The 56,436-nt window shown below is 60.2% G+C and carries 57 protein-coding genes and 2 pseudogenes; 40 read left to right on the plus strand and 19 right to left on the minus strand.

Features of this window, described 5'->3' with window-relative positions; genetic code table 11:
* The 4 genes from NKJ84_RS22830 to NKJ84_RS22845 all read left to right on the plus strand — a co-directional run.
* The coding region (locus NKJ84_RS22830; protein ID WP_352508347.1) for a hypothetical protein at positions 1–294 on the plus strand (294 nt) is incomplete at its 5' end.
* A 56-nt stretch (positions 295–350) separates the two neighbouring features.
* On the plus strand, positions 351–614 hold the full coding sequence (locus NKJ84_RS22835; protein WP_352508349.1) for a helix-turn-helix domain-containing protein: 264 nt from the start codon (positions 351–353) through the stop codon (positions 612–614).
* A 231-nt stretch (positions 615–845) separates the two neighbouring features.
* A complete protein-coding gene (locus NKJ84_RS22840; protein ID WP_352508350.1) occupies positions 846–1,076 on the plus strand; it encodes an IclR family transcriptional regulator in 231 nt (76 codons plus the stop codon).
* Positions 1,077–1,263: 187 nt separating this feature from the next.
* Entirely contained in the window at positions 1,264–2,472 is a 1,209-nt protein-coding gene (locus NKJ84_RS22845; RefSeq protein WP_352508351.1) for a tetratricopeptide repeat protein, read from the plus strand.
* A 101-nt stretch (positions 2,473–2,573) separates the two neighbouring features.
* Here NKJ84_RS22845 and NKJ84_RS22850 read toward each other — a convergent pair whose 3' ends face one another.
* Together NKJ84_RS22850 and NKJ84_RS22855 are read right to left on the minus strand one after the other, a co-directional pair.
* The gene (locus tag NKJ84_RS22850; RefSeq protein ID WP_352491411.1) at positions 2,574–2,780 is read right to left on the minus strand and encodes a hypothetical protein; all 207 of its coding nucleotides are present in this window, start codon (positions 2,778–2,780) and stop codon (positions 2,574–2,576) included.
* Positions 2,781–3,129: 349 nt separating this feature from the next.
* Positions 3,130–4,476, minus strand: a complete 1,347-nt coding sequence (locus NKJ84_RS22855; protein WP_352508352.1) for a hemolysin family protein — start codon at positions 4,474–4,476, stop codon at positions 3,130–3,132.
* A gap of 411 nt (positions 4,477–4,887) precedes the next feature.
* Between NKJ84_RS22855 and NKJ84_RS22860 the strand changes: the two genes are divergently transcribed.
* From NKJ84_RS22860 to copD, 10 genes are all read left to right on the plus strand, one after another.
* Positions 4,888–5,562, plus strand: coding sequence for a response regulator transcription factor (locus tag NKJ84_RS22860; protein ID WP_352508353.1), 675 nt, complete (start codon positions 4,888–4,890; stop codon positions 5,560–5,562).
* A complete protein-coding gene (locus tag NKJ84_RS22865; RefSeq protein ID WP_352508354.1) occupies positions 5,549–6,955 on the plus strand; it encodes a sensor histidine kinase in 1,407 nt (468 codons plus the stop codon). Before NKJ84_RS22860 ends, NKJ84_RS22865 begins: the two co-directional genes overlap by 14 nt.
* Positions 6,952–8,055 (plus strand): ABC transporter substrate-binding protein, encoded by a 1,104-nt coding sequence (locus tag NKJ84_RS22870; RefSeq protein WP_352452015.1) that lies wholly within the window; start codon positions 6,952–6,954, stop codon positions 8,053–8,055. Before NKJ84_RS22865 ends, NKJ84_RS22870 begins: the two co-directional genes overlap by 4 nt.
* A 210-nt stretch (positions 8,056–8,265) precedes the next feature.
* Positions 8,266–9,369, plus strand: coding sequence for an ABC transporter substrate-binding protein (locus NKJ84_RS22875; RefSeq protein ID WP_352508355.1), 1,104 nt, complete (start codon positions 8,266–8,268; stop codon positions 9,367–9,369).
* A gap of 120 nt (positions 9,370–9,489) precedes the next feature.
* On the plus strand, positions 9,490–11,160 hold the full coding sequence (locus NKJ84_RS22880; protein WP_352508356.1) for an ABC transporter permease: 1,671 nt from the start codon (positions 9,490–9,492) through the stop codon (positions 11,158–11,160).
* Positions 11,153–12,217, plus strand: coding sequence for an ABC transporter ATP-binding protein (locus NKJ84_RS22885; protein WP_352508357.1), 1,065 nt, complete (start codon positions 11,153–11,155; stop codon positions 12,215–12,217). Before NKJ84_RS22880 ends, NKJ84_RS22885 begins: the two co-directional genes overlap by 8 nt.
* A 334-nt stretch (positions 12,218–12,551) precedes the next feature.
* The gene (locus tag NKJ84_RS22895; protein ID WP_352508358.1) at positions 12,552–13,559 is read left to right on the plus strand and encodes an AI-2E family transporter; all 1,008 of its coding nucleotides are present in this window, start codon (positions 12,552–12,554) and stop codon (positions 13,557–13,559) included.
* Between the two features lie 255 nt (positions 13,560–13,814).
* Positions 13,815–14,390, plus strand: coding sequence for a hypothetical protein (locus tag NKJ84_RS22900; protein WP_352508359.1), 576 nt, complete (start codon positions 13,815–13,817; stop codon positions 14,388–14,390).
* A 258-nt stretch (positions 14,391–14,648) separates the two neighbouring features.
* A complete protein-coding gene (gene copC, locus NKJ84_RS22905) occupies positions 14,649–15,008 on the plus strand; it encodes a copper homeostasis periplasmic binding protein CopC (protein ID WP_352508360.1) in 360 nt (119 codons plus the stop codon).
* A gap of 2 nt (positions 15,009–15,010) precedes the next feature.
* Positions 15,011–15,868, plus strand: coding sequence for a copper homeostasis membrane protein CopD (gene copD / locus NKJ84_RS22910; RefSeq protein ID WP_352508361.1), 858 nt, complete (start codon positions 15,011–15,013; stop codon positions 15,866–15,868).
* 778 nt (positions 15,869–16,646) lie between these two features.
* Here copD and NKJ84_RS22915 read toward each other — a convergent pair.
* The gene (locus NKJ84_RS22915; RefSeq protein WP_352508362.1) at positions 16,647–16,826 is read right to left on the minus strand and encodes a hypothetical protein; all 180 of its coding nucleotides are present in this window, start codon (positions 16,824–16,826) and stop codon (positions 16,647–16,649) included.
* A 359-nt stretch (positions 16,827–17,185) separates the two neighbouring features.
* Between NKJ84_RS22915 and NKJ84_RS22920 the strand changes: the two genes are divergently transcribed.
* Positions 17,186–17,830 (plus strand): DUF1007 family protein, encoded by a 645-nt coding sequence (locus NKJ84_RS22920; protein ID WP_502898301.1) that lies wholly within the window; start codon positions 17,186–17,188, stop codon positions 17,828–17,830.
* Between the two features lie 20 nt (positions 17,831–17,850).
* Positions 17,851–18,564, plus strand: a complete 714-nt coding sequence (locus NKJ84_RS22925) for a HoxN/HupN/NixA family nickel/cobalt transporter (RefSeq protein WP_352508399.1) — start codon at positions 17,851–17,853, stop codon at positions 18,562–18,564.
* Between the two features lie 164 nt (positions 18,565–18,728).
* On the opposite strand, the gene NKJ84_RS22930 is transcribed toward NKJ84_RS22925, so the two are convergent.
* From NKJ84_RS22930 to NKJ84_RS22940, 3 genes are read right to left on the minus strand one after another with little or no spacing between them, the layout of a single operon-like run.
* On the minus strand, positions 18,729–19,517 hold the full coding sequence (locus NKJ84_RS22930; RefSeq protein ID WP_352508363.1) for a hypothetical protein: 789 nt from the start codon (positions 19,515–19,517) through the stop codon (positions 18,729–18,731).
* 11 nt (positions 19,518–19,528) lie between these two features.
* Positions 19,529–20,266: a HupE/UreJ family protein gene (locus tag NKJ84_RS22935; RefSeq protein ID WP_352508364.1), complete on the minus strand. Its 738-nt coding sequence runs from the start codon at positions 20,264–20,266 to the stop codon at positions 19,529–19,531.
* Positions 20,267–20,314: 48 nt separating this feature from the next.
* Entirely contained in the window at positions 20,315–20,653 is a 339-nt protein-coding gene (locus tag NKJ84_RS22940; protein ID WP_352508365.1) for a hypothetical protein, read from the minus strand.
* Between the two features lie 150 nt (positions 20,654–20,803).
* On the opposite strand from NKJ84_RS22940, the gene NKJ84_RS22945 reads away from it, so the two are divergent.
* The 10 genes and pseudogenes from NKJ84_RS22945 to NKJ84_RS22990 form a co-directional block, all read left to right on the plus strand.
* Complete coding sequence (locus tag NKJ84_RS22945; protein WP_352508366.1) at positions 20,804–21,085, plus strand: metal-sensing transcriptional repressor; 282 nt, start codon at positions 20,804–20,806, stop codon at positions 21,083–21,085.
* 8 nt (positions 21,086–21,093) lie between these two features.
* On the plus strand, positions 21,094–22,431 hold the full coding sequence (locus NKJ84_RS22950) for a cation diffusion facilitator family transporter (protein WP_352508367.1): 1,338 nt from the start codon (positions 21,094–21,096) through the stop codon (positions 22,429–22,431).
* A gap of 67 nt (positions 22,432–22,498) precedes the next feature.
* Positions 22,499–23,821 carry an MFS transporter gene (locus tag NKJ84_RS22955; RefSeq protein ID WP_352508368.1) on the plus strand — a complete coding sequence of 441 codons (1,323 nt, stop codon included), beginning with the start codon at positions 22,499–22,501 and terminating at the stop codon, positions 23,819–23,821.
* Positions 23,822–23,830: 9 nt separating this feature from the next.
* Positions 23,831–24,271 carry a YqaA family protein gene (locus NKJ84_RS22960; protein ID WP_352508369.1) on the plus strand — a complete coding sequence of 147 codons (441 nt, stop codon included), beginning with the start codon at positions 23,831–23,833 and terminating at the stop codon, positions 24,269–24,271.
* A gap of 163 nt (positions 24,272–24,434) precedes the next feature.
* Positions 24,435–25,997: an ABC transporter substrate-binding protein gene (locus tag NKJ84_RS22965; protein ID WP_352508370.1), complete on the plus strand. Its 1,563-nt coding sequence runs from the start codon at positions 24,435–24,437 to the stop codon at positions 25,995–25,997.
* 28 nt (positions 25,998–26,025) lie between these two features.
* Entirely contained in the window at positions 26,026–26,967 is a 942-nt protein-coding gene (locus NKJ84_RS22970; RefSeq protein WP_352508371.1) for an ABC transporter permease, read from the plus strand.
* A gap of 4 nt (positions 26,968–26,971) precedes the next feature.
* Positions 26,972–27,880, plus strand: a complete 909-nt coding sequence (locus NKJ84_RS22975; protein WP_352508372.1) for an ABC transporter permease — start codon at positions 26,972–26,974, stop codon at positions 27,878–27,880.
* Positions 27,877–28,890 (plus strand): ABC transporter ATP-binding protein, encoded by a 1,014-nt coding sequence (locus NKJ84_RS22980; RefSeq protein WP_352508373.1) that lies wholly within the window; start codon positions 27,877–27,879, stop codon positions 28,888–28,890. Before NKJ84_RS22975 ends, NKJ84_RS22980 begins: the two co-directional genes overlap by 4 nt.
* Complete coding sequence (locus NKJ84_RS22985; protein WP_352508374.1) at positions 28,883–29,866, plus strand: ABC transporter ATP-binding protein; 984 nt, start codon at positions 28,883–28,885, stop codon at positions 29,864–29,866. The genes NKJ84_RS22980 and NKJ84_RS22985 overlap by 8 nt, the downstream gene beginning before the upstream one ends.
* Positions 29,867–29,901: 35 nt before the next feature.
* A pseudogene (locus tag NKJ84_RS22990) lies at positions 29,902–30,018 on the plus strand (YqaA family protein); the annotation flags it as partial.
* Between the two features lie 199 nt (positions 30,019–30,217).
* Here the strand turns inward: NKJ84_RS22990 and NKJ84_RS22995 are convergent.
* The 8 genes from NKJ84_RS22995 to NKJ84_RS23030 form a co-directional block, all read right to left on the minus strand.
* Entirely contained in the window at positions 30,218–30,991 is a 774-nt protein-coding gene (locus NKJ84_RS22995; protein ID WP_352508400.1) for a sulfite exporter TauE/SafE family protein, read from the minus strand.
* Positions 30,992–31,178: 187 nt separating this feature from the next.
* Entirely contained in the window at positions 31,179–31,880 is a 702-nt protein-coding gene (locus NKJ84_RS23000; RefSeq protein WP_352508375.1) for a LamG domain-containing protein, read from the minus strand.
* Between the two features lie 4 nt (positions 31,881–31,884).
* Positions 31,885–33,282, minus strand: a complete 1,398-nt coding sequence (locus NKJ84_RS23005) for an ABC transporter permease subunit (protein WP_352508376.1) — start codon at positions 33,280–33,282, stop codon at positions 31,885–31,887.
* Positions 33,269–34,030: an ABC transporter ATP-binding protein gene (locus NKJ84_RS23010; RefSeq protein WP_352508377.1), complete on the minus strand. Its 762-nt coding sequence runs from the start codon at positions 34,028–34,030 to the stop codon at positions 33,269–33,271. Before NKJ84_RS23010 ends, NKJ84_RS23005 begins: the two co-directional genes overlap by 14 nt.
* Positions 34,031–34,074: 44 nt before the next feature.
* A complete protein-coding gene (locus NKJ84_RS23015) occupies positions 34,075–34,971 on the minus strand; it encodes a DUF1259 domain-containing protein (RefSeq protein WP_352508378.1) in 897 nt (298 codons plus the stop codon).
* Between the two features lie 39 nt (positions 34,972–35,010).
* Entirely contained in the window at positions 35,011–35,481 is a 471-nt protein-coding gene (locus NKJ84_RS23020) for a chromate resistance protein ChrB domain-containing protein (protein WP_352452041.1), read from the minus strand.
* A gap of 587 nt (positions 35,482–36,068) precedes the next feature.
* On the minus strand, positions 36,069–36,887 hold the full coding sequence (locus tag NKJ84_RS23025) for a DUF1259 domain-containing protein (RefSeq protein ID WP_352508379.1): 819 nt from the start codon (positions 36,885–36,887) through the stop codon (positions 36,069–36,071).
* A 26-nt stretch (positions 36,888–36,913) separates the two neighbouring features.
* Entirely contained in the window at positions 36,914–38,122 is a 1,209-nt protein-coding gene (locus tag NKJ84_RS23030; RefSeq protein ID WP_352508380.1) for an APC family permease, read from the minus strand.
* A gap of 189 nt (positions 38,123–38,311) precedes the next feature.
* Here NKJ84_RS23030 and NKJ84_RS23035 point away from each other — a divergent pair, with 189 nt between their 5' ends.
* From NKJ84_RS23035 to NKJ84_RS23045, 3 genes and pseudogenes are all read left to right on the plus strand, one after another.
* Entirely contained in the window at positions 38,312–39,289 is a 978-nt protein-coding gene (locus NKJ84_RS23035) for a chromate resistance protein ChrB domain-containing protein (protein ID WP_352508381.1), read from the plus strand.
* 9 nt (positions 39,290–39,298) lie between these two features.
* Positions 39,299–40,708: a chromate efflux transporter gene (gene chrA / locus NKJ84_RS23040; protein WP_352508382.1), complete on the plus strand. Its 1,410-nt coding sequence runs from the start codon at positions 39,299–39,301 to the stop codon at positions 40,706–40,708.
* A 110-nt stretch (positions 40,709–40,818) separates the two neighbouring features.
* Positions 40,819–41,756 (plus strand): annotated as a pseudogene (locus NKJ84_RS23045) (MFS transporter); the annotation flags it as partial.
* A gap of 21 nt (positions 41,757–41,777) precedes the next feature.
* On the opposite strand, the gene NKJ84_RS23050 reads toward NKJ84_RS23045, so the two are convergent.
* Both NKJ84_RS23050 and NKJ84_RS23055 read right to left on the minus strand, forming a co-directional pair.
* A complete protein-coding gene (locus tag NKJ84_RS23050) occupies positions 41,778–42,320 on the minus strand; it encodes a hypothetical protein (protein ID WP_352508383.1) in 543 nt (180 codons plus the stop codon).
* Positions 42,321–42,679: 359 nt separating this feature from the next.
* Positions 42,680–43,750: an NAD/NADP octopine/nopaline dehydrogenase family protein gene (locus NKJ84_RS23055; protein ID WP_352508384.1), complete on the minus strand. Its 1,071-nt coding sequence runs from the start codon at positions 43,748–43,750 to the stop codon at positions 42,680–42,682.
* A gap of 213 nt (positions 43,751–43,963) precedes the next feature.
* Here NKJ84_RS23055 and NKJ84_RS23060 point away from each other — a divergent pair, with 213 nt between their 5' ends.
* Genes NKJ84_RS23060 through NKJ84_RS23095 form a run of 8 tightly spaced genes read left to right on the plus strand, consistent with a single transcriptional unit; the run spans position 43,964 to position 50,576 of the window.
* Complete coding sequence (locus NKJ84_RS23060; protein WP_352508385.1) at positions 43,964–44,935, plus strand: LysR family transcriptional regulator; 972 nt, start codon at positions 43,964–43,966, stop codon at positions 44,933–44,935.
* Entirely contained in the window at positions 44,932–46,401 is a 1,470-nt protein-coding gene (locus tag NKJ84_RS23065; RefSeq protein WP_352508386.1) for an NAD(P)-binding domain-containing protein, read from the plus strand. The genes NKJ84_RS23060 and NKJ84_RS23065 overlap by 4 nt, the downstream gene beginning before the upstream one ends.
* Entirely contained in the window at positions 46,398–46,880 is a 483-nt protein-coding gene (locus NKJ84_RS23070) for a CMD domain-containing protein (RefSeq protein ID WP_352508387.1), read from the plus strand. The genes NKJ84_RS23065 and NKJ84_RS23070 overlap by 4 nt, the downstream gene beginning before the upstream one ends.
* On the plus strand, positions 46,877–47,440 hold the full coding sequence (locus NKJ84_RS23075) for a peroxidase-related enzyme (RefSeq protein WP_352503504.1): 564 nt from the start codon (positions 46,877–46,879) through the stop codon (positions 47,438–47,440). The genes NKJ84_RS23070 and NKJ84_RS23075 overlap by 4 nt, the downstream gene beginning before the upstream one ends.
* A gap of 56 nt (positions 47,441–47,496) precedes the next feature.
* A complete protein-coding gene (locus NKJ84_RS23080; protein ID WP_352508388.1) occupies positions 47,497–48,237 on the plus strand; it encodes an amino acid ABC transporter ATP-binding protein in 741 nt (246 codons plus the stop codon).
* A 24-nt stretch (positions 48,238–48,261) separates the two neighbouring features.
* A complete protein-coding gene (locus tag NKJ84_RS23085) occupies positions 48,262–49,089 on the plus strand; it encodes a transporter substrate-binding domain-containing protein (protein ID WP_352508389.1) in 828 nt (275 codons plus the stop codon).
* Positions 49,090–49,148: 59 nt separating this feature from the next.
* Positions 49,149–49,865, plus strand: coding sequence for an amino acid ABC transporter permease (locus NKJ84_RS23090; protein WP_031194726.1), 717 nt, complete (start codon positions 49,149–49,151; stop codon positions 49,863–49,865).
* A gap of 18 nt (positions 49,866–49,883) precedes the next feature.
* The gene (locus NKJ84_RS23095) at positions 49,884–50,576 is read left to right on the plus strand and encodes an amino acid ABC transporter permease (protein WP_352452053.1); all 693 of its coding nucleotides are present in this window, start codon (positions 49,884–49,886) and stop codon (positions 50,574–50,576) included.
* Between the two features lie 185 nt (positions 50,577–50,761).
* On the opposite strand, the gene NKJ84_RS23100 is transcribed toward NKJ84_RS23095, so the two are convergent.
* On the minus strand, positions 50,762–51,244 hold the full coding sequence (locus NKJ84_RS23100; RefSeq protein WP_352508390.1) for an Lrp/AsnC family transcriptional regulator: 483 nt from the start codon (positions 51,242–51,244) through the stop codon (positions 50,762–50,764).
* A 94-nt stretch (positions 51,245–51,338) separates the two neighbouring features.
* Between NKJ84_RS23100 and NKJ84_RS23105 the strand changes: the two genes are divergently transcribed.
* Complete coding sequence (locus tag NKJ84_RS23105) at positions 51,339–52,844, plus strand: aminotransferase class V-fold PLP-dependent enzyme (protein ID WP_352508391.1); 1,506 nt, start codon at positions 51,339–51,341, stop codon at positions 52,842–52,844.
* A complete protein-coding gene (locus tag NKJ84_RS23110) occupies positions 52,831–53,709 on the plus strand; it encodes an MBL fold metallo-hydrolase (protein ID WP_352508392.1) in 879 nt (292 codons plus the stop codon). The genes NKJ84_RS23105 and NKJ84_RS23110 overlap by 14 nt, the downstream gene beginning before the upstream one ends.
* A 738-nt stretch (positions 53,710–54,447) precedes the next feature.
* Here the strand turns inward: NKJ84_RS23110 and NKJ84_RS23115 are convergent.
* Both NKJ84_RS23115 and NKJ84_RS23120 read right to left on the minus strand, forming a co-directional pair.
* The gene (locus tag NKJ84_RS23115) at positions 54,448–54,906 is read right to left on the minus strand and encodes a hypothetical protein (RefSeq protein ID WP_352442704.1); all 459 of its coding nucleotides are present in this window, start codon (positions 54,904–54,906) and stop codon (positions 54,448–54,450) included.
* A 56-nt stretch (positions 54,907–54,962) separates the two neighbouring features.
* Positions 54,963–55,565 carry a hypothetical protein gene (locus NKJ84_RS23120; RefSeq protein ID WP_352508393.1) on the minus strand — a complete coding sequence of 201 codons (603 nt, stop codon included), beginning with the start codon at positions 55,563–55,565 and terminating at the stop codon, positions 54,963–54,965.
* Positions 55,566–55,762: 197 nt separating this feature from the next.
* Here NKJ84_RS23120 and NKJ84_RS23125 point away from each other — a divergent pair, with 197 nt between their 5' ends.
* Positions 55,763–56,188 carry a helix-turn-helix domain-containing protein gene (locus NKJ84_RS23125; protein ID WP_352508394.1) on the plus strand — a complete coding sequence of 142 codons (426 nt, stop codon included), beginning with the start codon at positions 55,763–55,765 and terminating at the stop codon, positions 56,186–56,188.
* Positions 56,189–56,436: the final 248 nt, after the last annotated feature.

Here is a 56,436-nt window from a genome sequence, read left to right on the forward strand (position 1 = left end):
TTCATGGCCGGCCCCTCCAACAGCCGACCTCTCATGAATCACGCAAAACCGCTCTTGGGAATCCTCAAAACGCTCCCAGAACTAAAAAACTGCCAAAGTAGTGTTAGCCCGTTTGTTGCCATGAGCGCAGTGGCGCCCGCAAGCATTGTTTTGACAGTAGCGGCAGCCGAGGATGTGGCGGAAACTCCGCTGTTCACGATCCGCGCCGGGGACCATCGGGGTTTGACATCTGGGGATCCGCGTTCTGCGATCATCCTTCCTGAATCCGGATACCGGCCAAACCTGGATGCCTAGCGAAGCTGTAACGCAGCCTGGCGCAACCGACGCGCCAGTGTTGTGGTCCCTACATTATGTCCGGCAGGCTCCAAGCAGACACAAGAGCGGGAGGGGTTGAAGCTGTCGATCGCGCGCTTTCGATCCTCGGGTGCTTCACAGAGCGCGACGAAGGTTTAAGCTTGGCCGAGATTTCTTCTAGAACAGGCCTCTACAAAAGCACGATCCTTCGGTTAACGGAATCCCTTGTCCGGAGTGGCTACATTGTTCGCATGGCGGACAAGCGCTTTGCTGCCGGCCCTACGCCGATGATATTGGGCTCATTCTACCGTCGTTTTTAGATGGAGGCCTTCGTTCGGCCTCTCCTTTTGAGCCTTGTTGAACAGGCGAATGAAAGCGCATCGTTTTTTCGAAAGGAGGGAAATCGCAGCATTTGCCTGTTTCGTGCAGACTGTCGCCATTTGATCCGGGATCAAATCCGAGAGGGCGATGTGCTTTCGCTTGACCATCATGCAGCTGGCCAAGTGCTTGCTCGGTTTAGTCTCGCTAAGCCTAGAATGCGAATAGCTCTTATGGCGAAGATTCCGTTTGTATCGCTCGGGGAGGGAGATTCTGAAACAGCGACGATGGCCGTACCGGTTTTTTCAGGCAGCGAGGGCTTGGCCGGAGCGCTGGCTGTTTCTGGACCGCTGACCAGATTTACACCGGAAAAGCTGGTCAACATGAGACCGCTTTTGCTGGAATTTGACGAACGCCTATCGACATCCCTTGCGAGTAGCCAATATTTACAAGCGCGCTCATAGAATGGTCGTCACTAGAGCGTGTGTGCCCAAGGGCACGGGAGCAGCAGTTGGGGCGGATTGTGGCCTTCTTGCCTTTGAAAGCGGTTAAGCGTGATGACAAGCGAGGCTCCAAATCGGCTACTCTGCTCGATTCATGGCAAGCGGCCCCGCCAAACATAATTGGAATCGACATCGGGCGCTTGAGGACATGACTGCCAGTGAGCGTCCGAGCAACAACGCGCACAATCAAAGCGATAGTGGCGATCTGATCCGCCGGGCGGTGGCTGCTTTCAATTCCGGTAATCACGACCAAGCGATGCATCTGTGCGCATTCGGCCTGGGGCAGCACCCGGGCGATCCAGCGCTTTGCCATCTTCTGGCGGCGGTCCTGTTCGCAAGGGCAGACATGCCGGGGGCTCGTGCGCGCATCGAAGCGAGCCTTGCCGTTCGCCCGGACAATGTGCCTGCCTTGATTCTGGCATGCAGGATTGCCCGGGCCGAAGGCAGGTTTGAAGCGGCGTTGCAACAGCTGGATCGCGCAGCCAAGCTATCATTGCAGGCGGAAATCCTCATCGAGCGAGCACGTACCCTTGATCAGGCAGGCGACGCCCCGGCCGCGCGCGAATGCTGGACACTTGTCTTGCAGCGGGATCCGAAATCCCAGGAGGCAGCGGCGCGCCTCGGGCGCCTTGCCTGGCAACGCGGTGCGCCTGCCGAAGCGGAGGGCTTCCTCGAACGCGCTGTCGCCGGCGGTGGGCATCCGGCTGCGTGGTTTGACCTCGGGCTGGTGCGTCAGGACATGCGCAAGTTCGGCAGCGCCGCTCAAGCCTATCGGCGGGTGCTGAAGATGAGCCCGGACGCCCGGGAAGCTGCCGTCAATCTGGGTGTCGTCCTGCAGGAAGTCGGCGACCTCGACGGGCCATGGCTGCGTATTCGATTGCCTACAGTCTGCGCCCATCCACGTTCGGCGTCATCGCCATGGCACTCACATCGGCGTCCAGCGGCCGGCTATGGCTTGATGAGGAAGCGCTGCGTCGCTCACTCGCTGGTGGAGCGTCCCCGCCTGGCGCGAAACCGCTTGCGGTACACACCGGGCGTTGACAGGACATCGGCGACCGTCTGCGCATACGATGCCTGCCGCTTTTCATCGAACACCTCGTATTCCAGCTGCGGCTCAACCCGTGGAACCGCAAAGCACTGCGCGACCGGGGTTCCTTTCCTGAGCAAGCCGGAAAACTCGGGCTCAGTCCAGACCGCCGGGAAATTAATGCCCCCATCGTTGAACCGGTCGGAATCCACCAGGCCCGTCACCAGCCTGAAGGGCAGATCGTCGCGATTGACCGGATGCGTCGCGAACAGCGACCAGCCGTCCTCGACCTGTATGGTCCACAAGCTGTTGAATTTGAGGGCGGCTTGACCGGGAGTGGCAAACGGGCTGCCTGCGAGTTGCCCCGGCGTGTGGAAGCTCAAAGGCGCTCGGGGGTGGTTCCCGGTGACCGGGTCCGGAATCTGCCAGTCCTAGGAAAAGGTCCCTTTGTCGGCGATGACGTCGCACGGCAGGAGGATCATGAAGCCATAGGTCATCGCATCGATAACGGGCGGGCACTGCTTGAGCGTGCGAATGTCGCGGCCGTGGATCGCCGAAAAGGAAGTAGCGGGCATTGTGCGCAGCCAATCCGGCAACGCGCCGCGCGCGAGGATCGGGCGTGGCAAATGCTCGACCAACATTGGATCACATCGGAAAATGACACGCATCGTCGCCTCCCGGCATTGCGATACCACGATTGCCGATCACACTCCAAGCGGCGATAAGGCAAGGGCAATGCTCCGTTGACACTTTGGACAAGTTGGCGAGTTTTTTTAATACAGGCGAAACCCATCCGTCCGCTAGCCCAAGCCGTTCCAAAGGCCATCAGGGAAGGGAGCCACGCAGGCAACCAACTGCCGCGTCATCATGACTAACGGCAGAATCACCACCACGACTGCCGGGTTTGCGGGATAAAGCAAGGGCGCCGCCGAGCAACCACGCAAAAATGAAAATGACGACGCCTGTCTTGCAGGAATCCGGGCATTCTTACTCCGATGTTTCTTGCCGCCCCGTGGGAGAGTTCCTTCGTGCGAGCAGTTTGTCGATCCGCCGGCCATCCATGTCCACGATCTCGAAGTGCCAGCCGCCATAATCAAAATGTTCCCCGACCTCAGGCAGATGCCCTAGTCGAAACAGGGCAAATCCTGCGATCGTATGGAAGTCGCCTTCAGTTGGCCGTGCTCGAAAACCAAGGCGATCGAAGGCGTCCTGGGCCGACATCATACCATCCACGAGAAGGGAGCCGTCTTCACGCTCGACGATATCCGGCTCTTCGCCTTCGATGTTGGGCAGGTCGCCGGCGATGGCTTCGAGCAAATCGGTCTGGGTAACAATTCCTTCCAGACTTCCGTACTCGTCGAGGACCATTGCTATGCGGACGGGCGCCTTCCTGAACTGCTCCAGCACTTTGAAAATCGGCGTTGATTCATGAACGACGAGCGGCTCACGGATGATCGCCATCGGATCGAGAACCTGCCCGTCAAGAACCTGGTCGAGCATGTCCTTCTTCAGAACCATGCCGAGCAGTTCATCGATACCGCCCTTGCCAACAAGGAGCTGCTCATGGCGGCAATCGCGGATCGTACGAAGAGTCTCGGTTCGGTCATCATTCACGTCGATCCAGTCGATATCCGGCCGAGGCGTCATAATGTCACTGATGCGGCGCTCGCCGATATTGAAGACCCGCTCGACCATCTCCCGCTGCGCCTGCTGCAACAGGCCGCCTTCCTGACTGGCCGAGATCAGAAGCTTCAGCTCGTCTGGCGAGTGCAATGAATCCTCACCGGTTCCCGGGCGCAGGCCGCAGAGTCGCAGAACGAGGTTGCCGAGACCATTCAGCATTAGAATCGCCGGCCTGAGCAGAAAGAGGAACAGACCGAGCGGACGCACGACCCAGAGCGCAGTGTCTTCGCTGCGCTGGAGCGCCAGACTCTTTGGTGCGAGCTCGCCAAGCACGATGTGAAGCGCGGTGATGATGATGAAAGCGATCGCGACGGCGACAGTGTGTGAGCCCGCAGTCGCCAACGACCCGAGCAGCCCGATCAAGAGAGGCTCGACGAGATGCGCGAGAGCAGGTTCGCCGATCCAGCCGAGTGCCAGCGATGAAATGGTGATGCCGAGCTGGGTCGCCGCCAGATTGGCATCGAGATTGTCGACGGCCCGCTGGAGCGCTGCCGCGTTCAGCCGCCCAGCCGCAGCGAGTTCGGCAACTCGGCTTCGGCGCACGGCGACCAGGGAAAACTCGGCGGCGACAAAGAAGCCGTTTGCGGCCACGAGTAGGAGAACCGACAAGATTCCAAGAATGTCGCTCAAACTGCCATCGCCTGTCGGCATGATATCCTCTTAATGACGCAATTGGATACTTCTCTGAAGCGCAAATGATGGCATTGCGCAATCGCTATCAGCATACGATCGCCAGAAGCATAATCCCCTGATGGCGATGGTGGTGCATCTACTAGCGACTGATCACGGTGTGGTCGAATACGTTGAATGCGGCAAAGTGCGTGGTCCAGCCTGGCTTGCAGCGCGGGTCATGTACCGACGCGCCCCGTTCTTGGCGTGGATGCGCAGATCACATGAAGGCAGACGCCATCACGCAGCCCGTCGATAAAGCTCAAATGATTGGGCTTGAACTGCTGACGGTAACAGGGCTGAAGCCAACGCGGGATCTGCAGATGATGTCAAGCGCCTCTCCGCAAAGAGGTGACGCTTGATAGGCGGCTGCTTCCGTGCAAATGCTCCGGCATGCGAATTCTCCTCGTCGAAGACACGCGCGACGTTGGCGAGGCTATCAGCCGCCGCTTCGAAATGATCGGCCACGCAGTCGATTGGGAGACGGACGGCCGTGCTGCCGCAGAAATCCTCGATTTCACCTGCTACGATCTCGTCATCCTCGACGTCATGCTGCCCAGCCTCGACGGGTTCGAAATCGTTCGACGGCTCCGGCAGACAAGGAATACGACCCCGGTTCTGATGTTGACGGCCCGTTCCGAGATAGAGGACCGCGTTGGCGCGCTTGATCTCGGCGCCGACGACTATCTGGTCAAACCGTTCGATTTCCGGGAATTGGAAGCGCGCGCCCGTGTTCTGCTCCGGCGGAAAAGCGGCGAGGCGACCAACATCGTACAGTGTGGCGATGTCGTGCTCGACCGCGGCAGCCGCTCAGTCCGAGTAGGCAGGCGCGAGGTGCAATTGAAACGACGCGAGATGACGTTGCTTGAGATACTGGCGTCGCGGCCAGGCCGCGTCTTCAGCAAAGATGAACTTATCGATCAGCTTTTCGGGTTTGACGAGCCGGCCAATCAGAACGCGATCGAACTTTATGTCGGGCGGCTGCGCAAGAAGCTGGAAGGCGCCAAGGCGCAGATCGTTACCGTGCGGGGCGTGGGATATCAGCTGGCTTCCGATGATACCGGCTGAGCCTTCCCTTTTCACGCGCCTGGCGGTCCGCATCTCGCTGGTGCTGGGCCTGGGTGCGGCTCTTCTGGTGAGTGCGGCGTCGTACTACGCACGTACCGCCGCCGATGGCGCCTATGACCGGCTTCTGCTTGGTGCGGCCATCCAGATGGCAGACAGCCTTACGGTTGAATCCGGTTCGCTCATCATCAACCTGCCGGTATCAGCTTTTGAACTCCTGGGCCTCGCCAGCCGCGATCGCATCTTCTATCGCGTGATCGGCCCTTCCGGCGCGACGCTGACAGGTTATGCCGATCTGCAAACAGAAGTTGATCTGGCCGCAATACACGATGTCCCGGTATTGGAATCGGCGCATTATCGCGGCGAACCGGTTCGGATTGCGGTGGTGGCGCGCGCACTGTCCGATCCAGCCGTATCGGGTTGGGCGCATGTCATCGTTGGGCAGACCACGGAAGCCCGCCGCGCGCTCGCGGGTGAATTGACTCTCAGGGCGACCGTCCTCCTGGCGATCATGAGCATATTGGCTTTAGCTGGAGCGATGATTGCTATTCGCTATTCTCTGCAACCGGTCAAGCATCTCGGAGCGACGCTCCGCCGTCGCGATCCACAAGACCTGACGCCGGTAACGGTCGTCGTACCGAGAGAATTGCGGCCCTTCGTTACTTCCATCAATTATTTCATGAGTCGGCTCGACGAGCGCGTGAAACTCCTGCAGCGCTTCATCGCCGACGCGGCGCACCAGATCAGAACGCCGCTGACAGCGCTAACGGCGCAGCTCGATCTGTTGAGTCAAGCCAAGCTGGACAAGTCGAGCCGCCAGCATCTCGATCGCGTACAGCAGCGCGCCAGCGAACTTGCGCGCCTGACCAACCAGTTGCTCAGCCACGCCATGGTCATCCATCGTGCCGATTCCGTGCAGCTTCAGCCGCACGGTCTGGCAGATGTCGCACGGCGCGCTTTCCGTGCGGCGGTTCCGATAACTATCGATCCGGACATTATCGTCTCCTTCGAGGCGCCTGACGACGAGCCGGTCGTGCTTGCGGACGCCGTCAGCCTTCGCGAAGCGATCGTCAATATCATCGACAATGCCTTGCGCCATGGAGTGGTGTCGCGCCTTGAGGTCAGAGTACGCAGCGACGGTACGCGTGCCCATCTCGAGGTCGAAGATGACGGACCGGGCATTCCGCCGGGCGAGTGGGAGCGGGTCACGCAGCGCTTCGAAACGTCCAAATCTCATGACGGCAGCGCAGGTCTTGGTTTCGCCATCGCGTCGGAGGTTGCGGCGGCTCACGGTGGCGCGCTGACCTTTCGCGAGACAAGCAAGGATGGCGGGAAGGGCACGCAAGGGTTCACCGTCACCTTGACGTTGCCCATCGCCACGGAGAAGACCGGATGATAACGGGAACATTGCCGACATTCGGTTTGATGGCTGCCGTCCTCCTATGCATCGGTCACGCGGCAAGAGCTGCTGAAGGAAGCAGCGCATTTTTCCCTTCGTCTCAGCCGGAGAAGGACCGACTGTCGATCCACGCCGCGACCGATCTGGCGGCTATGGAACCACTGATCCGGGATTTTCAGTCCGTTTTCCCCAACGTGGCAGTCGAGTATGTTGAATATGTCACCAACGACTTGCAAAGGAGTGCCAGTGAAGCCTGTCGGACGGACGCGGTGCTGGGCGACATCTTGTTGTCTCCGTCGGTCGACCAACTCGTGAAGCTCGCCAATGACGGCTGCGCGGCGCCGCACGTGTCGGCCGAAACCGCGCATGTCGCCAATTGGGCAAACTGGCGCGACGAGGTATTCGGCTTTACCTACGAACCGGCCGTCTTCGTCTATAACGCCCGCCTCGTGCCGTCCGGCGACGTACCGCGCACCCACATCGAACTCGCCGATCTTCTCAGGCGGCGGATCGATTTTTATCGCGGACGGGTCGGAACGTTCGACATCCGACTTTCGGGCATCGGCTACCTATTGGCGTTCAGTGATGCGCGGCAGACGACGGCGGTCTACGGTCGGCTTCTGGAAAGCATGAGCCGAGCGGAAACTGTGGTGCGTTGTTGCACCGCGGAGACCCTTCAGGACGTTGCAAACGGGAGCCTATATATAGGCTACAATATGATCGGGTCATATGCCTACGCCGCGGCCAGGGGCAATTCCGATTTGAGGGTCGTTGTCCCGCGGGACTATGCGCTGATACTCAGTCGTGGCGCGCTCATTCCGAAGACGGCGCCGAATATGGGCGTTGCCAAACGATTTCTCGACTACCTTCTGTCAGCCCGGGGACAGAAGGTTGCCAGGGATAGCGCCTTCTTCTTTGCCGAGAACGGGCAATTGCCTGAGGGAGCGGACGGCCCGGAAAAACTTGGGGAGTCTGGTATCGCGCGCGCCATACGCATCGGCCCTGCGTTACTTGCCGTACAGGACGAGGCGTTGCGCCGCCGCTTCATCGAGGATTGGAGCAAGTCCATGATCGATGCGCAGGGCCAGCGACCGTGACGCGTAGGATGCCGCTCCAAGATTTCAACAATTCGGCAATACGTCGATGTGGCCGATCCCGCTGTCGTCGACAATCTGATCACGACCCATCGGGCCTAGTCGGCTGAGCAAACCTCGACATCGCCGTGACAGGTTGGTGACAGGTCAGGATGATACTCGCCTTTTGTGCCTGGAGGAGGTACGATTTAGGCGAACTTGGAGGAGACCCTAATGAAAAATCGTCTTGCGACGATGATGGCCGCGTTTTCGCTGTCAGCCGGTTTTGTGACGCTTGCCGCCGCTGCCGAGATCCCCGCCGGGTATCCGGACAACTACAAGGATCTGGTGGCCGCCGCCACCGCGGAAGGACACCTCAGCATCTATTCGACGACCGATGCGGCGCTGGTCCAGCCCTTGCTCAAGGACTTCGAAGCAGCATTCCCCGGCATCGCCGTCGAATATTCCGACCTCAATTCCACCGAACTCTACAATCGCGTCATTGCCGAAACCGCTTCGGGCCAAGGCACGGCAGATGTCGCATGGTCCTCGGCTCCGGATCTGCAGATCAAACTTGCCTCAGACGGCTATGCGCAGGAATACAAATCCGTGGAGGCGGCCCACCTTCCGGCCTGGGCGTCCTACAAGGACATGATCTATGGTACCACCGCCGACCCGGTGACTTTCGTCTACAACAAGCGTCTCGTGCCTGAAGGCGATGTTCCCGCAACCCACGCCGATCTTCTCAAGCTGATGAGCGGGAAGACCGCAGAATATGATGGCAAGATCGCGTCCTACGATCCGGAAAAATCCGGTGTCGGCTTCTATTTCTACAACCAGGACGCCAAGAACTGGACCGATTCCTGGGCGCTTAACAAGGCTTTTGGCAAGGCCCATATCAAGCTCTACAGCTCCGCCGGCTCGATGATCGAGAAGGTCACGTCTGGCGAACATTCCATCGCCTATGGCATCTTCGGCTCATATGGCCTCGCCAAGCAGGCCAAGGACGAGAACCTCGGTGTGATAATCCCGAAGGACTATGTCCTGGTGACCACCCGCGCCACCGTCATTCCGGCGGAAGCCCAGGATCCCAATGCTGCGAAGCTATTCGTAGACTATCTGCTGTCGGCGCGCGCGCAGAAGCTGATCGCCGACGACATCAAGCTCTATGCCGTTCGTGATGACGTTGAAGGGGCAACCACGCTGGCGTCCATAAAGGCCGCCGCCGGTGAAAACGTTCACCCGATCGCGCTCGACGACAAGCTGCTCGAAGGTCTCGACGAGACGACACGGCTGGCGTTCCTCAACGAGTGGCAGAAAGCCATGAAGGGCGAGTAATCGCTTGATCGGGAGTGCCTCCACAGTCGGCTCTCTCACCCTTCTTGCTATTAAGAATCATCGGAACGGCGCGCTTGCGCTCTTGCTAGCGGACGGCCCCCGGCTTTGTTCGAGGCGATCATGCCCTTCCGTGTCTTTCGTGTCAGCACCAACCTCCTCGCCATCCTGGTGGTGCTGGCACCGGTCACCCTGATCATTTATCAGAGTTTTCTGTCCGCGCCTTTCTTCCAGAAAACCGCGCATCTGTCGCTGAACGCCTACAGCTTCATCCTCGCGGACGCGGATTTCTGGCTAGCGCTGACGACTTCGCTCAAGCTCGCGGTGGGCATGACGGTGATCGCAGTTCCGGTGGGAATCCTGCTGGCGTTCATCATCGTGCGCACCGACGTGCCGGGCAAGCGCTGGCTGGAGCCGATCATCCTGATCCCGGTTTTCATGTCGGCGGTGGTGCTGGCCTTCGGCTATGTGATGACACTGGGACCAGTCGGCTTCGTCTCGCTGGCGGTCAAGTCGATGATCGGCTACGTGCCCTGGAATGTCTATTCGGTGACATCGATCGCGATCATTGCCGGGCTCACCCATGTCCCACATGTCTATCTCTATGCATCGGCGGCGCTCCGCAACGTTGGCGCCGACCTCGAAGAGGCGGCACGCACCGCCGGCGCTGGCCCTTGGCGCGTCGCCGCCAGTGTGTCGCTGCCCATGGTGATGCCGGTGGTGCTCTATGCGGCGGTTCTGGTGTTCTTCCTCGGTTTCGAACTTTTCGGCCTGCCGCTGGTGCTTGGCGATCCGGAAGGCGTGCTGGTTCTCGCCACCTATCTCTACAAGCTCACCAACAAGCTCGGTGTTCCTTCCTACCAGTTGATGGCCGTAGTGGTGGTGGCGATCATCATGATCGCGCTGCCGCTGGTGGTGCTGCAGCGCTACATGCTGCGCAACGCCAGCCGCTATGTGTCTGTCAAAGGCAAGGGCAGTCGGCACAACCCCATCCGGCTGGGCGCTCTTCGCTGGCCGGCCTTCGCGCTTGTGGTGGCCTGGTTCGCCGCCACCGTGATCATACCGGTGGGCGGCGTCGCAATTCGTTCACTGGTGACAAGCTGGGGCGTCGGGGTGAATATCTTCCAGGTGCTGACGTTGGATCACTATCGCGATCTCGCTGACTATCCGAATGTCATCAGCGCCATTCTCAACACGGTCGGCGTCGCGGTGGTCGGCGGCGCGGCTTCGATCGCGGCCTATACTGCCGTGGCACTCGCCGGTCACCGCTCGAACGCACCCCTGACCAAAGTCGTCGATTACGTGGCCATGATACCGCGGGCGATGCCGGGCATTGTGGCTGGCCTTGCCATGCTGTGGATATTTCTCTTCTTCAAGCCGATCGCACCCCTGCGTGCCACGATGATCTCGGTATGGCTCGCCTATACCATTGTGTGGTTCGCCTATGGCATGCGGCTGATTTCCGGAACGCTCCTGCAGATCGGCAAGGAGCTCGAGGAAGCCGGCCGGTCAGTTGGCGCCAGCGAGGGCCGGGTCGCCAGGGACATCACGCTGCCGCTCATCCGCGGCGGCATGTTCTCAGCCTGGCTGTTGATCTTCCTGATCTTCGCCCGTGAATATTCGACGGGCGTCTATCTGCTCGGACCGGGAACCGAAGTGATCGGCTCGCTCATGGTTTCCCTTTGGGGCACCGGCGCGATCGATCTGGTTTCCGCTCTCGCCGTCATCAACACCGTCATTATCGTGACCGGTCTTGCCCTCGCAATGCGCTTTGGAGTCCGCCTCAATGACTGATATCATCATAGACGGCCTGCGCCTCAGTTACGGCACCCTCGAGATCCTGAAAGGTGTGTCCTTTTCGGTCGAACCGGGTCAGATCGTCGCCTTGCTCGGTGCGTCCGGGTCCGGCAAGACGACGCTCTTGCGAGCGGTCGCCGGTCTGGAGACACCCAACAGCGGCAAGATACTGCTCGGTGACAAGCCGCTTTTCGATGCCGGGCAGAACATCAATCTGGCGCCGGAAACGCGCGGTCTCGGGCTGGTATTCCAGTCCTATGCGCTGTGGCCGCATCGGACGGTGTCCGAGAATGTGGGTTATCCCCTGAAGCTGCGCAAAGTGTCCCAGGCAGATGTTGCGAGCCGCGTCCAGAAGGCTTTGGACAGCATCGGCCTCGGCAAACTGGGCGAGCGCTATCCGCATCAGCTCTCCGGCGGACAGCAGCAGCGCGTGGCGCTGGCCCGTGCGCTGGTCTATGAGCCGAACGTGATTCTGCTCGATGAGCCGCTGTCAAATCTGGACGCCAAGCTACGCGAAGAAGCGCGGATCTGGCTGCGCCGCCTCATCACCAATCTCGGGCTATCGGCGCTGTGCGTCACCCATGATCAGGTGGAAGCGATGGCGCTCGCCGACCGCATCCTGCTGCTCAACGGCGGCCAGATCGAACAGGACGGAACGCCCAAGCAAATCTACAACAAGCCGAAGAGCCTGTTTGCAGCAGAGTTCATGGGTGCCAGCAATCGCCTTGACGGCGTGGTCACCGCCATCAACGGCAACCGTGCGGAAATTGTCGCCAACGGCATCCATCTTGTGGGCAGCGCCCAGCAGGAGCTGACCGTCGGCGCCAAAGTCACCGCACTCGTCCGGCTTGAGCGGGTGACGTGGTCCGGGGAGGACGGGCCTGGACGTATCGCCATGACCTGCGTCGAGAGCCTTTTCCTTGGCGATCGGCATGAAGTCATTTTCGAAAGCAATGACCTGACAATCCGGACCTATTCCCGGGACGCCCTTCCGTCCGGCCAATACTATGTCGAGTTCCCCTTCGAGGATCTGATGGTCTTCGCGGCGGAATGAACTTCGGCTTCACTACGAAGAGGATCATTCTTGCCAACCGGCATAAACATCCTCGAGCGGCTGACCTGCCATCGGTAATTTCCTCCATCTGAGATTAAAGTCCGGCCTCGATTTAAGGGCGGACTGATGAAGAGAATGCGGTTTACGGAAGAGCTGATCATCGCGGTCCTGCGTGAGCATGAGGCGGGGCAAAAGCGGGCGACTTGGCGCGCAAGCATGGGACCTCCGAGGCGGTTAGCCTTACACACGTGTTGAACGCGTGTTCGCTTGCGCATCACCGGGTATCAAAGCTAATGAAACCCGGAGAGGACTTGGCTGCTTCTGCAGGTGAAAAGTGCTGACTTTCTCATGGTTCTATCTCGCGTCGTGCCTGCTTGCGCTTATAGCGCTCGTCGCCGTTCTCGAACTCGGACTGCTTCCGGCACTGCTTTCGGGCCTTCTCGTGTTCAACATCGTTCATTTCGCCGCACCGATGCTCCATCGAATCGGCGTCTCCAACAGCCTGACGAAAAGCCTTGCGCTGACCTTGGTGGCATTGATTTTCACGCTCCTGATAGCCGCCGCTATCTTTAGCGGCATGTCGCAATTGACTGGCGGTTCGGAGAACGTCGTGACGCTCCTCAAGAAGATGGCCGAGATCATCGATACCGCGCGCGTCCATCTCCCGACCTGGGCGATGGCCTATTTTCCATCAAACATCGAGGAGCTGGAAGTCTTCGCGGCCCGGTGGCTCCGCGAACATGCCGGCCAGCTTCAACTCGTCGGGCGGGATGTCGGCGTCTTGGTGGTCCACATTATCGTCGGCATGGTGATCGGCGGCTTGATCGCGGTGAGCTCGGCGGCGCCATCGCGCGAGCCCGGCCCACTGGCGGTCGCGCTCGCGGATCGTGTCAACATTCTGAGCAAGGCCTTTCGCAACATCGTGTTCTCGCAAATCCGGATTTCGGCGTTGAATACGTTTCTGACGGCGATCTATCTCGTCGCTGTTCTGCCGTCCTTCGGCATCGATCTGCCATTCATCAGGACAATGATAGCGCTGACTTTCGTCGCCGGCCTTCTGCCGGTCATCGGCAATCTGATCTCCAACACGGTGATCGTGGTTGTCAGCCTCAGCATCTCCTTCCTTGCAGCGCTCGGCTCGCTTGCCTTTCTCATCATCATTCACAAGCTCGAATACTTCGTAAACGCCAAGATCATCGGTTCGCGGATCAATGCGCGTGCCTGGGAGCTTCTTCTGGCGATGGTTTTCATGGAAGCCTGGTTCGGTATGCCGGGTCTTGTCGCCGCGCCGATCTATTATGCCTATCTGAAGGCTGAACTGACGATGCGTGGGCTAATCTAGGGTTGGGTAGGTGGCGATTTGACGACGCAAGCAAGGTTGCTGGGAAACCGCGCAAATTTGGCCACTCGCTGAACAGCACCATCTTGGTTAGTGAACCCTCAGGAGTTTCGTGACTGATTTGAAGGCGCCCGTTTAATAGCACGCCCACTGCAAAGACATTAGAAGGCGCGCTAAAACATAAATTGTCCGGAGGCATGTAATCTGCTACTGTTTGATCACCGACAAACGGCTCTGGAAAGCCGTGCGTCGGACATCATGCACAAGATCAACTCAAACCGGAGAACGGCCATGAAACGGCTTCTGACGGTCGCTGCCCTTTTGGCGGCAGGCAGTTTGGTTACGATGCAAGGCGCAGCCGCCGACGACGCTGCGATGATCAAGAGCGCTGAATCTGCTGCACCCCCTGCCGTGGCAAGCGGCGCTGCGGTCTACGCCGCGGATGAAAAGGGCGCCATGCGCACCCTGCGCGAGGGCAAGAACGGCTTCTGGTGCATGCCGGACAGCCCGTCCACGCCCGGCCCGGACCCAATGTGCGGCGATGCCAACGCGATGGAATGGGCGATGGCATGGATGGAAAAGAAGGAACCGCCCAAGGGCAAGGTCGGCTTCATGTACATGCTGTCCGGCGGTACCGATGGCAGCAACACCGATCCCTATGCGACGAAGCCCGAGGAAGGCAACAATTGGATAGAGACCGGCCCGCATGTGATGATCGTCAACGCAATGGACATGATGCAGGGCTATCCGACGGACCCCAAGCCTGACACATCCAAGCCCTATGTGATGTGGCCGGGCACTCCATACGCACATCTCATGATCCCGGTTAAGTAGCTGAAACGGAGTCACGCGGGCGCAAACGCTTGTTTGGCCCGCGCTTGTCCTGATAATTACAAACGCTTGCGGCGTCCGTGACCTTCAATCGAGAGTCTCGGCGGTCGGTAACGTGTTGGCCTGATCTCCCATCACTTTTCCGGCAAATGGAAAATTTCGTGACAGCTCGAACGGTGGCGGCCCTGCAACACCAAATATTCGTATATTCGTCAGAAAGTGCATAGTCTTTGATGACCGTCATCGCGGGAGGAGTTCGCGTTGAACCGAACTATCCGAATGATCGCCACAGTTGCGCTGTGGAGCGTGCCATTATCCGGCCAGGCGCTTGCGCATGCTCGATTGGTCGAGGCTACTCCAGAGATCAATAGCACCATTGCCGCTCCGCCCACTGAGATTCGACTGCGCTTTAGCGAACCCATTGAGGCTCGATTCTCGGGCATCGATCTGTCGGGGCCGGATGGTGCGAAGATCACCACGGAGATCGCGGTGCGCGATAAGGACATGGTGGCACCTGTATCAAGGTCCCTTGCGCCGGGTGTTTATCAAGTTGATTGGCACGTGCTGTCAGCAGACGGGCACAAGGTGAAGGGCAATTTCAAATTTGAAGTCAGACCGTAGAAATGGACGTTGATGGCACTCTGGCCTTCGCCCGGTGGGTCTACTTCCTCTCAGTGATGATTCTATTCGGGTCGGCACTCTTCCCTTTCTATGCGCTAGACAAAACCGCGGCTCCCGCGCTTGCGCCTCTACCCCGTAACATCAATCCTGCCCTCGCACTTGCGGCCGCAATCTTCGCGGCAATTTGGCTGCTGTGCTTTACGGCCGGGCTCTCCGGACGCGAGGGTATGGTTGACACCTTGCGCAGCGTTCTCATGGAAAGCGACTTCGGAACTGTTTGGTTTGTTCGCCTTTCGCTCGTTCTCCTGCTCCTGGTGATCAGCTTCTCGGGGCGGCCCGAATTGATCGTCGGGCCGGCTTTCTTGCTACTGACCTGTGAGGGTTGGCAGGGCCACGCGGCGGCGTTGGGCCTTCTAGCCTCACTGACTCAAGCTCTCCATGTTGCAAGTGCCGGGGCGTGGATAGGTGGCCTCCTGCCCCTCGGCCTGCTTATCGCGGCAGCACAGCGGCATCCATCCGAAGTCGCAGGCGTGGAAACCGTCCTGTGGCGCTTCTCCCGCTTTGGTATGATGGCGGTTGCGCTCATTTTTTTTACGGGCGCTATGAACACTTGGCTAATGCTTGGCTCGTTCCCCGATCCGCGCAACAGCTACGGTCGAATTCTCCTGTTCAAGATCAGCCTATTCGTCGCGATGGTCGGTTTGGCGGTCTACAATCGATACGCCCTGGTCAGCCGCATGAAGTCCGAACCGGTCAAAAGCTTGGGCACATTATCTCGCAACGTTGCGCTGGAGCAGATCATCGGGTTTGGGGTGCTTATGGATGTAAGCGCGCTGGGGCTTATGGATCCGTACGCGTGACGCGCTGACTTTGCAATTATCCGCTGGCAACGTTTCTGCAATTCGCGATCGACACTCACCTCTATCCGCCTGGCGCACAGAGTGGCTGGCCGGTCTGGCTGCCGATCTCAACCAACGTCGGGACGTGTGGAGCGCGGATATATGCCTGCGACCTAGACACGATTCCATGCGTAAACGACTAACTGCCAGCACCAGCCGGCCAGCGTTCATCGCTCCTTTGATCCCCACCCTGGTGGAGAAGCCTGCCGAGGGCCGAGGGATGGACACACAAGTTCGACGGCTACCGCGGGTCTTCAATGCGGACCGCGTCGGAGAATAACTGGCGAATGATACTACGGGGCGACGGCGCAGCCGCCGACAGTCGGATGGAGGTCGATCTCGTCGCAGCCGCTGGGCCCGCTAAATGGCACTCTTGACTAACGTGCCAGAGGGTCCATTTTTTGACCCTGCGGTGTGCTGATGTCGAAGCCCCTCTTTATCCCGGCGCTCGCTGCTATATGCCTGAGATCGCCGCTGGTGCGTGCCGATAATGTCGATCTGGCGTTGGAAGCTTTTCACGGTATTTGTCTTGCCCATGGACCTGACTTCGAACGAACCGTCCTGCGGCCAGGAGACGCGGATGGACTCCGTTGTCCGGCGACGCAGCACTTGCCCCCGTCGGTGACGTAGGCGCCTTCCAGGACTGGGAGGCGACCGGTGACGACCTCCCGGCCAAAACCATGATCGCGGTGACAAAAACCACTTGAATGGCAAGTCCGTGCAAACTTGCTCCATAAAGCTATTCGATGTCGACCGCGCGGCATTCGAGGAGCGTTTCTTCGCCCGGACGGATGCCGAAACAATCGGCGAGGACAGAAACGGAATGCAAGTTTCCAAACTCTACATATTGACAGTCGGCAATCGCAAGCACTTGTCCATTTGACGTTCCCGAGGTCCGGATCACATCGAACACGGTCATTGCAAGCTCGATCGCCGACGACTAGGGCGGATCAGCTGGTGTTATCGGCACGGGACGCGGGGCTTTTTGCGTTTGCAAGGAACTCGCGATAGGAATGCTCTGAATCGATCAGGAGCAGGAAATTGAGCGATCGGCAAAAGATTATCTGGATGATAGTGCTGGCAATCCTTGCTGGTATCGCGGTGATCATGCTCAAACATTGGCTGAAGGGCGACCTTGGGTAGCTGCCTCCTTAGATGAAGCAACACAGCCCTGATCGATCAAGGTTGGTATGGGCTTTGGCCCGTCCCATTTCGGCCTGCTTGCAATGGCAGGTGTCCTGCCTGATGCGGAATCGACGAGCGAAATGTGAGCGAAAGATGCAACTGACAGGCATGGTATCCGGCGCGGCGCTGTTGCTCGCTTCCACCGCGGCAGCGAACGCCCATCCGCATGTGTTTGCCGAAGCGAAGCTGGACCTGACCGTCGGTCCAGACAGGACGGTCAAGTCGCTTCGGCATCTCTGGCGTTTCGACGACCTCTTTTCCAGCACTGTGCTGATGGAATTCGACAAGAATTCCGACCTTGTCCTTGATGCGAAGGAACTCGATGAAGTCGCTCTCACCGTCCATGCGTCGTTGGCCGAGTACAACTACTTTCAGATGGTGACCTTGAACGGCAAGGACGTGACGATGGCGCCACCGCCGAAGTTCAGCGTCAGCTATGAAAACGATCAACTCGTCGTCCAGTTCGAAACGCAGCCGAAGGACCCGTTGGCCCTTGCTGGAAAAGTCAGTATCGGTGTCTACGATCCGACTTTCTACACGGCAATCGATTTTACCGACGACGACAAGCTTGCGGTGGCCGGTCTGCCGCAAGGCTGCTCACGTTCCGTCGTCCGTCCAGATCCGGACACGGCCATCGCGCAGAACCAGAAGAGCCTGACAGACGCGTTCTTCAGTGATCCGACGGGGACCGATCTCGGCAAGATTTTCGCGACGCGCCTCGAACTGACCTGTGGCTGACCGGAGCCGATTCGATGGCCATGTTCCAGACGCTTGTCGAATTTCAGCGTACGATCTACCTGGCGCTGGCCGAGCAGATCAAACTGCTTTCGGCCGGCGGCGGCTGGTTGGCCTTCACGGCCTTTTTGCCGATGGGTGTCCTGTTTGGCGCGGCACACGCGCTGACGCCGGGCCATAGCAAAGCCGTGCTGGCCACTTATCTCGCCGGATCGGATGCCAGTGTCCGGCGTGGGCTTCTGGTATCGCTGACACTTTCCTTCACGCATGTGACGATCGCGGTTCTGATCGCGGCGCTCTCGTTGCCGTTGGTGTCCATTGCCTTGGGCAGTGTTGGCCGTGCCCCGCTACTGGAAGACGTCAGTCGAGGCCTGCTTGGCCTGATCGGCGTTTGGATGCTCTGGCGCGCATTGAGTCACGGCCATCACCACAAACATGAAGGCGAGGCCGTCGGCGTCATGGCCGGCTTGATCCCCTGTCCGCTGACACTTTTTGTCATGACCTTCGCAATATCCAGAGGCGTTCCGGTCGCCGGCATTCTTTTCGCAATCACCATGATGGCCGGCGTGGCGCTGACGCTGTCTTGCGTTGCGGTGCTGTCGATCCTGTTTCGTGAACGTCTGGTGCATTTTTTCGATAGCCGGCCACGCCTGTTCGATGCCATTTCCCGAGCCATTGAGGGCGCTGCCGGCTTGGCGCTTGCCGGCGTAGCCGTTTGGCAGATCACGTCGGGCTGAAATGCCGTGAACCAGATCGAGCGGTGGATCAAGACCCGTTTACCTGAAGGTCAGCCGTGTCTTCCTCGCGGCGCAAAGCTTCGACGTGCATCTGCGCTCGTCGGTGGAACAGACGGATAGGTGACGCCCGACGCTCGAAGTGGCGCCGGGCGACCCTGTATGCGCTAGATCATACGCTTGATGTCGATGTAGTCGCCTTCAGTCTGGATCGTCAGGGTCACGTCGCTGGCACCGCGGTTGCGCCAGAACCAACCGTGATTTCCATCGAAGGCGGCTTCAATGGCACCTTCGTCAGCTGGAACGCTGCGACCCTTTTCATAGCTGACGGACTGACCGCCGCCATCGCCGTGCGTCTCGAAGTTCACCACGCCACCGTCAGCTGTCCAGGAAAAGTTTGCCTTGGCGCCCTGCCGCATCACGAGCTTGACTTCGGCACCCTGGCCTGGCGCCAACGTGAAGGATAGCTCGTCTTGCCTTCCATCTGGCTGGATCGGGGCTTCCGAGGTTGCTTCGGTGGCAGGCGTTGTAGCAATGGCCGGAGCCTCGGCAGGAGCGATCTCTCCAACTGTCACATTGTCTTGGGATACCGCCTCCCCAGTTGGCGACGGCTGCAAAGCAGGCCGTTCGGCGGTCAGAGCGACGAGGAGGTTTTCAATTCGGTCCATGCGCGCCATCAATTCGGCCGGAGGGACCATTTGCGTCATCCGCTTGGTTGGTGCCTTCGCGCCGGCCATTTCGTCCGCTGCCGCCTCGGCTGCCAGCTGTGTCTTGATTTCGCCCATTCTGGTGAGGCCGAGCAATCTGCCTGCTCCGGTCGGGTCGATCGCATACTCGGACGGCATGACGACCGTGATGAGCAAGGCGAACGCCGTCAGCGCGGCAATGAAGGTGGAGCGCTTGAGCTGCGCTGACGTCGGCAAATCGGCGCGGCTGGGAAGGTCGGTGTTGTACATGATTCGGTTCCTTATGCGGCGACGAACAGGCCGGTGAGCTGATATCCGATCAGCAGGAAACCAGCCGTCATCATGATGACGTTTGCGGTATAGGCGTGGCGCCAGAAACTTCGTGTCCGGCGCCAGTAGCCCATCACGATCAGGATGGCGCCAAGAGCCAAGAGCTGCCCGATCTCGACGCCGACATTGAAGGCCAAAAGGTTGGGCACCAGGCCGTCCGGCGAGATGTTGTATTCGATGATCTTCGTCGACAGGCCGAAACCATGGAAGAAGCCGAAGACCAGCGTCGCGATCTTGGTGTTCGGCTGGAAGCCGAGCCATCGCTGGAAAGCGCCCATATTGTCGAGCGCCTTGTAGACCACGGACAGGCCGATGATCGCGTCGATGATGTAGCTGTTGATGCCGGCGTTGAAGTAGACGCCAAGCAGCATGGTCGTGGAGTGACCGAGCGCAAACAGGCTGACATAGATGCCGATGTGCTTCATCCGGTAGAGGAAGAAGATCACGCCGAACAGGAACAGGATGTGGTCGTATCCGGTCACCATGTGCTTGGCCCCGAGATAGATGAAGGGTAGCACGTTGATGCCCGAGATTTCCTGGATGTAGCCCTTGTCGCCGGCGGCGACGGCATGGGCTAAGGCTGCTCCGGCGAGCAGCGGCAGGGTCAGCAGAGCGATAAGCAGCGGCAGGGCGGGCCGCCAACGTTCGCGACAAGAGCGTGACCGGCCCCGGTCGAAGGGTCCTTGCATAAGATTTCCAATCTTCGTCGTTGAGGGTGGCCGCGTGAGCGGCCGCGATCATGCGGCGAGGAATGGCCTCGGCGGTCGCTCAAGCCGGAATGTCGTGCCCGGATCGACGAAAGTCGGCGGATAATTCAGCCAGCCCCGTTCGACCTGCGGAAAGGTCGGTGCGAACCCGACAGGCGTGCTCGCTGTCTCGTGCGAATGGTCGGCCGCATCGTGCCCGTGAAAATGGCCGGGGATCTGCTCGCCGGAAACGTCATCATCGTGCGCGTGGCCATAATCTTCGATCTGCGCGGCGGCTCCGCCGTGACGTTCAACCGCGGTGGCAATCGCGATCGGATCGTGTGAGGTCGAATAGCCGAAAGGACGGAGCACGCCGAACATCATCGCCAAGACGATGACCAGACAAAAAACTGTGCTGTGGATCCGATTCGGCATAAACGGGGATTTATTGTCTAAAATCCTAACGAATGGTTTTTGCTACATTAAAATCGAGGCCTCTTTGAGACTTGCATATCCACTCCGGGAGGATAGTATCAAAATATGACCGAGCAACCTCACATGCACGAAACCCATCCCGATATCGTCAAGCGCCTGAAACGGGCTGGCGGACATCTCAAGGGTGTCATCGACATGATCGAAGCGGGCCGGCCCTGTCTCGATCTCGCCCAGCAGCTTCATGCTGTCGAGAAGGCCATCTCGCAAGCCAAGAAGACCCTTATCCAGGATCATCTCAACCATTGCCTTGAAGACGTCGTCGGGCCGCTGGCACGTGATCAGCGCCGCTCGATCGACGAGTTCAAAGACATCACCAAGTACCTGTGAGAAGCGCCATGAAAGACAAAGTTCGCGATTGGTTCGGGTTTGGCCCGATGACGCATGGCATGGGCGGCCACGGACATGATCACGGTGATGACGGCCATGGCCACACACACGGTGTCATAGATCCGACGATCGCCACGACGACGCGCGGCATCTGGGCGATCAAATGGTCATTCGTCGTTCTGGCCATCACGGCAGCGCTCCAGCTTGTGGTCGTGTTCCTCTCCGGCAGCGTGGCGCTGCTGGCCGATACGATCCACAATGTCGGCGACGCGGCCACTGCCATTCCGCTGTGGATCGCGTTCGTGCTGGCCCGCCGCAAACCGAGCAAGACGTTCACCTACGGCCTGGGCCGGGTCGAGGATCTGGCCGGGATCGTCATCGTTCTCATCATTCTTTTCAGCGCCATCGTCGCTGGCTACGAGGCGATCGACCGGTTGATCAATCCGCGTCCCATCACGTTTCTTGGCTGGGTCGCCATCGCCGGCCTCATAGGCTTCATCGGCAATGAAGCGGTCGCCGTATTCCGTATCCGCGTCGGGCGAGAGATCAACAGCGCTGCGCTGATCGCGGACGGCTACCATGCTCGCACCGACGGCTTTACCAGCCTGGCGGTCGTGCTGGGCGCTATCGGCGTCTGGCTGGGCTTTCCGCTTGCCGATCCGATCGTCGGGCTGCTGATCACCGTGGCGATCTTCGCCATCGTCTGGCAGTCGTCGAAAGCCGTGTTGACCCGCATGCTCGACGGAGTCGAGCCTGCCATCGTCGATGAAATCCATCATGCCGCCGAACACGTGTCGGGCATCGGACGCGTTGAAAGCGTGCAGGCACGCTGGATCGGACATCGTCTGCATGCCGACGTGGCCATCAGTGTTCCGGAGATGGCGACGGCCAAGGACGTGCTGGGCGTAACCGAAGCCCTCAAGGAGGAGCTGTTCGCCCACTTGCCGGCGTTGGCGGAAGCCAATGTCCGCCTGGTGAGTCCAGCCGGCCCCGCCGTCACTGGCGCGGAAGCTTCTCATGCTCACCATCATGCGCCGGAGCCCTTCAGAGTCGCCTGCGATCTGGCTGCGGGGACGTTGGAAATCGTCGACACACCCGCTGGCGAGCGGATGCGGCTGACCATCGATCGGCATGCCGACGGCCTGACAGCGACGGTGATCATCGACCGGCCCAACGGGTCAGAGACGCTTCGCCTCGAACCCGTCGCTGACAACCATCATCGGCTTGAGAGCACGGTTGCTCCGGCCGAGCCGCATGAGTTCCAAGCGAGGTTGATCCTGGCCGCGAATGGTCGCGAGCAGGTGCTGCCGTTCAAGATGGTCGAACCCGAAGGTCACCACCACTGAGACAGGCGGGCTGTTCGCGCTACATTCCTGGCTCGACGAACCCCAATCCACTGCAAGAAGGCAAAATATGCTTCAGGTCCTGGCCAATCGCACCTACCGTCATCTCTTCCTGGCCCAGGTCATCGCCCTGATCGGCACTGGCCTTGCCACCGTGGCGCTCGGGCTGCTGGCCTATGATCTTGCCGGCGCCGATGCCGGCGCGGTGCTTGGCACGGCGCTCGCCATCAAGATGATCGCCTATGTCGGCGTGGCTCCTGTCGCCGCTGCGTTCGCAGAGCGCCTGCCACGCAGGACCATGCTGGTTTCCCTCGACCTCATCCGGGCCGCGGTCGCCGTGTTCCTGCCTTTCGTCACCGAAGTCTGGCAGGTATATCTTCTCATCTTCATCCTGCAGTCGGCGTCGGCAGGCTTCACTCCGGCCTTCCAGGCCTCGATCCCTGATGTGCTGCCCGAGGAGAAGGACTACACGCGGGCCCTGTCGCTGTCGCGACTGGCCTACGATCTGGAAAGCGTCGTCAGTCCCATGCTGGCGGCGGCGCTGCTTTCCGTCATCAGCTTCCACAGCCTGTTTGCCGGTACGGTTGTCGGCTTCCTGGCATCCGCGGCGCTGGTCGTCTCCGTGGTGTTGCCCAGCCCACAAGCCTCGGAGCCGCGCGGTATCTATGAACGCACGACGCGCGGAATCCGCATCTACCTGGCGACGCCGCGATTGCGCGGGCTGCTGGCGCTTAATGTTGCCGTCGCGGCGGCAAGCGCGATGGTGATCGTCAACACGGTCGTCCTGGTTCAGGCACAGTTCGGCCTCTCTCAAAGTGACACGGCGCTGGCGCTCGCAGCCTTCGGCGGCGGATCGATGATTGCAGCCCTTGCCCTGCCGCGGCTGCTGGAGAACGTCCCAGACCGGGTTGCGATGCTCTCGGGCGCCGCGATTCTGGTCGTGGGCGTGCTGGTGGGACCTCTCGCCGGCAGTTACTATCTGCTGCTGGCGCTCTGGTTCGTGCTCGGGCTCGGCTATTCGCTGGCGCAGACACCTTCGGGCCGATTGATCAGGCGTTCCGCCGATGCCGTCGACCGGCCCGCTCTGTTTGCTGCCCAATTCGCGCTTTCGCATGCCTGCTGGTTGATCACCTATCCCATTGCCGGCCGCGTCGGTGCGGCGATGGGATTGCCTTTCACATTCATTCTGCTCGGCATCATTGGCGCCGCAGCCCTGCTTGCCGCGATCTGGCTCTGGCCGAAACACGATCCCGACGTGCTTGTGCATACGCATGTCGATCTGCCTGAGGACGACCGGCACATCGGCGACGCAGTATGGTCGGAAGCGGGCTATGAGCATTCGCATGGCTACGTTGTCGACGATCGGCACCCGAAATGGCCCAAGGCAAGCTGAGAGCTCGAAATGCCTGGCGAGCTCGCCATCTATGGCGGTCTTTTCCTGACCGCGTTTGCCGCGGCGACCATTCTGCCGATGCAATCGGAAGCAGCCCTTGCGGGACTGCTTCTGACAGAAAGCTATGCTCCGGCTCTGCTCATCGCCTCCGCAAGCGCAGGCAATGTGCTCGGCTCGATCGTCAACTGGTGGCTCGGCCGGGGGATCGATCGCTTTCGCGACCGCAAATGGTTCCCGGTGCGGCCCTCCGCGTTGACGCGCGCGACGCGATGGTATCAGCGCTATGGACGATGGTCGCTGCTGTTGAGCTGGTTGCCTCTTGTCGGCGATCCGCTGACGGTTGTGGCGGGAGCGCTGCGGGAGCCATTCTGGAGCTTCCTTGCGATCGTCACGATCGCGAAGGTCGGCCGCTACCTCGCGCTGGCGGCGATGACGCTGAGCTGGATTTAGCGCTTGTCGAGACCCGCGCCGGCACGGCGACATTACGCGAGACGGCGCTTTCCTTTGCCAAGCGCAGCGCTGCGCGCCAACTTGGATTGGCGCCGAATATGTCTATACAAATGGGAATGCATGTGTACAATCGCTACCAATCAATCAAAAATGGGGAACTGAAATGATCACTCTCGACCGCCGCAATTTTCTCGCCTCCACCGCTGGCCTCGCCTTCGTTGCCGCCTTTCCGCGCAGCGCCTTTTCCGAAACGCATGAAACGCTGAAGATTGCCATCGCCGCGGAGACCGGCGATCTCGACCTGCTGCAGAATGTTTCAACGCTGAGCACCTACACCATCGTCTTCGATGCGCTGATCCACTACGGCCAGAACGGCGCGCTTGAGCCGGGACTTGCCACCAAATGGGCCGTCGCCGACGATCAGCTTTCGATCGCCTTCGATCTGCGTGAAGGCGTGACCTTCAGCGACGGCACGCCGTTCGATTCCACCGCAGCCGAATGGAACCTCAAGCGCTGGATGGGGGTGAGTGACTTCTCCTGGATTGGCGTCTCCGATGCGTACGACAGCATCGTCACCGATGGGCCGAACAAACTGACGGTCAAGCTGAAGCGGCCGGTGCCGGCCGCATTGCTTGAACTCACCATCGTCCGCCCAGTTCGTTTCCTGTCGCCCAAGGCAGTCGACAAGGATGGCAAGCAGACGGCGCCGATCGGAACCGGTCCGTGGATCGTCGAAAAATATGATTCGAGCGGCACCAGCCTCGTTCGCAACGACAAATACTGGGGCGAGAAGCCGCTTTTCAGCCGCATGGAATTGAAGGTGGTTCCCGATGAACTCGCTCGCGCCAACGGCCTCCGCTCAGGCGACCTCGATGTCATCGGCGGCGACTGGGTGGCGACGCTGTCGCCGCGCCGCGCTCGCGCGCTGGAAAGCGACGGCATGAAGGTCGTGGCCGAGCCGGGCACCGCGACGATGCTGCTCGGCTATTCGCCGAAGTCGAAGATCATCGCCGACAAGGCCGTCCGTGACGCCGTCTATGCATCGGTCGACCGGGCGGCGATCGCCAAGGTCCTGTTCGAAGGCTTTGCCGACCCGGCCGCCGATCTGTTCCCGGCGAACGTGCCTTCGTCGGGCAAGCGGCATGACGTGCCGGTGCGCGACGTCGCGGCGGCCAAGAAGATCCTCGCCGATGGCGGCTGGGTCGACAGCGGCGGCGCCTGGACCAAGGCTGGCTCTCCTCTGACCATCGACTTTCTGGTTTCCGAAGAGTCCCTGCCGGGATCGCGGCGCATCGCCGAAATGATCCAGGGTCAATTGTCCGAGGTCGGTTTCCAGGTGCAAGTCTCCTCGGTGGACAATGCCACCATGCATGAACGGCGTCCGGCCTTCGACTATGATCTCGCTTTCTTCACCACCTATGGCGCTCCCTATGACCCTCACGGGACCCTTGGCAATGCCTTCGTCTCGACGGCGGACAGCGGGCCTGACGGCAAGATCTATGTCTCGGACGCGCTCGACGGCGTCGTCAAGGCTGCGCTCGAGGCGAGCGGCGCCGAACGCGACCTGAAGATGCAGGCTCTCTACGATTGGCTGCACGACAACACCGCCATCTGTCCGCTTGTCGTCAGCCAGCGGCTGTGGGCTCACAATCCCCGCGCCGAGAATTTCTCGCTCCCGGCGACCGACTATGATCTGCCGTTCAAGGCGATCACGCTGAAGGCCTGAAGACTTCGAGCCCAAACGAGGCCTGACGATGAAGCGCACGATCCTGCGACGAATGCTGCTTGCCTGCCTATTGATCCTGGCGGCATCCGCGCTGACATTCGCCCTGGTTGCGGCGGCTCCGGGCAATGTTGCGGCACTGATTGCCGAGCGTGCGGCAGGCCCTGGCGCGGACGCCGAAATGATCGCCAAGATCGGCAACGAGCTCGGGCTCTACGACCCGTTGCCGATCCGCTACGGACGCTGGCTTTCCGGCGCGTTGGCCGGCAATTTCGGCATCTCACTGCGAACGGGAAAGCCGATCTCGTCGGAGTTTGCCGCCCGCATCCCGATGACGGCGGCTCTGCTTGCCGGCGGCGGCGTTCTCGCCTTCATTTTCTCGATCACGCTTGGCATTGCCGGGGCCGTCAGCAATGGCGGCTTCATGGACAGATTTCTGCACGCATTTTCGCTGATTGGCGCATCGACCCCCAACTTCTTCGTGGCGGCGCTGCTGGTGATCGTGTTTTCGGTCATGCTCGGCTGGGTGCCCACCTTCGGCACGAGCGGCTTCACCTCATGGCTTCTGCCATGGGTGACGATCGCGCTGTTCCCAGCCTCCGTTCTCAGCCGTGTCGTTCGGGTCAACCTCCAGGAAGCGATGTCGCGGCCGTTTGCGACCACTGGCTTCGCAAAAGGCTATACCAGAACGCAGGTGCTGCTGCGCGAGGCGCTGCCCAACATTGCCATTCCGTTCCTGACGACATTCGGGGCGCAATTCACGCTGATGATCATCGGATCGATCGTCGTCGAGACGGTATTTGCATTGCGCGGCGTCGGTGCCTTCTTCATCGAGGCGATACGCTTCCGCGACTTCATAGGCATGCAGTCGGTGCTGCTGCTGTTTGTCGTCTTCTTCGTCATGGTCAATTTCATCGTCGACATGATCTGCATCGTCGCGGATCCGCGAATGCGCCGGGCGCGGGGAGCATGAGGCAATGAACATTTCTGCTATCAGGGACATCAAGGACTGGCCGTGGCTGGTGCTGCTCCCCGTAATCGGCTTTGTGCTGATCGGCATCTTCGCTCCTGCGATCATGCCTTACGATCCGAGTGCGCAGGACTATTCGGCGACACTGGAGGGCATGAGCTGGAGCCACTGGCTCGGCACCGACTATCTCGGCCGAGACGTCTTCAGCCGCATCGTTGGTGGCGCCCGCATTTCCCTGGTGGCGATGGTCATCGTGCTTGTCGCCGCTCTGGCAATCGGGGTGACGATCGGCTCCTTCGCCGGCTATGTCGGCGGTCGCGTCGAGCTTGTCCTGATCAGCATCATCGACATTGCGCTGGCGCTTCCGAGCCTGGTGATCGCGCTGGCGCTGATCGGCATTCTGGGCACGGGCTATTGGTCGATGATCACGGCGCTCACCCTGGCGTGGTGGGCGAACTATGCCCGCATGAGCCGCGCCGTCGTCACCGCCGAGCTGCAGCAGCCTTATATCGAGGCGGCCAGGGTCATGGGCGCTGGCCATCTCTGGATCTTTGTCCGCCATATCCTGCCGCATGTGCTTGCCCTCGTCGTCGTCTACGCAAGCGCCGACGCCGGCGCGCTTGTGCTGGCCATCGCGACGCTCAGCTTTCTCGGACTTGGCGTCGCGCCGCCGACACCGGAATGGGGCCAGATGCTGGTCGACGGCATGAGCTACATCGAGGAGGTGCCGCGCCTCGTCGTGCTGCCCGGTCTGGCGCTGACGCTGGTCGTGGTCAGCTTTAACCTTCTGGGCGAAGCCTTTGCATTGCAAAAGGTGCCGCGGCCGGTTCGCGGCGCGACGTTGCGCAAACGTCGAAGGGCGCGCGCCCTTGAAGAGACGGAACGCAATGCCGTCGAAACGGGAACGACCTCATGAGCGACGATCAGCCGATCTACTCGATCGAGAACTTGGTCATCGATCTCTACGCCACCACCGTTTCGGTGCGGGCGGTAGACGGGGTGTCGTTCAACGTCCGTCCTGGAGAAACGGTCGCGGTCGTCGGCGAAAGCGGTTCGGGAAAGACCGTCATGACGCTCGGCCCCCTCGGCCTGCTGCCCGAGGGTGTGACGGTGGACATGAGAGGTTCGGCGCGAGCCGACGGAAGCGAACTGCTCAGCATCGGTTCCCGGCAATTGTCGGATCTGCGCGGACGCTATTTCGGCGTGATTTTCCAGGACCCGATGAGCGCGCTCAACCCGATGCTGAAAATCGGCCCGCAACTGGCGCGCCAGGCGCGCCGCTTCGCCGGCCTGTCGCATGAGGCGGCGCGCAAGGAAGCGGTCTCGCTTCTGGCACGCTCCGGCATTCCGGACCCTGAGGATCGCTACAACCGCTATCCGCACGAAATGTCGGGCGGCATGCTGCAACGCGCGATGATCGCGCTGGCGCTTGCGGCCCGGCCGCGCGTGCTGATCGCCGACGAGCCGACTACGGCCCTCGACGCCACCGTCCAGGCGCAAATTCTGGAGCTCATTCGCCAGATCCAGCGCGAGGACGGCATCGCGGTCGTGCTGATCACGCACGACATCGGCGTGGTTGCTTCCGTCGCCGACCGCGTCATCGTGCTTTACGCCGGACAGGTGGCGGAGGAGGGGACGGCAATGGATGTGCTGACCCGGCCGGTCCATCCCTATACACGCGGGCTGCTCGCATCGGTGCCGGATTTTCGTGCTGACGACAATGTGGCTACGCGCGAGATACCGGGCCTGCCGCCAAGCCAGATCAGGCTGGAGCCGGGTTGCCGTTTCGCCGACCGCTGCGAATTGGTCGAAGCCGGTTGCCGAAAACACCGACCGCCGCTTCAGACGATATCCATCTCGGCAAATCCGCATCGCGTGGCCTGCCCGGTCGTGCTGAAACGAGAGGGGATCGCCGTCCATGTCTGATGTCCCGGCGATCGAGGTCAGGGGATTGAAGGTGCATTTCGCCAACCGCTCGGGCACCGACGCGGTGCGGGCGGTCGATGGCATAGACCTGTCGGTCGCGCGCGGAGCGTTCCACGGCATTGTCGGCGAGTCCGGTTGCGGCAAGACCACGCTGGCGCGCACCATCGTCGGTTTGCAGAAGGAGAGCGAGGGCACTGTCCTGATTGGGGGAAGAGATCGCGCCGAGTGGCTGAAAGCGGACAGGAAGTCGTTCAGCCGTGAAGTCCAGTTCGTCTTTCAGGATCCGTTGGGATCGATGAGCCGCCGCCAGACCGTCTATCAGACCCTTGAGGAGCCGCTGCAGATCCATCGCCTCGGCTCGTCGGCAGAGCGCCGGCGCCGCATCACCGAGCTTCTGGACCTGGTGGCGCTGCCGCAGACGGTGCTTGACCGGCTTCCGCGCTCGCTTTCCGGCGGTCAGCGCCAGCGTGTTTCGATTGCGCGCGCGCTCGCGTTGAAGCCGTCCATACTGGTGTGTGACGAACCGCTCAGCGCTCTCGACGTTTCCATCCGGGCGCAGATCGTCAACCTGTTCACGTCGTTGCAAAAGCAGCTTGGTCTGACCATCGTCATTGTCGCGCATGACCTGGCGATCGTGCGTGAGGTCTGCTCGAACGTGACGGTGATGTATCTCGGCCGTATCTCGGAAGCCGGCGTGACCCGGCCGCTGTTTCGCGAGCCGGCCCATCCCTACAGCCAGGCGCTGCTGTCGGCTGTTCCTTCTCCCGATCCTCGCATCGAAGCCGGGCGCCGCCGGATCATTCTAGCCGGCGATCCGCCGAGCCCAAGCGCGCCGCCTCCGGGGTGCCGGTTCAACACACGTTGTCCCGTGGCGATCGATATCTGTCGGGTTGAGGAACCGATGCTGCGATCGGTGCCGCATGGCGGCGTTGCAGCCTGTCATCTGGCCGATAGCGGCCGCCGCCCGGTTATCTGAAAGATGTCGTTTCTGCGCCGGAACGATTCGCGAAGCTGACCGTGGTCTCGGGCGTCCTGCGCGAGCCTTTCAGGGTTTTCCTGCTGCTTGTCGCCGTCGCCAAGGTCGGCCGCTATCTGGTTCTTGCCGCCGTGACCCTGAGCGTGATCTGACCTCGCGAACCTTTTCGAAGCTGAGCTGGTTAGGTCGGCTGGTTCGAAGAGCCCTGTATGATGCGCGCGGACGGGAAGCGCTAGCTCTTTTTGACGGCGACCTTGTCGAGGGCTGCGCGCAGGCCTTTTGCCAGCTTCTACGTATCGCGCGACCGGTCAACCAAGCTACGGCGCAGCGCTCCAGCCAACAGCGACATTGTTAAGACATTCCTGTGGCCGCGCGCCAGGCCTGCACAACCAAGCTGTGCTGGTTCCAGATCATCAGCGCTCCACTCACAGCCATGAGCGCGACCACAAGGCCGCGGAACTGTCGTCCACTCAGGCGTTCGAGCCAGCGCTTGGCCAGCAGATTGGCAAGCGCAGCGCCCAAACCCGCGGCTGCGCCGTACATGACCGCCTGACCACCGAGCGCGCCGAGTCCGGTGAATACCGCGATCTTGACGACATCGGTCACAAACGAGTTCACCGATTTCGTGGCGACCAACGTCTCCTTCTCCGAACCGTAGTTCAGATAGAGCGAATTCAGGACGGGTCCCACCGTGCCCATCAGCGCCGACAACAGCGCGACGATCAGGCCGGCCGGGAGGAACCACCAGCGGCGGGCTCGGTAGCTCCGCTCGCGCGCGCCGCCGCGAAATTCCCAGACTGCACTAATCAGATAGATCCCTATGAATATCTGGAGCCATTCCGCCCGACTGTTGGCGAAGAGCCAGGAGCCCGCCGCGGCGCCGGCGATGGCGCCGGGCAGGTACCAACGGACCAGGCTCCAATCGATGTTGCGCCGAAACGCCAGGGCGCGGATGGGATTGCCGATGAGCTCGGTCAAGGTGATGACCGGCGCAACCGCCGCGCTCGCTGTGATGAAAGTCACGGCGGGGATCAGCAATAGACCTCCGCCTCCGGCCGAGAGGGTGTTCAGCGTCCAGGTGAGGAACCCCGCCAACGCCAGGAGGCCTAGTCTAATCCAGTCCATCCGATCAGAACGAAGCGGGCCTTCGATCGTTCCGAACGCATCGGTTCGCAAAAACCCGGCCCGCCTTTTGAGTCTCGTGTGCGATGGAAATAATCACCCGTTACCGGGCCAAAGCGGGCGCCCGGAAGACCGGACTCCGGCGCACCGTGCCGCCGATAGCTTTGAAAGCTGGTTGAAAGCGTACCGGCTAACCAGCCGGAGTTACGGTGAAGTCATCAAAATACACGTGACTGTCGGCCTTCGACCACAAGCCAACACGCCCGGTCACCGGCTCAGGCAGCGTGTCCTGCAGGTAGAGCTTGCCGTCGACATAGCCTTCGACCTTGGTGCCGGCGATGCGCACCTTCAGGTCGTGCCATTCATGGGTTGAGGTTGGGGTGTTCTTGACCCAGGTCACCGACGAGCGTTTCCCCTTTTCGAACCTCCACAAGACAAGATTGTTCTCCAGAGGGTTGGCGCGAATCGTGAGATAGTCGCCATTGGGCTTAAGGTTGAACAATATCCCTGCACCCTGGTCGATGCGGCCGCTGATGCCTTCGAAGCGGACGCTGATCTCTCCATCGCGGAAATCTGGCGTGCGTTCAAAGACCGCGTAGGGGAAGTATGCATAAGCCTGGACGCGGTCGAGAAACTCGGCATACCGCTCCCCATAGAGCGCCCGTGCCTTGTCGGCGAGGCCGGCGGAGGTCTGCCCCTCCTTCCATTGGCGGCCATCGACGGCCAACACCTTGTTGTCGCCTTCAGTTTCAATCCGCCAAATGCCCACCACGCCGGGCATAGCCTTCGAATCTGCGCCAACTTCCTCGTCCGAAAAGTTCACGATGCTGCGCTGGCCGGCAGAAGCTGGCAGCAGCAAGACCACCAGGCCGGCAGCTGCGGCGACTGTCACGAGGCTATGTGAGATTTTCACGGCTGATCTCCTTCTGGCTTGAAGCGTATTCGATGGTCGGTACCCGGCGGCACCGCCACCAGGCGACCCCGATGAGCAGCGGCAGGCCGCCAAGGAACCAGGGAAGCGCGATCCAGGGCACGGCGACGAGCGGATAACCTGGATAGTCGTCGGTTCCTGTGACCGGTGCGAGCAGGGGTACGTTTGCGAGCCCGTAGAGGAGCGGCAGAATTTCCTCGGTGCCCGTCGATCGGCTGACAGCCGACCGGCCGCCGTAGCTGTACTCCACTTCACCATACGACTCGTCGCTTGCGCTGCCGACAGCGCTCTGCTGGTCGCCTGCAGGACGGATGATAATCCGGGGAATGATCCGCTCGAGCTTCGACAGGATGCTGGTCTGCAAATCCGCATACCGGGGATCTTCAGGTACCAGGTGAACGGTGATGGTCAGCTGCTTGCTGAGCTGCGCCAGCGCCTGCTCGTCGGCTAGCGAGAAAGAGTTCCGCCGGTCCTCGGTCGAATCCACCGACCATCTGATCTGGGCTGCAGCGACCAGCACAAGGCAGGTCGCCACGATGCAGACGACCGAACGTGCAACCTTGGTGCGCAGGGCAACGCCCATCGGGAGCCAAATGGTAGCGAGCGCAGCAAAACCAAGAATCGCAGCGAGCACCCCGACGACAAGACTGATCGACAGCAATCCGAGCTCAAAGGTGTGCAGCGTTTGGGTGAGCGACAGCCACGACGACCAGCCAAGGAGGTCGGGTTGGCTGGCCGCCGCGAAGTCGATGACCCACGATCCAATCGTGAAACCGAGCGTGACAATCGCGGCGGTTGCCGCGCTCTCGGCAAGCGCGGCTGCGAACAATGCAATGGCGCCGACCAGTAGCCCGTAGAGCAAATGTCCGAGAACAAGATTCAGCGTCTCGGCAACGAACAGGTGTCCGCCCATGAACTCCCAAATCGCGAGCGCAGAGATCGCAGGCACCGCGGCAATGAGCCAAGCTGCGAAGACGGCAACCAGCTTCGCGCCAATCAAGGTCGGCGTTCGATAGGGCAGTTGGATCAGGAGCCGCAAGGCGCCGGACTCCTTTTCGTTGCCGAGCACGCGTATGGCAACAAAGGGAAACAGCAGTGTGACGGCGACGTAGAAGCCACCGAACGTCGGGACCAACACGCCGTCAATCGGTGATAGCGCGCTCGCGAGCCCCGACGCGTCGAGCGCCGTGGCGCTCGCGTTGCTATAGAGCGATACGGCCTGAAAGAAGCTGAAGCCAATGAGAGGGCAGAGTATCAGCAGCATTATCCAGAGCGGCCGGCCGCTCGCCATTTCCCGCAGCTCCTTGGCCAGCAAGGGGCCGAAGGGAGCGCCGAGCGGTACGGCTGCCTCAGGTGAGCGCAAGGAAAACCTCCTCCAACCCACCGGAGGAAATTCCCGCACGCGCCCGCAGGTCGCTCAGGGATCCGATGCCGCGTACGCGGCCGTCCGCGAGCAAGACGAAACGGTCGCACATGCGCTCGGCATCGAGCAGTTGGTGTATCGCGAGGACGAGGCTGCGCCCCTGCGCCGCGACCTTGCGAAGCACGCTCATGATCTCGCAGGTCTGTCGTAAGTCGAAGCCGTCAAAGGGCTCGTCCATCAGCAGCAAGGGATGCGGCGTGATCAGGGCAAGCGCCAGCATCAGTCGACGGGCATACCCCTTGGACAATTCAGACACGCGCTTGATTAACACCGGTGCAAGTCCGACGGCCCCGACTGTCTCCGCGACGTCGAGGTGCGATGTCCGGTAGACATCAGCGAAGAACGCAAGAACATGTTCGACGTACTGGTCGCGCCAGGGCCGCAGGCCGTCGGGAAGGAAGAAGATCGACCTGCGGCGCGATGCAGGCGGCAGAGAGGCGCCGTGCCGGAGAATCGTTCCCGAGTCGGCCGGAAGAAGGCCGGCGATCGCTTCCAACAGCGTAGTCTTGCCGGCGCCGTTCGGCCCGATAAGACCGAGAACTTCGCCGGCCTCCACGTTGAAGGCAACATCCGCCAACGCGGTTTGCTCGCCATAGCGCTTGGTCAACGCACCGACCTGAAGGGCATATCCTCCCTCTTGCCGTGTAGCGATTTGCGCCTTGTCAGACATCCGGCTTCGCAGCAACATCGGCTGATTCCCTCCCGGCGTGCGATCGCGCGGAGGCCCAATATCTAGCTCTTCTTGACGGCGACTTTATCGAGGGCCGCGCGCAGGCCTTTTGCCAGCTTCTGCGCGTCGTCATTCGCCCAGAAATGCATGAAGAAGAGCCGCGGCTCTTCATCGAGCATGTGGCTGTGCAGCGCGGTAATCTCGATGCCGTTATCCTGCATTGCCTTGAGAACCGGATTGACCTCCTTGGCGGTCAGCACAAAATCACCCGTGATCGCTGCTTTGCCACCGCCCGTCGACTGGAAGTTGATCGCTAAGGCCGAGCCCAGGGCGGCCGGCACGTCCATACCATTTTCCTTGACCGGTTCGGCGCGCAGGATACTGAACTGGTAGACGCCGCCATTGACCTTACCTTTGTAGCCAATGGCCTTGTCGACGGCCGCCGTGTCGATCGGCTGGGTGGATGCTTCCGATTGCGAGGCACCGGACGCGGCATTCTCCATCGGGGTCTTTGTCAACGCCAATCCGGCATGAAGCGCAGTGGCGAGCGTGACGGGATCACCCTGGCCGAACACGTGCATGTAGAGCGTCATCGGCTCCGCGCGCAGCAGGTGGTTGTGCACTGCAGTGATCTCGATCCCACCTTCTTGTAGCTTCTTCATGACCGGGTTCACCTCGTCCTGCGTCAGAACGATGTCGCCCATGACCATCGCCTGGTTCACCATTGGCTCGAACGCGATCCAGCCTCCGAGCGCAAATCCTGGCTTCAGGGATATCCCATCGAGGGATACTTTCAGGTCGGTTCGTGGCAAGCCCACCCTGTAAACGCCGCCAGGCATTTCCGTTCCGGATTTGCCGAGTGTCTGCGCGACTATTTGCCAATTGGGTGCAGCCGATGCCGGTTCGAGCAGCGCCGAGACCGCAATTAGCATTGCGCCGCTCATGAGTTTTGCATGCATGGGAGTTCTCCTTGTGATCTGCCCCCAATCGCCCACCGGTCAAGCCACAGCTGGTTTCATGGCAGGTGGCCAGCTGTGCGTCTCCGCCTTGCGGCGCGAAGCCCAGGCATAGAGCGCGTCGTAGATGACGAAGCCGTGCTTCAGCACTTCCTGGTCGTCGGGCGTCACGTCCCTGAGCCCCATCGAGATCGCAAGCAGCCCCGCAGACTGTGGCGTCAAATCGTGCCGATCGGTGTCGGCGCCGCGCACGATCGAGGCGATCGTCACGATCGCCGGATCGCGCTCGAGGCCGTATTTCGAGACGAAGGTATCGAAACTGCAGCCGTCACCCACATGCGTGAACTCGACACCGGGCACGTCATACGGTGTAGCGCCCGTCTCCTGGGCAACCGGGATCACCCGATCCGGCGGCACGAACAGGAATTCTGGCTCCTTGTCGATGAAGCGAGCGATCAGCCAGGGACAAGCAATACGGTCGATGACCGGACGTTCGCGGGTAACCCATTTCATGGCCTTGTCTCCCTTTTGGTTGGCGCCACTCAGCGCGGCCTACTGCTGCGATACCAACAACGCTACGCTTGGATGAAGAATGATACAAGTGTTACATATTATTTTGCCCGTGATACGGTTCATTTATGAGTGATGGCGAACCGAATGGAACAGCGCTGGCTGCTCCTTATCCATCAGCCCATCAGCTGCCGAGCAAGCCGGCCTTCCGGGTGAAGATCTGATGGCGCGCACCGAAATCCTGCGAGCCAAGGCGGGACATGTTCTGGACATCGGCGCCGCGCTGGCGGTTACCCTGCTCGGCCGCTGATCCGGAGATAGGTTTTCGATCTTGGCCGACCCGTGTTTGGGGTCCGCCGTGACATCGACTGGATCGATGCCAACGGCAGTTCCCAAGAGATGTGCCGTTCGGCCCCGCCAGGATCGACGAGTATGGCAACTTCGACGGAACCGCCACCCAGGCCGACCTTCCCACCGCCGTCGCGCCGCCAACCCGAGCGCTGCGCCGAAGTTCTTCACTCGATACATCATCGCTGCCATCAATCGCGAGCGCGCGGCGGTCGCGTGACTCCTGTGGCGACTGCAACAGACTATTGCTGTGTGTTGAGCGCCCGCCTCAAGCTCTGCGCCAACGCCTGAGCATTGCCGATGCCCCAGTAGTGCAAGAAGATGATCCGCGGGTCTTCAAAGAACATGTGATTGTGCACCGCGATCACTTCAATCGCTCCAGCTTGCAGTTCACGGATGACCGAACGGACTTCATTTTCCAGCATCGCAAAGTCGCCGCAGACCGCGGCGCGCTCGTCCGTGCCCTGAAAGGCTAGCCATGTGTTGTAGCCCATTGCCGCATCAATATTGAGCTCGCCACAGCGTGTGCAGACGACGGGCACGGATGGGCGCCCCAGGACAAACTTGAGCACGCCGTCCTTGCTCTCGCCCTTGTGCTCGACAATCGCCTCAAGCGGCGGCGCGTCCAAGCTACTGTTCACTTTCTTCATGGCAGGTTCGACAGGATGCTTCTGGCGCACGATTTTTATCGCTTCAAAAATCCTATGCGCTCCTGTCGCTAACGCAGTTTCATCAGCCGTACCCTCGACATGCATAAACATCACGCGCGGCTGTTCGCGGACGAAATGATTGTGTAGGGCTGTTACGTACAGGTTCGCCTGGATCGCTGCGGCCATCGCGTCCTCGATTTCATCTTCGAGCACGACGATGTCGCCCATCAACGTGGCATGATGTGCCCCCTGTTTAAAACTGACCCAGGAGGTGAGGCCCATAAACGGAATGATCTCAAAGCCGTCCAGGGTCACTCTCATTTCACTGCGCGGGACCGATAACTTGAGCACGTCCCCCGTGGTCTGTCCCTTCAGTCCGGTAAGGGATTCAATAGCTTGGGTATTGAGCATCTTAGACCTCCTCGTTTCATCTAGCACTAGCCGAAACCAAATTTCGGTTGGCGCCGCACAATGAATCGAGTGCCGAACGCCATCGCGAGCGTCACCATTCCAATTATAAGGTGCAGGAGTGGTATGAAAAAGAGCAGTGTGAAGCAGCAAGCCAGGCCCAACCAAGCGAAGAAGGGCGAGAATAGGCGCTGCTCCTTGCTTAAGTGCAGAGCCGCGTAGTGGGTAATGGCAAACCAAACCAGCAGGTAAAAGCTGGCGAGCGGCAAAACCTGACGCAGGTCGAACACCAGCACCACTGCAAAGACGAGCACGCCGACGGCAAGTACTGCGTGACGCGGCACCTTGAAGCGCGGATGGACCTCGCCGAGCCATTTCGGCAATTCGTGCGCCTCGCCCATCGCGAGCGCCACACGCGAGACGCTGAGCAGATCGCTAACGAGTTCGTTAATCGATGCTGTCCATGCGGCCCCCAGGATCAGCCAGCCGCCCCACGACCCGATAGCCTGCATACCTGCCTTGAAGAGAGGTACGTCATCTTTGGCCATTTCCTCTGCGCCAAGCACCCCCAGAGTAGTAGCGGCCACGGCGTAGTAGACGACGGCGGCGATCGCAATGCCGCCTAGAATGGAGAAGGGAATGGCCTTTCGGGGATCCCGAATTTCGCCCGCCATAATGGCGGTGCGCATGAAGCCGTCCCAAGCCCAGAAGAAGATCGCGGCGCCCGCCATAAATGCGAATGGCCCCTTATCCAGTGTCGGGGCCAAACGAGCGACTTCTACATGCGGAGCCGCGAAGAAGACGAATACGCCCAGCAGCGCAACGATGACCAGCATCAGGCCAATAATGACTTTGCTCGTGAAGGAGATACCGAAGGAATTCAGTGCCATGACAACGAGTACAACCGCGCCAGCCGTCAAATGTAGGGGCAGGCCAGGAATAAGTTGTGCTGAGTAATAAGCGAAGGCGAGCGATACCACGCTCGTGCCCACAATGCCCTGTCCAACATAGCAACAGCCAGCAAGGAAGGCGACCGTGTCGAGACGGAACGCTCGTGCCCAGATGAACGCACCGCCATGTCTGGGGAAATTGACGCCGAGCTGCGCGCCGCTGATACCTGTGGCCAAGCATACCAGCCCTCCTGGAATCATCGCCAGGAGAAGGGCGGGACCGGCCCGCTCGGCGGTCGCACCAAGGGCACCGAAAATACCCGTCCCGATAATCATGCCGGCAGTCATGAGCCTAGCTGCGGTGCGTCCAAGGGTCCGAGTCGCGGATGATCCTGACTGGGTAGCCCCACCCGAAGCTCTCATTTCGGCACCTCCTGTCAGGCGTCAGCGGGACAGTCTGCGAGACCGCCAACGCTACGCCTGAACAAATAATGATACAAGTGTTGCATTTAATCTTGCACGTGATACGGTTCACTTATGAGTGAGGGGGAAACGACGGAACAGCGCTGGCTGCTCCTTATCCATCGGCTGCCGAGCAAGCCGGCCTATTTCCGGGTGAAGATCTGGCGGCGGCTGCAAGGCATCGGCGCGGTCGCGGTAAAAAGCACCGTCTATGCACTGCCGGCCAATGCCGAGACGCAGGAGGATTTCGAGTGGCTCCTGAAGGAGATCGTCGCGGGTGGTGGCGAGGCGATGGTGTGCGAGGCGCGTCTCATCGACGGATTGTCGGATGCCGAGGTCCAAGCGCTGTTCGATGCGGCGCGTGATGCCGACTATGCGGAGATCGCCAAGGAAGCGCGTGGTCTCGCCGCCGAGATCGGCGCGAACGCCACGCCGGAAAAGCGTGCGGAGACACGATCGCAGCTCGGCCGAATACGCAAGCGGCTCGCCGAGGTGGACACGATCGACTTCTTCGGCGCCACGGGTCGCCTCGCGGTTGAGGGTTTGCTCGCCGAACTCGAGACGCATCTCGTGGAGGACCAGCCCATGACCGAGGAGTCAAAGGCGACTGAGCCGATTACTGACCTCAAGGGCCGGATCTGGGTGACACGCCGCGACGTGCACGTCGACCGGATGGCCTGCAGCTGGCTAATCCGTCGCTTCATTGATCCAGACGCCGTCATCCGCTTCGTCCCAGGCAAGAGCTATGCGGCAAAGCCGGGAGAGCTGCGCTTTGATATGTTTGACGGTGAGATCACCCATGAGGGCGACCGCTGCAGCTTCGAGGTGCTGCTCACCCGGGCCGGGCTTGGCGACCCGGCGCTGCAGGCCATCGCCGAGATCGTCCATGATATCGACCTCAAGGACGGCAAGTTCGGGCGCGACGAGACGACGGGCATTGCCAGCCTAATCGCGGGCATCGCCATGACGAATAAGGGCGACGAGCAGCGGATCGCGCAGGGCGGCCCGGTCTTCGACAATCTCTACCAGTATTTCCGCCAGAAGCGCGGGTGAGGGGAACCAATGACCAGCGTCCATGCCGTCCATCCGAATGCGCTGGGGGATGAACCTTCGCATGGCATCCCCTTCCGCGAAGCAGTGCGGGTCTGGGCGCGAGTCGCTGCGTTGAGTTTTGGTGGCCCGGCCGGCCAGATCGCGGTAATGCATCGCATCCTCGTTGAGGAGAAGCGCTGGATCGGCGAGACGCGGTTCCTGCATGCGCTGAACTACTGCATGCTGCTGCCAGGACCGGAGGCCCAGCAGCTCGCCGTCTACATCGGGTGGCTCCTGCATAAAACCCGAGGCGGGCTCGTGGCCGGCACGCTGTTCGTACTGCCCGGCGTCCTCGCCATCATGGCGCTGAGCTGGATCTATGCAATCTTTGGCAATGTCGGCGCGGTGCAGGCGCTTTTCTTCGGTCTGAAGGCCGCCGTCCTCGCCATCGTGCTCGAGGCGGTTATCCGGGTCGGCAAGCGGGCGCTCAAGAACAAGGTCATGATAGGCCTCGCCGCCGCCGCCTTTATCGGGCTCTTCCTGTTCCATGTCCCATTCCCGCTCATTGTCCTGACGGCCGGAGTGATCGGGTACGTCGGCGGGCGGGCCGGGCTGGCAGCGTTCATGGCGGGCAACGGCCACGGCAAGATCGGCGGCAAGCAGGTCGCCGACGCGGAATCGGCGCTCGGCGAAGGCATTCCTGCCCATGCTCGCCCGCCGGTCAGCTGGTCGTTGAAGATCGGAGGTGTGTTTCTGGTGCTATGGCTGGCACCTGTCCTCGGCCTTTTCGTGCTGTTCGGGTCCGGCAATGTCTTCGCCGATATCGCGGTCTTTTTCTCGAAGATGGCGGTCGTGACCTTCGGAGGCGCCTACGCCGTCCTCGCTTACGTGGCGCAGCAGGCTGTCGATACATATGGCTGGCTGAAGCCAGGTGAGATGCTGGACGGCCTCGGCATGGCGGAGACGACGCCTGGCCCCTTGATCATGGTGACCCAGTTCGTCGGGTTCATGGGCGCGTATCGAGCGCCGGGATCACTTAATCCGCTGCTCGCTGGAACGTTGGGCGGCCTGCTCACCACCTGGGTCACCTTCACACCTTGCTTCCTCTGGATATTTGTCGGTGCGCCGTTCGTGGAAACGCTGCGCAGCAACAAGGCCTTGTCCGCCGCGCTGGCGACCATAACGGCAGCCGTGGTGGGCGTGATCCTGAACCTGGCGGTGTGGTTCGCGCTTCACGTTCTGTTTGGTGCACTGCGCGAGGTCAAAGGGTTCGGCATGACGGTCGATGTGCCCGCATTCAGCTCCGTCAACGTCGCGTCCCTCGTCCTGACATTGGGTGCGCTGCTAGCGGTGTTTCGCTTCAAGATCGGCATGCTCCCGGTGCTCGTCGGCTGTTCGATCCTCGGGCTGCTCTACGGGATGGCGACGGGAGCGATCTAACCCCGTGCAGCCAGCGCCCTGACCCGTGGGGTGAGGAGGTGGAGGCATCGTTGACGTTACAGTGGCTCGCGCACGGTTTGCGCAAAGCTATTTCGAAGCGGCGCTTCAGGCTGCTTCCTGCCGGTGCTGAGCCGACTGCTGCGAACCTGCTGACATCCAGGGGACTGCGGGCGTTCGGTGACGGTCTGGTCAGCATCCTGCTTCCCGCCTATCTGGCCACGCTCGGCTTCGACGCCTTCGAGATCGGAACCCTGTCGACGGCGACGCTCGCGGGCTCAGCCGTCCTCACCCTGGCTGTTGGGATCGTCGCGCATCGCTTCTCCCGTCGAGCGCTGCTGACCGCAGCGGCTGTCCTGATGATAGCAACGGGGGTCGTCTTCGCTGTCGTTCACGACTTCTGGCCGCTGCTTCTCATCGCGTTCGTCGGCACGCTGAACCCATCTTCAGGGGACGTCAGCGTGTTTCTACCGCTCGAACATGCGCAGCTTGCGCAGAGCGTCACCGACCGCGACCGCACGGCGCTCTTTGCGCGCTACAGCCTCATCGGCTCTCTCGCCGGCGCCGTCGGAGCGCTGGCCGCAGGAACGCCCGACTTTCTCCGCGACGCCATCGGCCTGGAAATGAAGCAGGCCCTCCAGGCAGCTTTTCTATTTTATGCCTCACTTGGGTTGGCGGCGGTGCTCCTCTATCGGCGGCTGCAGTGTTTACGCACCTTCCGTCGAGCCTCTGTCTGGTGCTCATCCCGTTCATGCCGAGCGTCGCTCCGGCTGTCGTTCTTCTGCTGATTAGAAGCGCGCTGTCGCAGATGGACGTACCGACCCGCACATCGTACCTCATGGCCGTGGTGACGCCCGAAGAGCGGGCTGCCGCGGCGAGCATCACCGCCGCCCCCCGCAGCCTCGCGGCGGCCGCCAGTCCAGTCCTCGCAGGGGCTCTCCTTGCCGTCTCCAGCTTCGGCTGGCCCCTGATCATCGCCGGTGGGCTGAAAATTATCTACGACCTTCTGCTGCTCGCGACATTTCGCAGTGTTCGCCCTCCAGAGGAGCACGGGGGCGGGAGGAATGACATGTCAGTCGGCCATGATCGAACTGGCAACGACGCGCGGGTTTCCTGGTGGCGTTGAAGGCAGGACCACCAGCCGGACAAATTGCTTACGTCCGCCGGCAACGAGGATGTAGAGACGCGAGAACTCCTCCGTATCGCGGTCTTCGGCAATCTTCTCGGCATCCGTACGGGTGAAGAAACTCTTCCGAAATGCCTCTTCATCGATATCGGGAAATGCCAGCGTACACGTCTGCACCGGTTTGCCGCTCATCGTTGCCTTGGTAGTGCCGATGATGGTTCCTGCTGGCAATCCTTCCTCCGCTTCGGCCACCAGCCATGCCTCCACTGAGGTTGGATTAGCGATTGGCGCGAGTTCGCCGAAGCCTGCTTCGGCAATAAGTGTCCACCTGCGTTCGTGCGCGGTCTCTATCATGCGCTCGAAATTGGGACCCTCGGCCAGACAGGTACGGTGAAATTGTTCGACAGCCTGATCCGCATCACTGGCGGCCTGCGCCGGCGACATCGTCAGACCCAAGATGGTCCCTGCCAACGTTAGAAATCGGAACATGTCTATCTCGCGTAGCTGATTGTGGACGAACCACTTATCCTGAACGGGCTACGACACTCGTTGTTCCGGACTGTCGGCGCCTGCATGGCCGGTATCTTGATGGAGGCGCGAAGCGCCTGCGCAGTTGATGCAATGTTCAGGCATGTGGCAACTGATGGAACCATGCCGCACTGGGTTTCGATGACGGACCCTGCTACAGACCAACTCACACCGCCGGGCGGGACCATTCGATCTCGTGCTGAGTTCCTGGAGACATCTCCCGGCGCTCGCCGAGGAACCTGCATGTCGTGCTCGCCGGCAACCAGTCCCGGTGGTTTTTCGGGCACTTGGCCTATGTCCCAGTCCACGGCGGAAACTTGTTAGAATCCCTTACGGCAAAGGTTTTCGAGGTCCGCTTTTGCCATTCCCTCGAAGCCCAGCGCGGGAAGAATATCATTATCGCCCTTAAGATCGCGACCGTAAGCCGCCGAGAATATGGCAATTCCAGATTCATGGAGAATCGCTGAATTTCCGCTGATCTTCCCCAACAAAACGGTCGGCAGCAGCCCGAACGGAACGTCCTCGAGAATATAGCGGCTTTCGATGGTTGACGGGCCGAAGCCGCCGCGGCCTTGGCGATCCATCTCCTGGTTCATTTCCGAAACGGTGGCCATGGGGACGTGAAACGACAATGAAAAATGCTCTTCAACTGTGCGCACGGCAATTCCAAAACGGGCGGCGATCGCCAATCGTTCCGCGTCCAGAGCCTCGATAAAGCGGCCGACAGCCGGGGTGACGTTTCCGGCCTGGCTCCACTGTTCTCCCTTCTCCATGCGTGTGAGATTAAGAAGAGCGATCCCGAGATGGTTCTGCGGATTGAGGTTGCTGAGTGCGATAGCAAGCATGCCGTCGCGCTTGACGAAACGATCGCCGAACAAGCTCGTGCAAAGCTCGAACCCTTGGTCCTGAGCACTGAAAGGCAGCGTCGCGACATCCAGTTTCTGGCGAACGGTTGCAACATCGATTTCGGCTGGCCCGCGCTGTTGCCCGGTCACGAGCGTGGTACCCCAGACGACGATCGGCAGGCTAACCTTCCGGTCCGCAAGCCGCTTGGAGAGATACAGTGCCCCAAAGGAACTGTGCGAGCTGATGATAACCGGCGTTCCGTCCCTTAGATAAGGAGTGGCAGCGTCCATCACCATCTTGTGCCCGTAGGCCGGCAACGCGATTATGACGACGTCGGCATCGGCAATGGCGTCTTCGCAATCCTTGGCGATGCGCACCTTAGTCGTTGCCTTGATAGCTCCGGTAGCCTTCAGCAATCCACCGGCGGCCAGCGCCTTGGTGCGTTCTCCGGAAGGCGACCAAAGCATAGGGTCATGTCCCGCTTCGGCCAGATAGGCGGCAAGGCCGTAAGCAATCGCTCCGGCGCCAAGAATGCTTACGCGCATAAATTCCCTCCTGTTGCGGGCATTGCAGCCTCCATTTCTCACTAGGAGGTTCCACAAATCGGAGCCGCATCTGCCATCGTCGGCTTCTGGCGATGGGATTCCGGCCTGAGCCCGCGATTGCAACATGCCTCAGCGAATATTCGTTTCCGCTTGACATATATCAAAAATGAATGAGACGATGTCAATCATACGGATTGCGCATGTAGAGAGAACATGGAAACCCGCGACCTTCAGAGCTTCCTTGCGGTTGCTGCCAGCGGCAGCATTACCAAGGCGGCTGACATGCTCGGTCGTTCCCAACCTGCAGTGACACGCACCATTCAGGATCTCGAGGCAGAGCTCGGCTTCGAATTGCTGCACCGTGTCGGTCGGCGGGTGCAGTTGTCCGAGGAGGGTGTGGCCTTCGAGGAGGAGGCGCGGCGCTTGCTGATGTCCTTCACCGAGCTAGCCGCGCGGGCCAAGATGATTGCCGCCGGCAGAGGGCGAATCCTGCAGATTGTTACGACCTCGGCGATCGGTACTGGCTTGATCCCGACGGCCATGGCCGAACTCAAAGGTGTCGAACTTCCGCACGAGACGCATCTGGGGCAGTTTCTCCCCTCGATCGTCGCCCAGGAGGTGCGCAGCGGACGTGCCGAGATCGGGTTTTCAAGCCTGCCGCTCGATACGCCCGGTCTGGATGTCCTGCGGCTCTATTCGGCGCCTGATGTTGCTGCCGTGCGGGAGGACGATCCGCTGGCTGAACTTGACGTGATACCGCTTTCCGCCTTTGCCGGTCGCCGCGTCGCCACACTGCTCAACCCCCTACGTTTCCAGTTGCATGTCTCCAAGGCATTGGCGGCCAGGGGCATCGATACCGGGCCAGTGATCCGGACGAATACAGCATATGGCGCGTTGCAGATCGTTCGGCGGACTGGCGTCGCGGCTGTGATTGATCCCCTCACCGCCTATGGCGTGGCCCTGCCTGGGGTCGTCATTCGCCCGATCGACGTGACCGTTCTTTTCTATTGGGGCGTTGTGGCTGCCGAGAAACGCCCGCTTCGTCCAGTCGCGCAGGCGTTGATGGATGCGGTCGAGGCGGTGGCTGAACGGTCGATCGTCGGCTTCAAAAAACTGGATCCGACCCTCGCTGGCCAATTGGTGAACGATCCTGCATCCGGCACAAATCACGGAACAGGAATATGAAGCATACCCCCGCCGCGCCAACGCCGACAGGTCTTGCTGCGCTCGAAGCACAGCTCGCGCAGGATCTCGAGTTTCTCGAACTGCCCGCCAAGCCATGGGTTCCCGCGCGTTCGCACGATGGCGTGCCGGTCCGTGACGTCGTGGTGATCGGCGCCGGCATGTGCGGACTTGCTGCCACGGCAAAGCTGGTGCTGACCGGGATAACCAATGTCGTGGCCTATGATGCGGCTCCGGCCGGGCTCGAAGGACCATGGGTGACGTTTGCCCGCATGCAAACGCTTCGGTCGCCAAAAACCCTGCACGGTCCGTCGCTCGGCCTGCCGCAATTGACGTTCCGCGCCTGGTTCACGGCGCAATGGGGCGTTGAGGCCTGGCGGTCGCTGGACAAAATCCCCAAGGGCCAGTGGATGGACTACCTCGTCTGGTACCGCAAGGTTCTTGGCCTGCCGGTGCGCAACAGCGTGCGCATGACCGGACTGGCACCCGTTGGAGATCTGATTGCGATCAATATCGAAGGCGCGGAAACCGGCCGGGTTCTCACCCGTCGTCTCGTTCTGGCCACTGGTCGGTCCGGGTTGGGCGGTTTTGCCGTGCCCGATTTCCTCAGCGGCGTCGATCGCGCCTATTGGGCCCATTCTGCCGACAAAATCGATTTCAATGCGCTGAAAGGCAAGCGTGTGGCGGTGATCGGCGCCGGCGCCTCCTCCATGGATAATGCCGCAACGGCACTCGAGGCGGGAGCCGGCTGTGTCGACATGTTGATCCGTCGCAAGGAAATGCCGCGCATCAACAAGCTGACCGGTATTGGCAGCCCGGGTGTTGTACTCGGCATGCATCACTTGCCCGACGCCTGGAAGTGGAAATTCTTCGATTATACCGCCTCGACCCAAACACCGCCGCCTCGTTCATCGACACTTCGCGTGTCTCGCCATTCGAATGCTCGGTTCCTTCTCGACTGCGGCATAGTTGCGGTGAAGGAGGAGGCAGGGACTCTGCTGGTGGAAACCACGCAGGGGCCGATACGCTACGACTTCCTCATCGCGGCAACCGGCTTTTCAAATGACTTCAGCGGCCGCCCGGAATTTGCGGCGATCGCCCCATATATCCGCACCTGGTCGGATGGCCGATATAGGCCGGATATGGGGCCGGCTCGTGCAGGCATGTCGGACGCGCCGGATCTCGGTCCTGCCTTCGAGTTTCGCGAACGCGTTCCCGGCTCCTGCCCGGTGCTGGCGCACATCCATTGCTTCAACGATGCCGCGATGCTGACACATGGCAAGGTCTCCGGCGATATCCCAGCCGTCAGTGCCGGTGCCGACCGTCTCGTCCGCGGCATTGCGGCGTCGCTGTTTGCTGAAGATGTCGAAACCCACTTCGCCAATCTGATCGCTTACGACACCCCGGAACTTCTGGGCGACGAATGGGTCGATTCAACACCCTTGCTGCAAAAGGAGGCCGCGCTGTGATCGACGCAATTGACAAAGCCGCCGGTCTTTCGCCGGACGATGCGCTGTTCGCCGCACGGCGGTTTCGGCCCGAATTCGTGCGAGGGGCCGAGGAATGTCGCCTCTCGGTGCTGCAGCCGGCAAACGATCAGGGGCTGGCGCCGAACTTGCGTGTTGCTCTTGCCCGCCGCATGGCCGCCCTGAACGCCGATCCGGTCCTGGTGGCCGAATATGATATGCAGCTGGCTCAGCTTGGTCCGACCGAGCAGCTTCTGGCCGTGACCCAGGGCGAAACGGCTCTGGAAGAACCATTGGCGACCATCGTCCGTCATGTTGACCTGATCACCCTGACGCCGAAAAAGGCGGAAGCAAGCCACATCGCGCTCCTGGACAAGGCTGGATTGAACAATCCTCAGATCGTCGCGCTCTCCGAACTGATCGCCTTCGTCAACTTCCAGACACGGGTGGCGACCGGCTTGCGATTGATGAGGTCGGCATGATTTCCTCGGTGCGCCTGAAGCCGCTGAACTGGCAGCCATACATCGCGCCGGTCGAGCTGTCCGGGGCCACGCCGGAACAGCTCGATGCGATGAAGGTTACGCCCTCCGCCAAGAAAGTTTCGGAATATGTACGGACCCTTGTGCATGATCCGGAAAGCTATCTTGCCCGCACGATTCTGTTCAACGCGATCATGTACGTCGAGGGCGGGCTCGCCCGTCCCGATCGCGAACTTGGCGCCTTGGGCGCCTCGATGGTCAATGGTTGCAAATTCTGTGCCGTTGTTCACGCCCGCCGACATGCAGAGCTGACCAAGAGCGACGATGTTGTCACCGCGCTGTACCTCGACAAACCCGAAAAGCTTGGGCCGCGAGATGCGGCGATCTACAGCTTTGCCCGCCGCCTGTCGGCGGCGCCGTCGGAAGCGACGCCAGACGATATCGCCGCGCTGCGATCGGTCGGCATGAATGATGCCGAGATCATCGACCTTATCCACGCCATATCGATCTTCGGCTGGGCGAACCGGCTGATGCACGTTCTCGGCCATGCGGAGAGCGGGTGATGATATCGCATGCGGTCAAGACACTCCTTCCCACACTCTGAAGGGAACCAACCAGAATGCTTGAACTCAAAGATATAAAGCTGTCCTACGGAAGCACACAGGTCCTGAACGGCGTCAATCTCTCGGTAAAGCGAGGTGACGTTGTGTCAATCATCGGCCCAAGCGGCACCGGCAAGACCACCCTGCTGAAATGCATCAACTATCTGGTTAAGCCTGCATCTGGAACCATCGCGTTCGACCAGATTCTGATGGATTACCAGCGCGCCGACAAGGCAGCCATCCAGGCGATCCGGCTCCGGACAGCGATGGTCTTTCAGCAATTCAACGTCTTCAAGAACATGACCGTCCTCCAGAACGTCATGGATCCGCTGGTCGTCGTCCAGCGCAAGTCCACCGACGAGGCGCGTGAAATCGCGCTGCGAGAGCTCGAAAGGGTCGGCCTCTCAGCGAAGCGGGACAGCTATCCGTCCCAGCTCTCAGGTGGCCAGCTCCAGCGCACAGGCATCGCACGTGCGCTGGCGGTTCGGCCGGATGTGATGCTCTTCGACGAACCGACATCATCGCTGGATCCCGAACTGGTCGGTGAAGTCCTGAAGGTGATCAAGGATGTCACGTCGTCCGGCATCACCTCGCTGCTTGTAACCCACGAGATGCAATTCGCAAAGAACATCTCGAACCGGATCGTCTTCATGGATCGTGGCGTGGTTGCCGCCGACGGCAGTCCAGCTGAGATCTTCGATGCGCCTTCCAGCCCACGACTTGCTCAATTCCTGCAGTCTGAACTCGCTTTTCAATAATCCAACAAGAAGGGAACCCAAGAAATGTCTGCAATCAAATCCAGTTTTTCGCGTCGTTATGCCCTGGCCGTCGCCGGCGGCATCGCAATTGCCCTTGCGACAGCAGGGATCAGTTATGGTCAGACCGTTCGGACAATCAAGATCGCGACCTCTGCCGAATCCAAGCCATTGGCTTGGGGCGCGCTCGGCGTCGAGCCGCAAGGGTATGAACCCGATCTGCTGAGGGCGATCAACGCAAAGCTGCCGCAATACAAGTTCGAAATGGAAGGTGTCTCCGACATCGCGCAGGAAACTGGCCTGGCCACAGGCAAATACGACATCGCGGTCGGCGGTTACTACAAGTCACCCGAGCGCGCCAAGCAGTTCTTCATTCCGGAAAACCCCATGGGCGCCAGCCTGATGAAGATCTACAGCAAAAAGGGCAGCGGCATCAAAGAAATGAAAGACCTGGTCGGCAAGAGGATCGTTCCGACCACGGCTGGCGGCGGAACCTATAAGTTCATCATGAACTGGCAAAAAGAAAATCCGCAATACAAGCTTGACGTGACGGCGTCGAGCGCCGGAATCCCGTATCCAAACCGTTTGGACGAAGTTCAGAACGGCAAGTTCGACGCGCTGGTCCTGCCTTCAAATCTTGGTGAGCAGACCGTCATCGATGAAAAGAAGCTCGACATCGTGGCGTCCGAACCAGTCTTCACCAACAATACTTATATGCTTATTCACAAGTCAGATGAAAACAAGGTTCTAGTCGATGACGTGAACAAAGTTCTGAAGGAGTTGAAAGACGACGGTACGATCGAAAAGCTCTCGCAGAAGTGGTTTGGCGAAGGCATCGTCAAGTATATGAAATGATGCGATCTGAGTAGATATCGTCAGCGGCAAGTCTGAATTGCAAGAAGGAGCGTTTCAAAGTGGATGTTTCTGCTATGATTCCCGAGTTGCTCTCGGCATTGCCGCTGACGCTCGCTATCACGTTTACCGCCATGTTGGTCGGCTTTTGCTTGGCGCTCGTTGCGACAACATTGCGGATTCGCAGGATACCAGTGGTCAGCCACCTCACTGACCTCTACGTGTCCTATGCCCGCAGCGTTCCCGTCGTCCTCCAGTTGTTCGTCGCGTTCTACGGGCTCCCCCTATTGGTGGCCCTGTTCGGCTCCGCAGATTTCTTCTCGCCGACGATCGCTGCGATGGTCGGACTGAGCTTTTACCATGGCGGGTATCTGTCGGAAGTCCTTCGGCCCGCATACCTGGCCGTCGATCGCGGCCAGCATGATGCGGCCGACAGTCTAGGATATACCTTTCGCCAGAAGATCACCCGCATCGTGGGCCCGCAAGCGGTGCACTTCGCATTGCCCGGCTATGGAAATTCCATCATCTACCTGATCCATAACGTTGCGCTGGTGATGTACATCGGGGCGGCCGACGTCATGGCGACCGCGCACTTGATCATGGAGCGCGACTATAACCAGTACCAGTTCGAAACGTACCTCGTCCTGGCCGTCATCTATGCGCTGATGTGCCTGATTGCCTGGTTCATCGTGCACTTGTTCGAGCTTCGCTCGCCGATGCAGGCGCCTGAGGCCACGACAACAGCTCAGATCAAGAACGCGGCCATCGCCAGCGTCTGACCTAAAGGGTATTAAACCATGTTCGATACCGAAATTTTGCTCCAGGACACCCAGGAAATTCTGGGCGCCGTACCTGTAACGCTTGGAATGGCGCTGACGATTTTCGTCTTGTCGACGCTAGTCGGCAGCATTTTTGCACTCGTCGAATACAGACGAGTCCCGGTGCTGCGAGAGCTCATCATGGCTTACAAGATCGTCTTCAAGGGCGTTCCGATGGTCATCGTGATTTTCCTCGCCTATTTCGGTCTGCCCCCGGCATTCCAGTTCCTGCTCTCGTTGCTCGGGATCAACTTCAACGCCCACGAAACACCCAACTCGGTTATCCTTATTATTGCGGTGACAGGCTGTATCGCTGCGTTCCAATCGGAGATTATCAAAGGAGCCCTGAACGCCTTTGACACCGGTCAGTCAGACGCCGCCCATTCCCTTGGCTATACGAACGGCCAATTGTTCCGACGGATTCTGTTTCCCCAGGTGGCTCTCACGGCAATTCCCGACCTGACAACCTCGATGATGGTCATCATGAAGGCGCTTTCTCTCGGATTCGCCATCGAGGTTGTCGATATCTTCGCCCAGTCCCAGCTGACCGCCGCGCTGAACTACTACTACCTCGAAGCCTTCGTGATTGCCGTCGTGATCTACATGGTGATTGCCTATATCGTCACCCAGATTGCCGACAGGCTGGAGCAGGCGCTGAGGGTGCGGACGTGAGCGAAGCGTCGTCAGGACCCGCGCAGCAAGGGCGGAGGAACTCTCAGTTGAGGCCTGCAAACAGCTCATGGGGCGAACTCGCAGCCAGACCTGCGGGCTCATGTAATCGACACCTCACCCTGGTGGTGCCACAGTCGACGGCTTGCCGACGATGAAGGGCGAAGTGTCCAACAGCAGGCGCCGCATTATCGCAGATTGGTCAGATCCACTGGACGATTGTTGATGATCGCTTCCATGGAAAAGAAGCCTGTCACCGTAGCCAGGTCGAAGTTCGTGATCAGTTTCTGGTAGAATGCATCGTAGCCGGACATGCCTTGTGTCACGACCTTGATCAGATAGTCCCAGTCCCCTCCGATCCGATAGAAATCGATCACCTCCGACAACCGTTCAACATGGGCACGGAACGCCTCACTCCACTCCTTGGAATGGTGGCGAGTGCGGACCATTACGAAAACCGTCAGGTCGAGTCCCAGCGCTCGCAGATCGATATCGCTGTGCGACCCCCGGATAAGGCCTAGCGACTGCAGGCGCTGGATCCGCCGCCAGCACGCGTTCTGAGACAGGCCGACCCTCTCCGCCAAATCTCGCTGGGAAACGCTTGCATCGATCTGCATGGCCGTCAAAATCTTCATATCAAATGCATCGATTTTCGCCCGATCTTCGATCATCTGACACGCTCTTTGCAAGAAATTGCAGAAAATAGGTGAATTTTTTCGACCGTGGAGCAGGCTACAATCCGAGTCAATATCCGAGTCGGGGAGAATGACCGTGCAAGCAGCTCGCCCGACGACAGGGCAGACCGAGACCCCTCTGTCAAAGTTCCGCCAGGGGCTAAAGAAAAAGGCTGACGTGACCGCCGACCTCCGGGATGGGCTTGTGGGATCGACGGCGAAAATCGTGGGTCCCTACGGGCAAAAGGACCTGGTGTACGCCGACTATGTCGCGTCAGGCCGCGCACTCCGTCAGATCGAGCGCTTTGTGCTTGAGGAGGTCCTGCCGTACTACGCCAACAGCCACACGGAAGCCTCGTATTGCGGAGGCTTCATGACCCGCATGCGTCGGGAAGCGCGCGCCCTGATCGGTCAATTCTGCGGGGCCACCGAACGGCATGCTGTGATCTTCACCGGCTCCGGCGCTACGTCGGGGATCAACCGCCTCGTCAAGCTATTCGGCGTCGCTGAAGCCGTGGCAGCGGGCAAGCGCGCTCGGATCATTATCGGTCCCTATGAGCATCACTCCAACATTCTGCCCTGGCGCGAGAGCGGAGCAGAAATCGTGGAAATCGCCGAGCATCCGTCTGGCGGGCCGGACCTGTCTCAGCTCAAGGACGCGGTTGGCGGGGGGTCGTCAGATCTAACGATATGCTCGATGTCCGCGGCCTCGAACGTCACGGGCATCACCAGCGATGTCGCGGCCATCACCGTGATCGTGAAGGCCGCCGGCGCAAAGATGATCTGGGACTATGCGGGCGCAGGTCCTTACCTGCCGATTTCCATGTCGCCCGCCCCAGATGCCGAGATCGACGCAATAGTTGTTTCGCCTCACAAGTTCCTCGGAGGCCCCGGCGCTTCCGGCATCTTGATCGTTCGACGCGACGTATCTTCGACGAAAACGCCGTCGTGGCCAGGTGGCGGGACGGTGAAGTTTGTCTCCCCGAAGACACACGATTACAGCGACAGCCTGGAATCCCGCGAGGAAGCCGGCACGCCGAACGTGATCGGCGACATACGAGCCGCGCTGGCCTTCATCGTCAAAGATGCGATCGGACTCGACGCGATGACAGCGCGCAATCGCGAGCTGGCGCGTCGTGCTTTTCGCGCATGGAAAGCCCTGCCGCGGCTGGAGCTCCTCGGTCTATCGGATCCTGAGCGGCTTCCGATCTTTTCCTTTAGGGTCGAAAACGGAAAGGGTGGCTACGTCCACCAGCAGCTGATCACGCGCATGCTAAGCGACCGGTTCGGGATCCAGGCGCGCGGTGGCTGCGCCTGTGCCGGCCCGTATGTGCACAGACTGCTATCGATCGACGACGAACAGTCCGAAGAAATCAGGCAAGCCATTCTCTCTGGCGAGGAAATGAAAAAGCCGGGATTCACTCGGCTGAATTTCAGCGTTCTGCTGCCGGACGAGAAGGTGCAGTTCATACTCAATGCCGTGGCGCAGATTGCGTCCGACGCAACGGACTTCGAGCGTGACTACGACCTCGACCCTGGCCGGGCGATCTTTTTCCCGCGAGCCGCAGTCGAGGGCATCGCCCATGCAGCAGCCTGAAGTCGTCGGCTTCTACGATGCACGGACGGGTAGCATCCAATATGTCGTTGCATGCCCGAGTTCGCGAAGATGCGCCATCGTCGACCCGGTGCTCGATTTCGACGAAAAGTCTGGCTCGACGGCAACGACAAATGCGGACGCGATCCTCGACTACATCAACAGCCACAATTTGAAGCTCGAGTGGATGCTGGACACCCATCCGCATGCCGATCACTTTTCGGCCGCGGGTTATCTCAAGGCAAAAACCGGCGTGCCGATAGCGATCGGCGAGCGCGTGAAGGAAGTGCAGCAGATCTGGCAGGAGATCTATAATTGGCCGGATCTCGCATGCGACGGCTCACAATGGGATCGGCTGTTTGGCGACGGCGAGATCTTCAAGATTGGCGAGCTGGAAGCCCGCGTCATGCACTCGCCAGGGCACACATTGGCGTCGATCACGTATGTCATCGGCGACGCGGCGTTCATTCACGACACGCTTTTCATGCCCGATAGCGGCTCCGCCCGCGCCCATTTTCCAGGCGGCAGCGCAGCTGATCTGTGGCAGTCCATCCAGGACATTTTGAGCTTACCCGGCGAGACCCGTCTCTTTACCGGTCACGACTACAGGCCGGGAGGGCGCCAGGCTCTGTGGGAGAGTTCGGTGGCGGAGCAGAAAGAGAAAAACAAGCACGTCGCCGGTCAATCTCGGAGTGCGTTCATCAGGCTTCGAGAGACGCGAGACAGGGCATTGCCGATGCCAAGGCTCATGTTGCATGCCCTCCAGGTCAATATTCGCGGAGGAGAGCTGCCTCAGGTCGAGGAAAATGGCCTGCGTTATCTGAAAATCCCGCTCAACGCGCTGCCAGGATCGGTCTGGGGTCAGTGACGAGGTGGAAGGGCTCCCTCAGCAGCTTCAGCTCACGATCGGTTCAGGATTGCGCACGCTCGTCCGAATTGGCGCAGGCGGGTCGATCCTCGCTGCGCACGTCGTCGGGATGAACAATCCTCGGAGCGCTCTCGGAGGTGATCGCGGTAAGCGATTGCGGTGGCGCGCCTGCAACACTATTATCGATCATGTTCTGAGGAGGTATCTCGGATGTGGAATAGGATCGCCAAGCTTCGGTTATCGAGCCGCACCTGGGAGGCAATTCTTTTGGGGATGAAAAGCTTGAGGCGGACCTCAAATAGCCGATGTATGTACTGGTGATTTGACGCGATTCCATAGACAGCATCGTTGGCGCCACGAGATTTTCGCGTACAGCTTCGGGATTGCGCCGGCCGCGGGCCATCACGCACCACTTCACGGCACGTCGTTCAGATTTGTGTAGTGCTTCAGTTTAACGAAATCGAAGTTCCATAAGATAGATTATGCGACTTTCACCAGTTATATTATGCAAAGTACGCATGGTGCGCGCCTCAAGTCATCGCCAGTCACATAGAGGAGCAAGGTGAAGTACCGTTGCAGTTACTCCTGCCATACATCTCGATGCGACGGATCGATATTACTTATCATCACCTCACCGCTCGATAAAATCGGACGGAAGACTCTGAACACTTCTTAAACGCCGGGGTCGGCGCCCCGGTCAGACCACATCGCCCTTGCTCGCCTGTCCTCTCGGCGCACTCACTTGTGCGGCATGCAATAGACTCCCTCGGATTCCATCAGTACCGCGCCACCCTTCAGCTCGCTTAGTGCGCCGACCCACGCTTCCGAATACGTGCGGCTGGCATCCACGGCCGTCAGCCATAGAACGCGGTTGTCGGCCAGTTCGACTTTGACTTCCTGCTGCAAAGGGCTTGCCTGCACGGTCTGTTGATAGTGACGTTTGATCCTGACATTGCTGGCCGGGAACTCAGCCTCGTTGCTGCCGTAGTTCAGCACAAATCCCGTGTGGTCCTCAGCCACCGAGCAACTGCCCCCACGCTCACACACGATTTTGGCAGCGGTCCTGCAGTCCCATTTCAGTGAAGCGGGCCACATAGGATTGTCCACACTTGATCGCGGCTTGTCGCTCTGACCAGCCGCCGTCAACACTGCGCCTGTGTTCATAATCATTGTGGATAGCAGAAGCGCCTTGAACACTACAAACCTCCGTGAATTGTGGCCCTCATAGTCCTCGTCCTACGTGATGGCCTGGCTTATGGCATGTTGAGATTGAACCAGCTTTTCTGGCGCACGCCGTTCGCGTCATCATACTCGATGAACCAGGGCTTTCCGCGCATCGGTCGAGGGATGGTGTAGTAGGTCGGACCATTACGAATGGAATGACCTCGATCGTTCCCCGCGGTCTGGATTGTTGCCGCAACCGCCTTCCCGTCGATTTCGATTTGGACCTGACGTGATCCGTCTCCATGATGCCCACCGAGGCCGCTGTTTTTGAGAACGACGGGCAAGGAGAGCTTATCGACCGCGATGCGGCAGATGTTCCGTTCTTGGCCTAAGCCCGGCCGATCGGATTCGGAGCTCCCAACTGCTTGCCAGCCAGACGGACAGTCCTCATACTTGTCAAATCTCGCCGCGCTGGAGTTGGCTTGCGGACAGGTCGGCCAATTAAAACCCGGGGCTTCCATCGCCGCAATCAACTTGTAAATTGGCGGATGGCACGAGGGGGTGCCTTGCCAGTCGCCGGAAAGACATAGGAGGACCTGACAGCCCCATTCCGACGCTTTTGATTGGGATGGAAGAGCCGCTGTGCTCGCGATGGCGACGGCACCCCCCAGTAAGAATTTGAGTATAGTCATAGCCTTTCCTCACTGCAGATTTGACAGTTTACTATGGACAATCCGCGCGAAAAAGGACAGGTCGAAAAGGCAGGTTTGTGCGACTACATCGATTTATGAAACGAGACGACGGAGGCGTAGTCAACAACCCGTTGCGCGCCAACATTGCTCTGGCACTTGAGCGAGAGAGAGCCAGACGCGGCCTATCCCATATGCACATGGCCGAACTGTTTCGGACCCCCGAGGGCGAAAAACTGGCCTATCGAACCTACATTCAGACTGTGCGTCAGAAAAATAATGTCACATTGACGACGCTGCAGGTCATGGCAAACGGCTTGCAATTGTCTTTTGCAGGACTGCTCGCCGGCGGTAAGAAAGTTCCGGAATGGGCGCATCGGTTGGACGACAATGCGATCCGCAAGCGGCTGGCGCATATTATCGATTTTGAGCGACAACGACGTACTTTGCACCGTTATGAGATGGCCGAACTCATCGGCGTGGCGGAGGCGACATTCACGAAACTGGAACGCGCGAGCGGCAACATCAGTGTGGACACGATTGCCGCGATCGCCAAGGCGTTGAAACTTGATCCAGCAACCTTCCTCTTTTCCGAAAAGATCCCGTCTGGCAGAGCCGATACCTAGCCGCCCCACGATTGTCCATAAAGGGCCTATAATTTGGCCCAGCCGGCGTCGCTCTATGCCCCCTGCCGGTCAGGCCCGGCGGCCGACTAGCCCCCCGCCGCGGCTGTCGGGCCGCTGGCGTCATCGTCGGCTGTTAGCGGCGGGGGTTAATAACGGGACTTTGACATGGACGACTGTGCCGGCGCCGCGAATGCTTGCTGATGAAGAGCTTTCCCCTGAGGGTCGAAACCATGAGAACAAGCCGCCAA

Origin of the sequence: Mesorhizobium sp. M0048 (assembly GCF_040323405.1) — a bacterium.
Taxonomy (GTDB): domain Bacteria; phylum Pseudomonadota; class Alphaproteobacteria; order Rhizobiales; family Rhizobiaceae; genus Mesorhizobium.

Bases quoted from the DNA above. Each gene is read 5' to 3' on its own strand.
- NKJ84_RS22900 (WP_352508359.1), top strand. From the start codon at position 13,815: ATGCACAAGATCAACTCAAACCGGAGAACGGCCATGAAACGGCTTCTG.
- NKJ84_RS23080 (WP_352508388.1), top strand. From the start codon at position 47,497: ATGCTTGAACTCAAAGATATAAAGCTGTCCTACGGAAGCACACAGGTC.
- NKJ84_RS22960 (WP_352508369.1), top strand. From the start codon at position 23,831: ATGCCTGGCGAGCTCGCCATCTATGGCGGTCTTTTCCTGACCGCGTTT.
- NKJ84_RS23125 (WP_352508394.1), top strand. From the start codon at position 55,763: ATGGCCGAACTGTTTCGGACCCCCGAGGGCGAAAAACTGGCCTATCGA.
- NKJ84_RS22985 (WP_352508374.1), top strand. From the start codon at position 28,883: ATGTCTGATGTCCCGGCGATCGAGGTCAGGGGATTGAAGGTGCATTTC.
- NKJ84_RS22845 (WP_352508351.1), top strand. From the start codon at position 1,264: ATGACTGCCAGTGAGCGTCCGAGCAACAACGCGCACAATCAAAGCGAT.
- NKJ84_RS23020 (WP_352452041.1), bottom strand. From the start codon at position 35,481: ATGAAATGGGTTACCCGCGAACGTCCGGTCATCGACCGTATTGCTTGT.
- NKJ84_RS22995 (WP_352508400.1), bottom strand. From the start codon at position 30,991: ATGGACTGGATTAGACTAGGCCTCCTGGCGTTGGCGGGGTTCCTCACC.
- NKJ84_RS23060 (WP_352508385.1), top strand. From the start codon at position 43,964: ATGGAAACCCGCGACCTTCAGAGCTTCCTTGCGGTTGCTGCCAGCGGC.
- NKJ84_RS23100 (WP_352508390.1), bottom strand. From the start codon at position 51,244: ATGATCGAAGATCGGGCGAAAATCGATGCATTTGATATGAAGATTTTG.
- NKJ84_RS23010 (WP_352508377.1), bottom strand. From the start codon at position 34,030: ATGTTGCTGCGAAGCCGGATGTCTGACAAGGCGCAAATCGCTACACGG.
- NKJ84_RS22915 (WP_352508362.1), bottom strand. From the start codon at position 16,826: ATGACCGTGTTCGATGTGATCCGGACCTCGGGAACGTCAAATGGACAA.
- NKJ84_RS23085 (WP_352508389.1), top strand. From the start codon at position 48,262: ATGTCTGCAATCAAATCCAGTTTTTCGCGTCGTTATGCCCTGGCCGTC.
- NKJ84_RS23095 (WP_352452053.1), top strand. From the start codon at position 49,884: ATGTTCGATACCGAAATTTTGCTCCAGGACACCCAGGAAATTCTGGGC.
- NKJ84_RS23035 (WP_352508381.1), top strand. From the start codon at position 38,312: ATGAGTGAGGGGGAAACGACGGAACAGCGCTGGCTGCTCCTTATCCAT.
- NKJ84_RS22885 (WP_352508357.1), top strand. From the start codon at position 11,153: ATGACTGATATCATCATAGACGGCCTGCGCCTCAGTTACGGCACCCTC.
- NKJ84_RS22870 (WP_352452015.1), top strand. From the start codon at position 6,952: ATGATAACGGGAACATTGCCGACATTCGGTTTGATGGCTGCCGTCCTC.
- NKJ84_RS23075 (WP_352503504.1), top strand. From the start codon at position 46,877: ATGATTTCCTCGGTGCGCCTGAAGCCGCTGAACTGGCAGCCATACATC.
- NKJ84_RS22925 (WP_352508399.1), top strand. From the start codon at position 17,851: ATGTTCCAGACGCTTGTCGAATTTCAGCGTACGATCTACCTGGCGCTG.
- NKJ84_RS22965 (WP_352508370.1), top strand. From the start codon at position 24,435: ATGATCACTCTCGACCGCCGCAATTTTCTCGCCTCCACCGCTGGCCTC.
- NKJ84_RS22975 (WP_352508372.1), top strand. From the start codon at position 26,972: ATGAACATTTCTGCTATCAGGGACATCAAGGACTGGCCGTGGCTGGTG.
- NKJ84_RS23055 (WP_352508384.1), bottom strand. From the start codon at position 43,750: ATGCGCGTAAGCATTCTTGGCGCCGGAGCGATTGCTTACGGCCTTGCC.
- NKJ84_RS22930 (WP_352508363.1), bottom strand. From the start codon at position 19,517: ATGTACAACACCGACCTTCCCAGCCGCGCCGATTTGCCGACGTCAGCG.
- NKJ84_RS22855 (WP_352508352.1), bottom strand. From the start codon at position 4,476: ATGCCGACAGGCGATGGCAGTTTGAGCGACATTCTTGGAATCTTGTCG.
- NKJ84_RS23050 (WP_352508383.1), bottom strand. From the start codon at position 42,320: ATGTTCCGATTTCTAACGTTGGCAGGGACCATCTTGGGTCTGACGATG.
- NKJ84_RS23025 (WP_352508379.1), bottom strand. From the start codon at position 36,887: ATGCTCAATACCCAAGCTATTGAATCCCTTACCGGACTGAAGGGACAG.
- NKJ84_RS22950 (WP_352508367.1), top strand. From the start codon at position 21,094: ATGAAAGACAAAGTTCGCGATTGGTTCGGGTTTGGCCCGATGACGCAT.
- chrA (WP_352508382.1), top strand. From the start codon at position 39,299: ATGACCAGCGTCCATGCCGTCCATCCGAATGCGCTGGGGGATGAACCT.
- NKJ84_RS23110 (WP_352508392.1), top strand. From the start codon at position 52,831: ATGCAGCAGCCTGAAGTCGTCGGCTTCTACGATGCACGGACGGGTAGC.
- NKJ84_RS23105 (WP_352508391.1), top strand. From the start codon at position 51,339: ATGACCGTGCAAGCAGCTCGCCCGACGACAGGGCAGACCGAGACCCCT.
- NKJ84_RS23015 (WP_352508378.1), bottom strand. From the start codon at position 34,971: ATGCATGCAAAACTCATGAGCGGCGCAATGCTAATTGCGGTCTCGGCG.
- NKJ84_RS22970 (WP_352508371.1), top strand. From the start codon at position 26,026: ATGAAGCGCACGATCCTGCGACGAATGCTGCTTGCCTGCCTATTGATC.
- NKJ84_RS23120 (WP_352508393.1), bottom strand. From the start codon at position 55,565: ATGACTATACTCAAATTCTTACTGGGGGGTGCCGTCGCCATCGCGAGC.
- copD (WP_352508361.1), top strand. From the start codon at position 15,011: ATGGACGTTGATGGCACTCTGGCCTTCGCCCGGTGGGTCTACTTCCTC.
- NKJ84_RS22860 (WP_352508353.1), top strand. From the start codon at position 4,888: ATGCGAATTCTCCTCGTCGAAGACACGCGCGACGTTGGCGAGGCTATC.
- NKJ84_RS22835 (WP_352508349.1), top strand. From the start codon at position 351: ATGTCCGGCAGGCTCCAAGCAGACACAAGAGCGGGAGGGGTTGAAGCT.
- NKJ84_RS22840 (WP_352508350.1), top strand. From the start codon at position 846: ATGGCGAAGATTCCGTTTGTATCGCTCGGGGAGGGAGATTCTGAAACA.
- NKJ84_RS22980 (WP_352508373.1), top strand. From the start codon at position 27,877: ATGAGCGACGATCAGCCGATCTACTCGATCGAGAACTTGGTCATCGAT.
- NKJ84_RS23030 (WP_352508380.1), bottom strand. From the start codon at position 38,122: ATGACTGCCGGCATGATTATCGGGACGGGTATTTTCGGTGCCCTTGGT.
- NKJ84_RS22955 (WP_352508368.1), top strand. From the start codon at position 22,499: ATGCTTCAGGTCCTGGCCAATCGCACCTACCGTCATCTCTTCCTGGCC.
- NKJ84_RS22865 (WP_352508354.1), top strand. From the start codon at position 5,549: ATGATACCGGCTGAGCCTTCCCTTTTCACGCGCCTGGCGGTCCGCATC.
- NKJ84_RS22875 (WP_352508355.1), top strand. From the start codon at position 8,266: ATGAAAAATCGTCTTGCGACGATGATGGCCGCGTTTTCGCTGTCAGCC.
- NKJ84_RS22935 (WP_352508364.1), bottom strand. From the start codon at position 20,266: ATGCAAGGACCCTTCGACCGGGGCCGGTCACGCTCTTGTCGCGAACGT.
- NKJ84_RS22920 (WP_502898301.1), top strand. From the start codon at position 17,186: ATGCAACTGACAGGCATGGTATCCGGCGCGGCGCTGTTGCTCGCTTCC.
- NKJ84_RS22945 (WP_352508366.1), top strand. From the start codon at position 20,804: ATGACCGAGCAACCTCACATGCACGAAACCCATCCCGATATCGTCAAG.
- NKJ84_RS23065 (WP_352508386.1), top strand. From the start codon at position 44,932: ATGAAGCATACCCCCGCCGCGCCAACGCCGACAGGTCTTGCTGCGCTC.
- NKJ84_RS22880 (WP_352508356.1), top strand. From the start codon at position 9,490: ATGCCCTTCCGTGTCTTTCGTGTCAGCACCAACCTCCTCGCCATCCTG.